Source organism: Flavobacterium rivuli WB 3.3-2 = DSM 21788 (assembly GCF_000378485.1).
In the GTDB taxonomy this organism is placed as follows: Bacteria; Bacteroidota; Bacteroidia; order Flavobacteriales; family Flavobacteriaceae; genus Flavobacterium; species Flavobacterium rivuli.
Genome location: NZ_KB899969.1, coordinates 171715 through 229385, shown reverse-complemented (window position 1 = coordinate 229385; position 57671 = coordinate 171715). Strand labels below are relative to the sequence as shown.

Below are 57671 nucleotides of genomic sequence, written 5' to 3'. Positions count from 1 at the left end.
TTTATATCAGGCATCATTGCCGGGATTTATACGGCAATAAAAGGCAATGACGAAGAGAAAGCGTTTTTAAGGCAATACCCTAAAGCAAAACAACCCCTCTGGAAAAAGATATTAGCTTTTGCAGCGGTGCTAATTTTGGGGCCGCTGTTCTTAGCATCAGGGCCGTATGCATTTGTAATTATTATTGCTTTTGCCATTATAATGGCAATGCTTCCCAGTTCTAAAAACCGTTTCAAAAAATACCAGGCTACACTGCCTACATCAAAAATAAGGTCTATGGCTATGGGGCTCGTAGAGGTACAGGGTACGCTTACAGCAAAAATCCAGATGACCGCCCCAATAGATAACATTCCCTGTATAGGCTATAAGTATGTGGTAGAACGAATATCTACCGATAAGGATGGGCGCGATAGTTATACCGAGATACTGTCTGAAACCCGCTGTAACGAATTTCTTATTCAGGACGACACAGGAAGCGTACCTGTTACTCCCGACAAATTAGAATTTATCTGGGTAGCGCAGGACGGCCGCTACACTAACAGCAGCAAGCGCTATACCCAATATTTAATAAGAGAAAATGATGAAGTACTGATAATTGGCAAGGCATCACTCCGTGAAAATAATGAAACCATCATAGAGCATGAAAGTGTAAAAGATGTATTTGCCATAGCGCCAAAAAGTGCTGTTACTATGTATAATCAAACGAGGCCTTTAATAAACTCGTTTATAGTGTTTTCTTGTGTACTTGCATTTTTCACTGCAGTTGTGCTTATATCTGCTGTTACTATAAAGGGCGACACAGTAGTGGTTACGCTAAATTCGGCTATGTTTAACTGGGATGATTTTTTCTCTAAATTCTAATAGTTTATGAATCCAATAATTGCTTTAGTTATAATTGTCCTGCTTGTTGTAGGATTAATAAGTGTAATCATATCTTCATACAACAAGCTGGTTATGCTGCGGTTTAATACCGATAAAGCTTTTGCCAATATAGATGTGCTTTTAAAGCAGCGTGCTGATGAAATACCTAACCTTATAAAAGTCGTTAAAGAATATCAGGGCTATGAAGCCACTACTCTTGAAAAACTAACCGAATTGCGTACCCGTTTTTTAAATGCAACAAATGCTAACGATAAGGTGGAGCTTTCTAACCAGATGGATAAGGCTATGAAATCTGTCTTTGCAGTATCTGAAAATTACCCGGTGCTACAGGCTGCCCAAAGCTTTACCGAATTACAAAACAGGGTGTCGGGACTGGAAAATGCCATTGCCGACAGGCGGGAATTTTTTAACGAGAGCATAAATATGTACAACATAGGCATAACCGAGTTTCCTCCCGTTATACTGGCTAAGCTATTAGGTTACAAAGAAAAAACACTTTTACAAATATCAGAACAGGAAAAAGAATATCATGGAGTTCAGTTTTAAACTATACGATTTTATTAAGGAGATAGAAGCTAACAGGCAGTATATTGTAATGTGGTCGGCCTTTGGTATGCCATTGCTTATCCTTGCCCTTACGTTGCCTTTGTATATCTTAAGGAAAATCGGGCTGTACCCCTACCTTAAACCTTTTTACTCCATACTGTACGGCTCACTGCTTATAACCTGGATAATAGGCTTTGTGGCAATGATGATACTCTTTTTTACCGAAGTATCGGGCATAAGGATGTTCATGATATACGCGCTCATTTTTATAACCTATATTTTCTTTACCATCTTTAATTATAAAAAATTAAATACGCTTATAGACGAAAAATCAAAGTCGATAAAAGACAAGGCTAAAGCTTAAGTTCTTCGGTATTGGTAATTACATTGCCGTTATATTTTAACTTCCAGCCCATCGTGTTGGTAAGTATCAATATTTTAGAAAGTTCACTTATCAGCCTGTTTTGCGCATTTGATTTTAAAGACGATTTCTCAATTTTCTTGGCAAGGCTTTCCTTTACAGTTTTGTTTATCTTGTTGTAATCATCGCCGGTAAACTCGTTAAGCTTGCTTTGCTGCACATCATAAAACTTAATGTCGGGGCTTATTTTTATCTCTTCTTTCGGGATATTTTTAATGGTAATGGTTTTGGTAACCTCATTAATATCATATTCTATTTTGCTCAGGTCGTAAGCTACAGTAACATCGGCATTTACTATCACAACCGCTTTCTTCTCGAAAGACATCATATCCAGAAAATACTTTTGCTGGTCCTTGTAGGTCATTACCTCGCTAAAATGCCCTTCGGTAACTACCAGTTTGCCCACATTTTTTATCTGTTCCTGTATAAGGGCAGTTTCCTCAATGGTAGTGCTATCGTCGTCCTTCTTAAATTCGCAGTAGCGAAAAGCAAGAAAAACCCCAACAACAATAACAACTACTATAAGTATCTTCTTAAGCATTTAGTTTTTATTTAAATGTACCAATAATTGCAGGAAACTATGTTATAGTAAGCTTAAAAAGCAATGTGCGGATACTGCTTTTGCAACAGCAAAATTTTATCGTTAAGCTTAGATAAAAATGCTGTATGCTGTGCCGAGTTGGGATTAAACGACCTGTGCTGCAATCCTTTCTGTATAGAGTCGACAGTCTTCATCACACCTTCAGAACCTTCCGAAACCCATGACTGCGTAAAGCGTTCCCAAATATAATCTATAGCCGTCTGGCTTGGGTGTATCATGTCTTCGGCGTAGTAGCGGTAATCGCGTAGCTCGTCCATCATGATCTCGTATGAAGGAAAATAGTCAAGCCCCCCAACCCCCGAAGGGGAAGTTAGTAAAACCTCATGCAAAGCTGAAATGAGGTTTGCCTTGCTCCATTGGTTTTGGGTAAAGCCGTCTTTTATATGCCGCACCGGCGATACCGTAAATATAATTTGCGCTGCCGGATTTACTCCTGCAACCATGGCAATAATATTCTGCAAACTTTCTTTTATGGCATTCGCCGAAAGCAGTTCTTTGGTAAATTCTTTTTGGGGTACTTTGTGGCAGTTGGCAACCAGTTCATTACTTTGAATATTTCTGTAAACCCAGGCAGTGCCCAGAGTTATAAGCATATGTGTAGCTGATTGTAAGTGCGCATGTGCTAAAGTGGTTGCCGCGTTAAGGTTAGTAAGCAAAACCTCTTTATCAGAATGGCTAAGGTCGGAATGTGCATCAAAACAATGCCAGCGTTCATTATGAAAAAAAATGTCGGCTTCGGTAAATTGTTTTTGGTGTACTGCAAAGCCTATAAACTTTTGCAACGCCTGCGGATGAAACAGTATACCAAACGGGTTTGTACTATTTCTGAATTTAAAATAGTCCAGTTTTTGACCTATGTTTACCGCAAAGCACGATCCTAAAGACACCACCCGTGAGGTATGGTCAATTTTAATATCGCCCTGCGGTATGGGTATTTGGGTTGAAAACTGCATATTGTAAGGTTTAGTTGCAAGTTCTAAAAAGAGACTGTCCCGAAAGCACTTAAACGTGCTTTTCGTCATCCTGACGAAGGAAATATCTCTTAATTATCAAATAATTGAGATTCTTCACTTCATTGCATTACGTTCAGAATGAAACCTTTGGAACAGCCGCGTTGGAACTTAATTAATTCGCAATATCTTTAGTAACAATCTGCATTGTTTCGCGGCTTAGTTGCCTTACTAATACTTCTTTATTTTTTGCAACTGCATCTCCCGATTTTTCATTAAAATGACGGATGGTATACAGCGATACATTATCGTTATACGTAACGTGGAATTTTTTAGACAGGATACTTTTAAGTTCCGGGAAGTTACCAAATTTATCATCTACACAGACAGAGAAGCTTATAGCCGTGTTTTGTATAAGGTGCACTTTTATTTTATATTTATGCAGCAACATAAATATCTCACTTATATTCTCCTCCATGATAAAAGAAAAATCAAGTGATGATAATGATATAAGCAGCTGGTTCTTTTTAACAATAAAGCATGGTGTTTGCGGCTCTAAGTCGGCACCCTTGCTCACACATGTACCCGGTAACAGTGGATTTATAAACGATTTTACATACAACGGAATTTCCTTTTTTTGCAGTGGCTGCAATGTTTTAGGGTGAATAACCGTAGCCCCGTAAAAGGCAAGTTCTATAGCCTCGCGGTACGATATCTGGTTAAGCAGTATGGCGTTTTCAAAATAACGCGGGTCGGCATTAAGTACACCGGGAACGTCTTTCCAAATGGTAACATTTTCGGCATTAAGGCAATATGCAAAAATAGCCGCCGTATAATCAGACCCTTCTCGGCCTAAGGTAGTCGTGAAATTATTATCATCACTGCCTAAAAATCCCTGAGTTATATTTAGATTCTTTTTCTTAACATTTTTAGAGATTGCTTTTTGGGTAGATTCCCAGTCAACAATGGCATCACGATAGGTATTATCGGTCTTGATAAATTCGCGCACATCCAGCCAGTAATTCTTTAAGCCTAAATAGTTAAAATAGTGGCTTACAATAGTGGTTGAAATTATCTCGCCAAGGCTTACCACCTGGTCATAAACAAAGTTATAGTTGGGCGATTTGTTGTTTTTAAAGAAGCTTTCCAGATCGGTAAAAATTTTGGTTACTGCCGTGAAAACCGGATTAGCCTCTTCGTCAAACAGTTCCATTAAAATCTGGTTATGGTACTTTCGTACTTCCTGTATAGATGCCTGCAACTCCGGCGACTTATCAAAGTAGTTCTTTATAACCACTTCAAACGCATTGGTAGTCTTGCCCATGGCACTTATCACTAACAGCACATCTTCATGGCCTACTTGCTGTAACAGGTTGTAAACGTTTTTTATACCCTCGGCATCTTTTACAGATGCACCTCCAAATTTAAATACTTTCATGAATAACCCTTTATTTCTATTTCTTTAATCAGTATACTTTTCTCTTTATAAATTAGCTGTAAACGTAGTAATTCCTTCCTCGTTCATTTGTGCCACACGCCAGTCGGTAAATACTGTAGCACCTGTTTTTTCGTAAAAATTAATAGCCGGGGTATTCCAGTCCAGCACTGCCCACTCTACCCTTCGCACCCCTTCGGTTTTCGCAAATTTAAAAACTTCTTTATACAGCAGGCTTCCGGCACCGGTACCGCGCATGCTCTCTGTAACTATAAGGTCTTCCAGATGGATGGTCCTGCCCTTCCAGGTAGAATACCTGTAATAAAACAGCGCCATACCTATTATTTTACCGTTAACCTGGGCAACAAATGTATTAAATAAGGGGTTGCTGCAAAAACCGTCACGTTCAAGGTCTGCTACCGTTAGTACAACAGCATCGGGCTCGTTCTCAAAAACGGCCAGTTCTTTTATCAGTTCCAGCACGGCAGGCATATCCTGTACTATTCCTTTACGAATGATCATAAACCAAATTTGCACAAAAATACGGTCAAAACCACTTCCAAATAATAATTTATTTTCATATCACAAAAATTTGGATATTTGTGCGTAACCATAACTATAACGAGATTAGCATGGAAGAAAGGAACAAAACCTTAGGAGAATTTATTATTGAGAAGCAGGAAGAATTTAAATATTCTTCGGGAGAGCTGTCAAGGCTTATCAACTCCATACGCTTGGCGGCAAAAGTAGTAAACTACAAAGTGAACAAAGCAGGCCTTGTAGACATTGTGGGCGCAGTGGGCGAACAGAACATTCAGGGCGAAGACCAGCAAAAACTCGACGTATTTGCTAACGAAACTTTCATTCAGACGCTCATAAACCGTGAGATTGTGTGCGGCATTGCAAGTGAGGAAAACGACGATTTTATTGTTATTAAAGGCAAAGATGAGTGCCACAATAACAAGTATGTGGTCTTGATGGATCCGCTGGACGGGTCGAGTAATATAGATGTAAATGTACCTGTGGGTACCATTTTTTCTGTTTACAGGCGAGTTACCCCAATAGGTTCTCCAGTTACTATTGACGATTTTTTACAGCCCGGCATTGCGCAGGTAGCCGCCGGATATGTTATTTATGGCACCAGTACCATGCTGGTGTACACTACCGGGCATGGCGTTAACGGTTTTACGCTTAACCCTGCCATAGGTACTTTTTACCTGAGCCACCCTAACATGCAGTTTCCTAAAGACGGAAACATTTACTCTATAAACGAGGGTAACTATGTGCATTTTCCGCAGGGCGTAAAAGATTATTTAAAGTACTGCCAGCGTGAGGAAGACAACAGGCCATATACATCGCGCTATATAGGCAGCCTCGTGGCAGATATCCACCGTAATATGATAAAAGGCGGCATTTACCTGTACCCTACAAGCTCTAAGGCACCTAAAGGTAAGCTAAGATTATTGTATGAATGCAACCCAATGGCTTTTATTGCAGAACAGGCAGGCGGCAGTGCCAGCGACGGTTTTGGCCGTATCATGGAAATTATCCCTACAGAACTGCACGAGCGTGTACCCTTCTTTTGCGGAAGTACTAACATGGTAACAAAAGCAGAAGAGTTTATGGCGAAGTACAGAAGGTAAGAAGCCTTGAAAGTATCAAATAAATTTATGGTAAGCCACAAACCTGCTTTCAGGTTTTGTGGCTTATTTACTTCCCGCCTTGCTTAAAATAATGTAATAATATAGTATCATTCCTGATTTCCATCAGACCGTGCAGGTATCTGTTTCTTGTAGCAAATTTAATTGTTTTGTTACGATATAAGTTGCGGTACTGGTTCGTGTATCTTTTTGTATATAAGTTACCAATATTTGCTACAGGAAGTAATTCTTTGCCTTGTGCCTTTGCAATGTATGTTTTAGAACTATCGCTTACAACAAAACAAATATCATTATTATGTATAAAAGATGGACCTATATAAAATGAATTTTCAATTTCATACGTGATTTTGCGCCTGAAAATATTATTTAAACCTTCGTTTTTATAGGAATGCTCACGGCTATAAAAAGCTCCTGCTTTCTTGTTACCAAAAAAACTTTTGTAAGCACCCTTGCCTGCTTTTTTTAATAATTTAGGATCACTTACACTATTAATTTCACTTGGACTTATCAAATAATATATACCTTTAAATTTTTTAATTTCGGGAGGCAGTATCCCTGCAATCTCATATTCAGTACCGGTCTTTTTATCCTTAAACCAGGTAGCACTACCCCATTCGCCAAAGTCAAGTGAAGTAACATAATAGTCAGCATCCTCAAAAATTACATCATCAGCTTTTATTGTTTCCCATTTCTTATTCTTTTCATCCAGATAGGAAGAGGAAACAGCATCGAAAGCAGATTTAACAACTATGCTGTCATGACGTACATGCATATCATTCGTACCAAAGTCTGTATAACCCGGCGTGCCCTCAACTTTTTTTACATTGTAGAGTTTATCTATTATATAAAAACTATTAAAACTGTAATCGTCCGAACTATCTTTGCTATATGACAAGCAGTAATAGTTATCGCCATACTTTAACTCTGGTACGATGTTTTCATTTTGGTTAATAGTTATAGTGTCGGTTATAATTGTAAAGCCGTTTATATTTATGGAAGATCCGGCAGTATATGTAGCCTTACCATCGTTATTGCGGCAGGAAATTACAAGTAATACAAGCAGTAAACAATAGTATTTCATATATGTAAATTACTATTACAAAGTACAGTTTTTTATGAACTTTTAATAATCTGCACTTAATAATTGTAAAACATTTGTACTATGAATTTCTTAATGCATCATCGCTTTTTCCCCGGCTGTTAGCGGTACAAAACCTTGCGCCGTTTTAATAAATACTACAGTTGCAAGTGCCCCGATAAGTGCCATACCTACACCCACAAGGTTAGGCGCGGCATAGCTATACCCATAAACAATGGGCAACCCGCCCAAAAATGCACCTAATGCATTACCTATATTAAAGCTTGCCTGTATGGCTGCCGAAGCGATCATCTCTGCACCTTTGGCTGTTTGTATCATCATCATTTGCACAGGTGCTATAAGCGCAAACGCCGTAAACCCTGTAAGGAATACTAATGTTAAAGACAAATACTGGTTAGCCGATAAAAAGTATACCCCCGTTAGTATTGCCCCCATACCTATAAGTACTGCAAACACGGTATGTGCCGGAGAAAATTTATCGGCAAGGCGGGCACCCACAAGGTTACCTGCTACCATGCCTACACCTGCAAGCATTAATATATAAGGTACATTCTCTGCATCAAAACCGGAGATATCTGTAAGTAACGGTGCAATGTAGCTTATCCAGCAAAAGAGGCCACCGCAGCCTATAGCCGTTATAAACATTACCAGCCATGCCTGCGGTTTACTAAAAAAGGTAAGCTGAGTTTTTATGTTTGTAGTTTTTCCTGTTTCTATTTTAGGCAGGTAGGCTATTAACGATATAAATGTTATGAGCCCGATAATGGCTATAATAACAAAAGTGTAGCGCCAGGTAAAATTATGGCCTATGTAAGTACCTAACGGAACTCCCACTACGTTTGCTACCGTTAGCCCGCTAAACATTACGGCCACACTTTGTGCTTCTTTACCCTTAACGGCAAGTCGGCTTGCTACCACAGCACCCACCCCAAAAAATGCCCCGTGCGGCAATCCCGACAAAAATCGGCTCACCAGCAACAGGTTGTATCCCGGTGCAATTATAGACAATGCATTAAAAACGGTTAGCATTGCGGCCATAGCCAGCAGCATTTTCTTTGGCGGATAGTTGCGCCCTGCAATAACCAGCAGCGGTGCACCTACCACTACCCCTATGGCGTATGCCGATATAAGGTGCCCGGCAGTAGGGATAGATATTTTAAGGTCCTGCGCAATATCGGGCAGGAGGCCCATCATCACAAATTCGGTTATACCAATGGTAAGGCCACCCAGTGCGAGCGGCAGTAAACTTAATTTCATAGTTGTAGTGTTCTAAAGGGGATTAGAACGTGCAAATTTACTATACAGGACCCTAAAAAACTTGTATATTTATGACACTTAATTGTAACTTTGCTTCATGAAGAAGCTCAACCAGTTTGACACCCTTGTAATAGATGAGTTTGAAGAGGAAAAATTTCACCTGCCCGTGCACAGCCATACCTATTATGAGCTCATTTACATTATAAAAGGAAGCGGCATCCATCACCTTAATAAGAACCTCATCCCCTATTGCGAGGGCGACCTGTTTGCCATTTCACCCGACGATGAGCATTACTTTGATATTCATGACAGTACCCGTTTTGTTTTTATTAAGTTTACCGACAGCTATTTCAGCCTGAATAAAAACCTGGCTACCGATGATATGCTGTACAACACACCGGAACAATTTATGCGTGAAAAATTGCTAAAGGAAACCGTCCTGAAACTCGACGAGCCCTGCCGCACTATTTTGCACAATACCGTACGCAACATTACGGCTTATAACAGCCGTAAAGATGTGTCGGTTTCACCCATAGTATTTTACCAGGTGCTATCTATTTTTGGGCTCATCCGTGAGGCCATGAAAACCATGGAGTTGCCTGCCAAGGGCTACGCCCCCGACAATAAACAGGTTATTGCTTACATTCACCAGCATATTTACTGCCCAAACAAGGTTCAGGTTAAAGCTATTGCCGCCCATTTTAATATTGCACAAAGCTATTTTAGCGCCTGGTTTAAGCGTAACTTCGAGATTACCTACCGCGACTACATAAATAACCTGCGTACCCAACTGATAGAAAAACGTATTGCCGGAAAGCGTATACCCATTAAGCAAATTGCTCACGAGTTTGGCTTTACCGATGAAAGCCACCTTTCTAACTATTTTAAAAAGAGAACGAATATGAAACCGAGTGCGTATGGGAAGTAGTTTGATTTCAGATTTCTGAAGGTGGATTTTAGATTCAACTACACTCCTGCCGGATTATTTTGATGCGTTATTCTCAATGTTTGCACATGTGAAGTTCAATCTGAATTCTGAAATCTTAAATTATCAGGTGACCAATCTTAAATCCCTCTACCCCAGCTTCACTTCACCGGCAGGGGTAAAAATCTTATCGGTGCCGGCAAGTCGTTTACGAATAACAATGCGGTCGCATAACCATTCGTTTTGGTATTCAAAGGGGGTAAAGTCTTCAATTTTTTCTAAGTCGGTAAACGGGATATTGCGCGCAATGGTAATATGCGGAACCATAGTTAATTTCTTAGGCTTATCTAAAGATGGTTTATCAATAATGCTGGTTTGGCGGTTAACAATTTTAGGAACGCGTTTCCTGTTGGGTCTTTTAATAGCCGATACAAGATCGTCTACCGGATGCGGGTTTTCTATTTTAAGGTAAAAAGTACGTTCCTGCCCATGTTCAAATTTATCATACCCGGCAACTTTAATGGTAAATTTTGTAAAACCGGAAACCGCTTTTTTAATCTGGTCTTTTACATCGGTAGATTCAAAGGCTTCCATTTTTAGCAGTGTAATGTGCGCTATAGATTTGCGGTCACGCTCGGCAATGCCTATAAGTTCGTGCAGCTGCTGCTTAATGTTGTCTACATCTTCCTTTATAGCATCGCTTGGCGAAAGCAGTATGTGGTATTCATACAGCGTTTCGGGAAATAAGCTAAACTGGTCCGGATTCTTTTTGGGCATTGAGTAATGTTGTTGCACAAAAATACAGTTTCTTTTGTAATTTAGTGCTTTCCCATAACCTGAAACATGAAAACTGAAACAAAAACCACCGACGTACCCGTTAAGGTCCTTGCCCGTAAAGACGAAATTGCGGCCAACTTTGTACACCTTGCAGAGCAGCACCTTACCGACCTGATGAACGGCACCGCTACAAAACGATTTCATGCCAGCGACTTTGCGTCAAAACTTTTTATACATCCGCGGCACCTTACCACCACGTTGCGGCTTGCTATTAATACATCGGTATGTGATTATATGGAGGAGCGCATTCTTGCTGAAGCCCAAAAGCTGCTTAAGGAAACGACGCTTTCTATTGCCGAGATCGGCCAGCGCTTTGCCTATGATGAGCCTACTAATTTTACTAAATTTTTTAAAAGCATGGCAGGCGTAACGCCTTTGCAATACAGGAAGAGTTCTTAGTTGGCAGTGATCAGTCTCAATTTGTAGTCAGGAAGATTTTACAACATAGATACATAGGCTTTAGTGTGCAACAAGGCACTATAGTTCCGCTTTGCGAAAACATAGGTTTGTTAACCAGCATTATCTATGTAAGCTATCCTAAGCATAGCTCTTAACTTTATAACATTCTGCGCCTATACCTTTATGTGGTAAAAAGATAAAACTAAATACTGAAGAGTACACCATTTTTAGCCCTTTACCCTGCCGTAACTTTGTAGTATAAAAATTTAATAACAACAATAATATATACAAAATGGCACAATCTAAAATTGCACTTGTAACCGGCGGCAGCCGCGGACTTGGGAAAAATATGGCTTTGGCAATTGCCAAAAAAGGGCTTGATGTTATAATTACTTACAACAGCCAAAAGGGAGAAGCCGATACTGTGGTTTCGGAAATTGAAGCGATGGGACAAAAGGCTGCCGCATTACAACTTAATGTAGGTGAAGCTGCCAGCTTTGACGCTTTTTATGCCGAAGTCAGCAAAACGCTTATCACTACTTTTGGTACAGATAAATTTGATTATCTGGTTAACAACGCAGGCATTGGTGTTCATGCATCGTTTGCCGAAACCAATGAGGCAGATTTTGATTCCCTTGTAAATATACAATTTAAAGGCCCGTTCTTTCTTACGCAAAAAGCATTGCCGGTTTTAAATGATGGCGGCGGTATTGTAAATATTTCTACAGGACTGGCGCGTTTTTCGTCACCCGGATATGCAGCTTATGCCTCTATGAAAGGCGGAATGGAAACCCTTACAAAATATCAGGCTAAAGAACTTGGTGCACGCGGCATTAATGTAAACATCGTGGCTCCCGGTGCCATAGAGACGGATTTTGGCGGCGGCATGGTACGCGACAATGCACAGGTAAACACTTTTCTTGCATCGCAAACTGCCCTGGGCCGCGTAGGCCTGCCGGATGATATAGGCGGCGTAGTTGCTTTTTTGTGTACCGATGATGCACGATGGATAACCGCACAGCGCATAGAAGTTTCGGGCGGTATGTTCTTATAAGATTATTAAAACGGGCTAAGGCCCGTTTTTTTTATGCATTACAATTTTAACCTCGTTTATAAGTAGTGGCAACAGGATGTTTTTTATATTTATGCCCTCATGAACGAGCCTTATAAATCATATACTGTAGAAGAAGCAAAACGCAAACTGGAACACTATTGTGTATACCAGGACCGCTGCCATGAAGAGGTACAGCAAAAACTAAAGAGCCTTAACATGATACCCCAGGCGGCAGATGCTATAATTGTACATCTTATAGAACACAATTTTTTAAACGAAGAACGTTTTGCCTGTAGTTTTGCCCGTGGTAAATTCAGGATTAAACATTACGGTAAAAGGCGTATTGTTAACGAACTTAAAATGCGTGGCATATCTAAATACAATATAGATAAAGCCTTAAAAGAAATAAGCGAGGATGAATATATTGATACCTTTAATGCCCTTGCCGAAAAGCAGTGGAACAGCATAACCGGCAGTAGCATTTTAAATAAAAAGAAAAAGGTTGTTGATTATTTATTACGGAAAGGCTTTGAAAGCAACATTATATACGACAAGATTAACTCCTTAGGGTAGTTTCTATATTAATTTTTTAGATATTTCATAATTCATAAAATTTTGTTAATTTGGCTTTTGGATATATTCAAATGTGAATATCGAAAAGACCGAATGCCAATGCACTACAAATTTTATCTTACCCTTTTATTACTTACCACGTTAGGCTTTGCACAAAAGCCGGATTATGATTTTGTAAAAGCCGAAAGAGACTGCCGTAAACTAATTTATTCTAACCCCGACAGTGCCGTTGTGGTCATTAAAAGAACGCTTGCACAGCGTGGCGACCTTCACGATACTATTTATGGTAATACGTATGCCTTATATGGCTTGTATTATAACATGAAGGGCAAGCCGGATTCTACCATTTATTTTTTAAGAAAATCGCTGACATATCTTGACAAATACCCCCGCAATAAAACAAGGAGCCTTGTTAATCTTTCTATGGGCTACAGGGCAAAAGCAGATTATAAGGCAGCCATAGCATGCCTTAACGAAAACATTGCCATAAACACTAAAGAAAAAAATGACATTGGGGTTGCCATAGCTTATGGCGAAATGGCAAGCAATTATAACCTCATGATGGATTACAATACATCTATAGATTATTTGCTTAAAGCACAGGCCATTTTAAAAAATGATAAAAGAGGCGCTAAGCAACTGCCTGCGGTTAAACAAAAACTGGCCAACACCTACCTGGCCATGAATAATTTTAGGTTTGCTATAGACCTGTATCGCGAAAGCCTCGTATCTTTTAAAGAAATTGGCCAGCTTAAAAATTACTACCTTACACAGGTTAACCTTGCTGAGGCGCTAATACATGTAAATGACTTTAATGGTGCAAAAAAAGCCCTAACTGAAGCTATTACAGGCCTGGAGAAATTTGGCGATAAAGAGATGCTCGGTATTTGTTATTCTAAAATAGGCAACCTTGAGTTTAACCAAAAAAACACCACCAAAGCCATTGCCGCTTATCAAACTGCCCTAAATAACCTTATACCCATACGCTCTAATCGCGCCATACGTATTGCGGGCGAATATATAGACCTGCTTAATAAAGAAGGCAACTATACAAAATCGTTACAGATAGTTAAAGCCGTAGATAAGATAAATGTATTTAACCTTGCTAACCGCGAAGACCAGTCTATATATAAAAATGCCGTGGCAGATGCTTATGATGGCACTCATAATGATAAGGAAGCCCTTGCAGCATACAAGAATACTATAGATATTATGGATTCGCTATCGGCAGATGACCGAAAGATCGCAATTAGGGATATACAGGCAAAATTTCAGACAGAGTTACAGCGCGAAAAAAACCTGGCACTGGAAGCCAACAACAAAGCACTTAAAAACAGCATAAAGGCCGATGAAGACCGCGAGTTTATGTACCGCATTGCACGATTTACTGTTTTATTAATTGTACTGCTCATAACGAGGGGCTTTTGGCTAAAAAACCGTTTACAAAAAGAATTGCTAAAAACGGTAGAGGCAGAGAAAACAATGCTGGAGCAACGCCACCTGCATGAGCAGGAGCTTAGCAATGCACAGCGCGAAACTATTAAAGAAAAACAACGGGAGCTTACATCTACGGCGCTGCGCATGGCGAGCTACCAGGATGCTGTAAATGAAATTATAGAAAAGTGCGACTCTAACGCACTATCTAAAATACCCGATGTAAAAAAAGAGCTGCTGCAACTGGTGCGCCAACAGGATTACTGGAAACAGTTTGAAACCCGTTTTAACAACCTTCACCCGGAGTTTGGCACATCGCTTACAACTAAATTTTCTAAGCTTACAAAGAATGATATAGAGTTTTGCTCCCTGTTAAAACTCAACCTTAGTAATAAAGAGATAGCCTCGCTCCTACAAATATCCCACGAGAGTGCCATTACTAAAAAGTACAGGATAAAGAAAAAAATGGAAATTAATGATGATGATGCTTTCGAGAAACTTTTAATGGAAATATAATTGCCTCAACAACATTACAACAGCCCCAACCCATAAAAATGAGTTGGGGTTTATTTATTAAAACATTTTTATTTCTATACATTTTATCAGTAAGAAGACGCTTATCACGATTCTGCAAATTTTATTAAACCCGACGAAATGCACACTGAACATTTGTTAACCTTATTTAACATTTAAGGTAGTATTTGATGCCGTAATAATCTAAAATCTGCATAACAAAATATAGACAAACATTCAAATAACTAACTGTCAAACAGTTAAATTTTAAAAATTATTAATTTGTCTATATTTTGTCTATTAAAAAAATGTTAAAAACCAGCATTTATGCCTTTACTTTGTACCGTTATCTAAAGCAGATGTTACGTTAAACGATTTTTATTAACCGTTCGTCGATAAAAGTCAACAGCCCGTCGTTAGTTAAACAACCCCTAACGAATAATTGTAAGTAAAGCTGTATGCACAACGTATCTTTGTATCAGAAAACGAATAAGTATTTAAATTATAGTTCTCGCACATTACTAAGCATCCATTACTAAAACACTAAAACACAAAGTTAAATTATGTACCTGATTAAGAAATCTCCGTAAAGCATAACAGCGCCCCTAAGCCTCTAATGCTGTTTTAATATAAAAACCGGGCCCCCAGTTTTTATATTTTTTTTGACCAAAAGTGAATTTCATCGATTAAATCGTGATTTTCAACGAATAAAATCAACTACAACGTAATAGTTAATAACTTTTTCAAAATAGTTGAAATTAATAAAATTTAACAAATATTTCTTAGAGGGAAAGCAGTACATTTGCCCCCGCAACCAAAAAAAGTTATGCCCCCCATAACTATCTAAAATTTAACTATTTACTAAAATGAAAAACGCAGTATTACTACTATTGCTATTGCCTTTCTTTGGCTTTTCTCAAACAACTATTGTTCGCTGGAGAGGTTTCCAGTCATCTGCAAATGCTACAATTTACAACACAGATGCAACAAGCGCAGCCTTTACTACAGCTGGCATAAACGTTAACAACGACGGATGGAACGGAATACAAACAAGTAACTGGTCTACAGGAGCTTCGTTAGATGAAAACAAATACATACAATTTACAGTAGCACCTGTAAGCGGTAAACAAATTACACTTGGCAGCCTTAACTTTCAATACCAGGCAGATGGTCAGGGAGCTCAAAAAATCACAATTAAATATTCTTTAAGTTCAGATTTTAGCAACCCTGTAACCATATTAAATAACGAAACACCAGTATTTAATAACTATACAGATAAGTCTGTTTCTTTTAGCAACGCTGTTGTACCTAATGGCAAAACAGTATATGTACGCCTTTATGGTTACCAGCATTCTAACGCCGGTTATATGAGTGCCCCTTACAGGTTTGCAAGTGTTAACGGCAATGGCGGTTATAACCAGGGTTATGGCGAGGGTATTGCCATTACAGGAACAATTGCAAATGCTGCCGCTGCAGTAATGACAGCTAATAATGACAGCTACACTGTTAACTTAAATACAGCTACACCTCTTACAGTATTATCTAACGATGATAGCATAGCCGATGTAACAAGCTTAACAACTACAAACCCTGCACACGGTACACTTATAGTAAACCCAAACAGGACAATAACTTATACACCTGCTGCAAATTATGCCGGTACAGATAGTTTTACTTATACCATTACAAACGGCACAAACCCTAACTCTACTGCCACAGTATCGTTAACAGTAAGGGCTGTTGCCCCTACAGGAATGCTAAATGGCACTTACCTTGTAGGTACTAATGGCCACTTTACAACTTTAACATCTGCGGTTACTTACTTAAACACTAACGGCATATCTGGCCCTGTAAATTTTTTACTTACAAATGCTTCTTACAGCACTAACGAAAGTTTTCCGCTTACCATTAACACAATAGCAAGCGCTTCGGCTACAAACACTGTAACATTTAAACCATATACAGGTGTTTCTCCGGTAATTACAGCAACAAACGTAAATAATTACACTGGTATACCTGCAATATTTTACATTAATGGTGCCGATTACGTTACTTTTGATGGCAGCAACACCGCTAACGGTGCAACTAAAAACCTAACTCTTGACAATCAGGATTATATAGATTATATACAAAGAAGTGTGTTTTGGGTAGCAAGCAACGGTACAAACGGAGCTACGCACATTACAGTAAAAAACTGTAACATTAAACAAAATGCCAAAAACCAAGGCGGTAAATTCTCTGTAGGTGTATATTCCGGCAACAATGGTACGGGCGAAAATAACACAATGGTTATAGCAGCTGCAACTGCAAACAACAGCGATCTTACAGTTACTAACAACGACTTTATGAAAGTTAAACAAGGTGTTTATGTAAACGGTGGCTCTGTGCTTACTACAGGTGTTACTGTAAATAAAAATGACCTTGGCTCTGATACAGTTACAGAAGCAGAAACAATTATAGCACCGGCAACATTTATTAACGTAAATGGTTTTGAATACAGCGACAACTTTGTAAATAACCTTTACAGAAACACTAACGACGGCGACCTTGTATCTGCAGGTATATATGTTACAGGAGCTTCAAAAAATGGAACTATTGTAAGGAACATTCTTAAAGACATTACCAAAACAACTACTAACAGCCAGATATTTGGTGGTATAGTACTTGCCTCTACAGATTTTAATGCTAACATACTTGTTGCAAACAACTTTATACTTAACGTATCGGCAGATGGTAACGGTGGCGGATACTTAAATGGTTACGGTATTGTTGTAGACAATGGTGGTAAATACAAAATATATAATAACACTGTATCTCTTAACACTAACCAGGCACATGGAGGTTTCTCTGCAGCATTTTATGTAAATACACCTGCACGCAACCTTGATGTAAGAAACAACATATTTGCTAACAACCAAACGAGTACAGCTACAAGAAGGTCTGCAATAGTGGTTAACAACACAGTAGGTAACATAAACGCAGTATTTACTAATCTTGATAATAACGATTACTACAGTAAAGACAGGCTTGGATACATAACAAATGTAAACAGTGCAGGCCAGATTGACTGGGCCGGTAACGGTGTACCGGGCGCTTATGAGGACAACGCAGATTACACTTATACATTACAACAATGGCAGGGTGTTACTCTAAGAGATGCACACTCTGTAAATGTTAACCCTGTGTTCGTATCTTCATCAGACCTTCATATTAACACAAACGCTGCTAACGCAGGTATTGCAGATGGTGGTGTAGCACTAACAGAAGTTACAAGAGATATAGACAACCAGTTAAGAAATGCAACTCCGGATATGGGTGCCGACGAATTTGGCCCATCTACAGCAATGCCTACAGCCGGCGATGCTACAGGTATATACTGCGACAGTGCTACAACATGGAACGGTACAGCATGGAGCAACGGTAACCCTGATGCTACTAAAGACGTAATATTTAATGCTGACTTTACACAAAACGGTGGTAACTTTTATGCTTGCTCTATATATGTACTTGCAGGTAAAAATGTAAACTTTACAAACAACTCTAACACTATAGTTACACACACTGTAAACGTTGCAACTACAGGATCGCTTACTTTTGAAAGCAGCTCTAACCTTTTACAACTTACAGATGATGCTAATACAGGTACAGTAACGGTAAAAAGAAACGGTTCTAACCTTAAAAAACTGGATTACACAATGTGGTCTGCACCGGTTCTTGATAAAAGGGCTACAGGTTACCAAACTTTACAGTCGTTCTCTCCGGAAACAGTTGCTACACGTTTTTATGAGTACAGCACTTCTACAAGCTACTACATGACGCTTCCTGCAGAAACTACTAAATTTACATTAGGAAAAGGTATCCTTATCCGTATGCCAAATACAGACCCTACACCGGGTTACAATGAAGGCACTGCACGCTTAACATTTAAAGGAGCATTTACAGGAACACCTAACAATGGTACTCTTAGTGTACCGGTTGATAATTCAGGAAGAGGATTTAACGCAGTAGGTAATCCTTACCCATCTCCTATAAGTGTAAAAGCTTTTATAAATGAAAATCTTAATGTTATAGATGGTACTATATGGATATGGAGAAAAACTAACGACCAGACGGTTTCTTCATACTCTACAGTAAACTTAACAGGATACTGTGCTAACGTAGCAAGGGGTGGAAATAGTACTGACGGTAACAACCTTATTGAAGACCCTTACGCAATAGACCCTAACGGCAGCCTTAATACAGCACAGGGATTCATTGTAAAAGCAAAAAGCAACGGTAGCATTACTTATAAAAACAGCATGCGTTTACAAACACATTCTAACGCATTCTTCAGGACAGCGGCTACGCAGGCAACTACAGATCGTTTATGGATAAATGTTTCTAACAATGCAGGAGAATTTTCTCAGTCGCTTATAGGTTACAACGAGGATACAACATTAGGTTATGATAATGGTTATGATGGTAAAGCTCTTATAAACGGCAACTTAAACCTTTATACAGTAGTAGAAACAGCTAACGATACATTAAACCTTACAATACAGGCCCGCGGCGCGTTTGCTAATACAGACAGAGTTAAATTAGGTTACACAGCAGAAGTTGCCGGATCTTTTACATTATCTTTAGATCACGCAGACGGAAGGTTCTCTGAAGGCCAGGAAATCTATATTATAGATAATGTTACGGGAATAACTCATAATATTACTGATGCAGCATTTACTTTTACATCAGAAATTGGTACCTTTAACGACCGCTTTACAGTAGCTTATGCACCGGATGGAGCACTTGGCACAGAAACACCGGTACTGCAAACTAAAGAAGTTATAGTTTACAAAAGCGGCAAACAGGTTAAAATAGAAGCTCCGGCAGATATTAATACTGTAACTGTTTATGACATGCTTGGAAAAACATTATTCCAAAAAAGCAATATAGATGGCATAAGCTTTGCTACTACCGATATTAATGCAACAGAACAGGTAGTAATAGTTCAAATAACTTTAGATAACCAACAGGTTATATCTAAAAAAATAATAATGAATTAATTACGTTAGTAATACAGTCTTATAAAGCCCCGTAAACAGTAACATCGGGGTTTTATAAAGACATAAAGCATAACAACCCAGCAACGGGTAACCGCAATTATAGCGCGTAGTAAACGTTATAATTTTTAGTAATTTTTTAGTTGGATGCACGGCCCCGGGTTGCTCCGGGGCTATTTTTAAAAAGCTCTCCAACGCCACAAACCGGTAACACTTTATATTATATATATTGTATTGAAGAGAATATAACGCGTAGTAAACGTTATATGTTTTAGTAATTTTTTAGTTGGATGCACGGCACCGGATGATTAGTAACATCCGGTGCTATTTTTTTAGGGCAGTAGCTAAATTATGATTATTGGGTTATTATAAACAGTCAGGCCCTTTGCAATTGCAAAGGGCCTGACTGTTTATAGTTTGGTTTACTGTACTATTTACTTATTAAAACACTTACCGCATTGCCGCCAAAGCCCACAGCGTTAACCAGTATTTTACGCAGTGGCCTGCCGGATGGTTGCGGTAAAAACGGTGATGGTATAAAATGATTGTGCTGCAACATAAGTATTGCTAACTCCAGGCTAAGAAGGCCGGATGCGCCAAAGGTATGCCCTATCTTCCATTTGTTTGTAGTAAGTAGTGGCACGTTGCTGCCAAATATTTTCTGGATGGCATTATATTCAGAAAGGTCGCCTTTAATGGTGCCGGGTGCATGCATTACAACTGCATCAACATCGGCTAAATTAGTATCCTGCAATGCCATGAGCATTGATTTTTGCATGCAATCAGCGTCGGCAGATATCGATACGCTGTGTTGTAATACCTCGGTAGCATATCCTATACCTTCTATATAAGCAAGGGCATTGGGCAAATGCCCAACCTGCAAACAAGCCATTGCAGCCCCTTCGCCCAGCACCATGCTGTTCATGGTTTTGGTAAGGTCTAAAGCACGGCAGGGATACTCATCATCAATAGATGAATATATTTTCATGGCCTGCATCTGCGCAATGGTAAAAGGCGTTAAAGGTGCCTCGCTGCCTCCCACCAAAAACTTATCTGACATTCCCGCCCGTAGCCATGCTACACCGTTTAGCAAAGCATGCAGCGCAGTAGAGCAGGTTATAGAGTGCGAAATATCGGGCCCTGAACTCTTAATGTCCTGCGCCACCCATGATGATATATTGCCCAGTGTAGTTGCCGGAGATGCCTGCACCGCAGTTTTACCCGTCTCAATAAACTCGGTAAAATGTTTTTCAAAAATATCTGTCGCACCACGCGACGAACCTATATTAACCCCAAAAATATCATCTTGCCCCCAGCCTGCTTTTTGTACTGCCTGCCTTGAGGCAAGTAATGCATAAAGTACAGAATTGTCGAGGTATTTATAATGAGCATTAGACGTCTTTAAATCTTCTGCCTGCAGCCTTAAATCATCTGAGAGCGAAGCCGTGGGAACAATTTTACCCCCTATAGTTGTAGAATGTATTAATGACCTATCGCTAAGATAATTCTCCCAAACGCTATCAGGGTTGTTACCCAAAGGCGAAAAAGATGCAAGAGATATGATGGAAACCGGTGTTGCCAAAGTAATGTAATTTTATGCAAAAATACGGCAAACATAAAAAAATCGGCTTAACAAGCAGCATTAATTATACATCTCTGTATTATAGTGGCTTTTTTATAATCTGCTTAAGAGAGTTTTATAATTTAAAGAGATAACTTTACTACAAATACCATCAAAATGAATAACTTACTTGTACAACTGCGCGTTAACAGCAAACTTGACAATACTAATGATAATGACAGCCGTGATTTAAAAATTGTTCGGTCCTTATTAGAAAAGATACACCTTAACGTGGTAGATCTTATTAAATATGAGTACGAAAGCAGCCATGACCTTAATGATGGCGAGCGTAACAACCGGCCTGCACTTTATAATGATGAAACCATAGTATATGTGCGCCTTGCTGTAGAGCCCGAAAACGAAACTTTCTTTCAGGATGATGGCCACAACCTGTTAAAGTATATTGGCGATGCGTTAGATTTCAGGCCATCGCGGGTATTAAATTATACCGAAAGGCTGGATAATGGCTTTACGGAAACTACAATACAAATTACCATAGGTGAGATTATAGACGGTATAGCCCACAATAAATAATTACAGGTTTAATAAAGTTTCCCTGAAAGTATCGGCATAATCAGCAATTACATTCTGGTCAAAATAGGGCTCGTTTTCAATCCTGCCTATCATTGCCAGACCGGTCTTTTTAAGGATTATACTTTCTGAAGCTCCATTTTCATCACCGTTAAAAATAATCCCGGCAATAGTAATCCCTCTGTGCTTTAAAGCTTCGACCGTTAACAGCGTATGGTTAATGCTGCCCAGGTAATGCCGCGATACTACAATTACCTTATAATCAAGCTTAATCAGGTCGGCAATGGTATCGTTATCATTAAGCGGAACATAAATTCCTCCTGCACCCTCTATAACAAGATGACGGTTATTTGTTCTGGGTTCAATTATTTGTTCAACATCAACTATTACATTATCCAACTCTGCTGCAAGGTGTGGGCTTGCAGGGGTCGTAAAAGCATAACTATTAGGATGAATTACCGTTATAGCATTAGACAAATATTTTTTAATCTTATGGCTGTCAGAATCTTCAAGGTCGCCGGCTTGTATGGGTTTCCAGTAATCAGCTTCAAGAGACTGGGTTACAATTGCAGCGGCAATAGTTTTGCCTACATCGGTACCTATGCCGGTAATAAATAATTTCATTGTGTTATAATATTGAATGCTTTAATTATAAATATGGCAGGCATTACAAAGTTAATAAGACTATATCACAAAGAGGCATAATAATTATATTTTTAGGAATTAACTATAAAAAAAGAAAGGCAGCCTGTTAAAGGCCACCTTTTGGTTTATAAGGCTTTAAATAATTATTGTTTAATTACAGTCAGGTTTTTAACTGTATTGCCGGTTCTAACTCTTGCAATGTAAGTTGCAGCCTGCAGATTGCTCATGTTAAGTTTACCGCTGGTTGTATTCCAATCAGCTTCATACACCAGTTTACCATAAAGGTTGTAAACTGCAATGTTAGAAATTATTTGGCCCGACTCGAAGTTAAGTTCGTCGGCAAATGGGTTAGGATAGAATTTTGACACGTTTTTAACTACATCCTCAACACCCAAAGCTACTGTTGTGGTAACCGCTAAAGCTGTTGAGCTTGTGCAGCCGTCTATAGTCTGGTTTGCGTAATAGGTAGTACCACTAATAAGTACAGTATCGGGAGATATCGCATTGCCGGCTGCTATTGCTTCTGCCTCAGCAGTATACCACTGAACGTTTGTACCCGTAACATCTATGCCTGATATTGTGGCATTGGCTGCACTTATTAGTTGTTCGGCCGCGCCCGTAGGCGCAGGAACAGAAATAACCGTGACACTCACCGCACTCCTTGGGCCTTCGCAACCATCTAAGGCTTGGCCGGCATAATAGGTGCCGTTTGTTAAAGCATCAGTTAAGGCAAGTACTGTACCGCCTGTCGGGGTATTGTACCACTGTATGGCTGTTCCGGTGGCTGTAAGGCTCGCCACAGTACTACCGTTGCAAAACGCCTGTTGTGCAGATGCGGTGGGCGCGGGGGTATTGCAGGGCTCATCTCCATATAAGCGGGCTACACTATTTACGTTAACACTGTTGTATGTTACAAAATAACCTCCTATTAAAACTTTATTATCCGGTTGCAGCACAATAGATAAAATAGTGGATGCTGCCCCTGTACCAATGTTAAAGGTGGTATCTAAACTTCCATCAGCATTCAGGCGGGCAATATTACTGCGCGCCACACCATCATAAGTAAGGAAATTGCCCCCTATAAATATTTTGCCATCGGACTGCGTGGCAATAAATTGAATGGCAACAAGCCCCGTGCCGGGAGTAAAGGTAGTATCCAAGCTACCATCAGCGTTTAGCCGGGCTAAACGTTGCCTTTCAGTACCATTGTATGCACTAAAACTACCCCCGATAAGCACTTTACTATCAGGTTGAACAGCAACAGTAAAAACAGGGCCGTCTGCTCCCGTTTCCGGTTCAAAAGTAGTATCAAGGCTACCATCGGCATTTAAACGAACAATACGGTTACGAGATATTCCATTATAGCTATCAAAAGCTCCTCCTATGAGCAGTTTATCATCGGGCTGTACGACAATAGAGAAAACATCTTGCTCTTGATGACTAAACAAACCAGTTCCCACGTCAAAAAAACCATCGAGGCTACCGTCGGCATATAAACGGGCAATACAGTTGCGCGACAATCCATCGTAAGTGTCAAAACTGCCTCCTACAATGACCTTGCCATCAGACTGGACACCAATAGAAGTGGTATTGTAATATCTGGAGTTTATCACACCCGGACCCGTACCAGGATCGAAGGTAGTATCAAGGCTTCCGTCGGTATTAAGGCGCGCAATCTGGCTGCGGCTTACCCCATTATAAGTTGAAAAATGGCCTCCTATGAGTATTTTGCCATCGGGCTGCAGCGTAAGAGCATAGATGTCGTCATTTGGTCCTGCGGCAGCATTAAAAGCAGTATCAAGACTGCCATCTGCATTAAGCCGTGCTAAGTTAGTGCGTGCTACACCATTATAGGAGGTAAAAACACCTGCTATAATTACTTTACCATCGGGCTGTAAGGCCATATTGTGTATAGTGCCATCTATTCCTGCACCAACATTAAAACTCGTATCCAGTTCGCCGGGTTGTTGTGCATTTACTATAACCCCAAGAAGCAGGCACAGCCAAATTGTTACTTGTTTTTGTGTAATTTTAACGTTCATACTTAAGTATTTATTAATAGGTTATTTAATGTCAGGATATTGTTGTAGTGTAATTTGTCCGGCAAGGTTTAATCAGCCTGGTTTTAAACCCAATTGATATGTAAGCAGGATACATAAGCCATAGTAGATATCGTAAGGATTATCCTGTAGCGTGAGGTTGGTTTTCAGGATGTAAAAATATCAACTTTATACGGAAAAGACCCATGATATTTTTTTAATTTTAATATAATATTACCACAATAGGCAATTGTAATTACTAATTTTGAGTAGAACCATCATAATTTAACATGTTTTTACTTATATGGAAACGCTAAAAGTACCCAACTACATAAAAACGGTTTTTATAGCCCTGCTCATTATTATCATTGTATTTTTTATGATAATAGCAAAAGCCATATTAGTACCCCTTCTTATATCTGGCTATATAGCCATGCTGCTAACATCGTCGTGCAACAGGCTGGAACGCCGAAAAATTCCCCGATCTATAAGCGCAGCCATTTGCCTTATCCTTTTTATTACAATTATTGGCGGGATATTTTTCCTTATATACCTTCAGCTCCGCGGCTTTATGCACGACCTGGGCGGCGACCTTACCACAAAGCTAAACTCGTTTGTAATACTTGCCAATAAATGGTGTATGGAAACCTTTGGGTTTGACCTGGGTATGCCAAATGGTTTCGAATTTAAAAAAGCGGTAGACATGGTAAAACCGGTAGACGGCACTGCAACCCAGTTGTTTGTTAACATGCTCAATACACTATCTAACGTTATTTTACTACCCGTATTTATTTTTTTCCTGCTTATATACCGCGACCACCTTGCCGTGTTTGTAACTAAAGTATTCAGCAAACAGGACAACAACTTCCTTTTAGACAAGCTAACGTCTATTCGCAAAATTGTACACTCTTATATATTTGGCGCCAGTAAAGTAATGGGCATACTGGCTGTAGTTAACACAGCAGTACTGTTTGCATTAGGCATAAAGCACGCTATATTTTTTGGCGTAGTGGCGGGCATGCTTAATATTGTGCCATATTTGGGGCCATCGTTAGGGGTTATTATGCCGTTCTTTTTTGCACTTATAACAAAAGACAGCCTTTTTTACCCCATAGCTGTTGCCGTTTCGTTTATATTTATACAGTTGCTGGAGGGTGCTTTTCTTACCCCAAAAATTACCGGCGGTAATGTAAACCTTAATGCACTTGTAACTTTTTTAGGATTGCTTGTAGGCGGGGCTATATGGGGAGTATTGGGTATGATACTTATTATACCCACGATTGCCATACTTAAAAAACTCTTTGAGCTGAGTCCTGACACACAACCTTATGCATACCTTTTTGGTGAAGAAGATGACAACTGGTTTAAAAAGCGCAACCGGAAAACCAAAAAAGCAAAGATTGAAAAGGAAAAAGATAAAGAGCACGATGCCAAAATAAAAGACATTATGGATAAAGGAGAGAATTAGCGAGCAACTCTACTACCTGTGTAACCTGTTCTTTTGTATTATAGGCATGCAGGCAAAACCTTAGCCGTTCGTGCCCCTGCGGTACCGTGGGCGATAATATAGCTTTAACGCTAAAACCATATTGCTGCAGGGTAGCTGCTATTTGTTTTACCTTTTCGTTACCGGGAATTACTGCGCATTGTATAGCCGAATTGCTTTCTATGAAACCAGCTAAGCCTAATCTTTCTATTTCGGCGTTGAAAAACAGGATGTTGATTTGCAGTGTTTCTTTCTCTAAAACCGATGTATCAAGATAGTTGTAAGCGGTAAGTATGGTTGCCAGTGAATGTGGTGGCAATGCGGTGGTATATATAAAGCTTCGGGCAAAGTTTATAAGATAACTTCTTAGCGCTGCCGAACCTAAAATTGCGGCACCGTGACAACCCAAGCCTTTACCAAAAGTCATTATTCGGGCAAAAATAACATCCTGCAAATTGAGTAATTGAATAAGGCCTTCGCCTCTATGCCCAAACACGCCAAGGGCATGCGCTTCGTCTACCACCAGCCTGCAATTATTGTCAGCACAAAAGGCAGCCATAGCATCAAGGTGCGGGCAATCGCCATCCATCGAGAAAACAGATTCGGTAACTACATACACCTCATTAGCCCTGTCCCTGTAGCGCTTTACAAGACCTGTAAGCACTTCAATATTATTATGCGCAAACTTATATGCCGTGGCATTACTAAGCCGTATACCGTCGCGTATTGATGCATGGATATATTCGTCATACAGCACTACATCTCCCTTTTGAGGCACACAGCTAAAAAACCCTACGTTAGCATCATATCCTGAATTGAATATAAGCGCGCTTTCGGCATCATGAAAGTCGGCAACTGTTTTCTCAGTAATTTCATAAAGGCTGTGGTTGCCGGATATGAGCCTTGACCCTGTAGAGCCATTTACAATTATATTATTTCGAATAAGATAATCATGTGCACCATCAAAAATGTCTTTAGATACCGATAATCCCAAATAATCGTTAGATGAAAAATCGATCAATGCATTATCTGTGCCGAGTTGTCTAAGGGCATTGGCATTGATACGTTCGGCCAGTTTATCTGATAATGATTTAGGAAGGCTTTTCATACTTCAAAAATAACAAACTAAATAACGAACAAAAAAATAATTAAATATTTTTTTACAACTATTAATTATCGTTTATCAATAATTTATATATTTGTTGAAATCTAAACTACCAAATATATGAAACGTCTTTTCCTATTACAGATTCTTATAAAGGTTCTCCTCATTGTTAACTTCATGTTCGTTATTTTATTTGCTCCCTTCATCATCGCATTAAAAATAATGGGTAAAATTCCGTTTAAAATAGACGACGAGCCTCTTGTAGAACTTAATGTATGGTTTATATTTATGATACTTTTATTTTACACTGGGTGCTGTTTTTTCACCTATGCCATTTACCTCTTTAGAAAAACACTTTTATTAATCTCGGAAAAAATTATATTTGACGACAGAGTTGTTAAAATATTAAACAATACCGGAAGATATTTGCTTGCAGCAGCCGCACTATGGATAATACCCAGCTTGGTAGCTGAGGCATACGCCGATGGTCCGAAAATAGGTTTAGCCTTTAATGGCTTTAATACCGGGATGCTGGTTGTAAGTATTAGCGTATTTTTCATGGTACTTAGCGAAATTATGCGGATTGCCATAACCATTAAAGCAGAAAACGACCTTACTTTATAAATCAAAATTATTTAAACATGAAACGCTTACCAATACTCCAGACATTTATAAACATCCTGTTTATCGCCTCAATAATAGTGGTCTTCCTTGGGCTCCCATTTATAATTACCGTAGCATTTATGCCCGGCAGGATACCTTTTAAAATAAACAATGAACCTGTTACTGATATTAATACAGAGGTTATAATCCTTATGCTGTTGTTTTATACAGGCCATTGCTTTTTTACCTATGCTATATACCTGTTTAAGAAGACATTATTCCTGTTCTCTAAAAAAGTAATATTTGATGACAGGGTTATAAAGTTTTTAGATCAAACAGGTAAGGCTTTCCTTGTAGCGGCAGTACTGTGGCTTCTTCCTCCATTTGTTTTTAAAACCATTTCGCAGGGCCACGTAAAAATAGGGTTAGGTGTAGACGGTTTTGGTTCAGGATTATTTACCATAAGCCTCGCACTGTTTTTTATGGTACTTAGCGAAGTATTTCTTATGGCGAAAACCATTAAAGAAGAGAATGATTTAACCGTATAATCATGCCTATAATAATAAACCTTGATGTTATGCTGGCCAAACGCAAAATGCGCAGTAACGAACTGGCCGACCGTATAGGCATGACCACGGCTAACCTCTCTATACTTAAAACAGGCAAAGCCAAGGCGATACGCTTTAGTACCCTTGAGGCTATTTGCGAGATTTTGAATTGCCAGCCCGGCGATATTATGGAGTTTGTAGAAGATAATAAGTTATAATTTATCGTGTAATGTAAGTTGCAATGGCCTTTTACACGTTGCTGCAGTCTTATCATAAAGTGATTATCAATGTAGCTTAAAATTGTGGTAAGATATTTGTAAGTCTTTTCGACATAATAATACCCTTATGAAAATAATACAACTGATATTACTTCTACTGTTCACGGCTCATGGAATTAAAGCACAGGTAAAATTGTCATTACAGAACAAAACAGGAGAAAATTTATATGATGTTAAACTCTGGAATAGGGAAATAGGGACGATTGAAAAAGATTCGATTAAAATTGTAACCCTTGAAAATATTACTACGCGTGACGGATCACCTAACCTTAATCTTTCTTTAGTTTATAAAAACTACCCCCTTAAAAACAATCAGCCCGGAGCGAGGTGTGGTAATTCTTTAGCAAAAACAGTATATAATGGAGATTATATTTTCGATATTAAAATACTTTCATATAAGCCTGGGCTTTATAAGCTTGAAACACCCCGTCATTGGAACATGTCTGTTAACAATATTCCAAAAAGGCACTAAACATCAGATAAAGAAATAATACTTACCGCAATCCTCTCTTATTTACCTTAGCAGCAGGCAAACCCCAGCTTTGGGTTTCTACAAATGGTGTAATCCATATTTTGTTTTGAGAATCGGTGGCGTCTAAGAGTTCTACCCTTGTGCGCGATGCAATGTACAAAGCCATATCATAAGCCGGCTTTAACTCCGGTTTGGTATAAATTGTAAAATGCTGGTTAATTCCATACCACACATTTACGTTAAATACGTGGCCATCATCTTCACCCGGTAATGTAACTGCCTGCTTAAAAACCGACACATAATCTATATCCGGCAATTGCTGCCACTTACCAAAACGAACAAAGCCCACTTTATATTCTTTTTTATAACGCCGCCCAGCCATATCAAAATATATACTGGTTATAACAGAGAACCGCAAGCCAAAAACCAGCATAAATACCGCGCAGTTAAAAGAGCTCACAAAAGCTCTGAATCCCTGCTTGCCGGGATAGGTATATAATCCAAATATCATCAGCCCTACAAACATAAACATCAGCGCATAGCACAATGCTGCCAATACACTTTGCCAGCGCGGGCGATTACGTTCACTAATTATAATGTCGTTAGTAGTGTTTATCATGATTTGTCATTATGGTTGCACATCATCATTTCTATATGATAACTCTATCCACTCTTTATTATTATGATCTGTAGCATTTAGCAAGTCGCATTTAAGATAACCAGCGAGCTTTGTTGCTACCTACATAGCTGACTCAGCATTATACTGACTACACAATTTTATATGTTTGTTTCCATACCATGCATTTACATCATATATATAAGAATAATCTATATTACCGGCATTGTCGCTATCGCTTTGCAATTGGCAAAATGCACAAACATAATCAATTTCAGGTAAGGTTTTTTTTGGCAAAGCAATGCTAAAAAACATAAAAATATACTCTGTATGCATTGTTATGCATTTTAAACCTTTAGTAATTACCAGCATTTTTTTAGGTAAAAAGGCAATCGCAAATACTAATCCGGGGCCAATGGCTTTAATCGCCATTACATAATCAGACGAGCCTATCCAATATACTTTATTGCAAAAAAGCACAATTATAATTATAGATATTAATGCTACAACGAGACCGGCAATGCCTAAAGTGTATTGGGCCTGAGATGGTTTATATTGCTGAAAGTACATTTTCATGCCATTAAAGATAAAAACTTTACCTATAAAAAAAGTCCCCATGCTAAGATAAGTATGGGGACTTTTAGTGTATAGATGAATTTCTAATCAACCAAAATAATAATTTTATTGTCGTTAAGCTCCAGTGTGCCGCTTGATATAGGCAAAAGGAACTTTTGGTCCTTGTCAGATTTTGTAAAACGCTCGCTAAAAGCTGCATTTGCCTTAAAATCAGGAACCGCTATCTTAATGCTTCCCTGCGCCAGTATTGCAACAATATTAGCGTGGTGGTTAAGCATCTGGAATTCGCCATCTACACCCGGCACCGTAACAGATGTTACATTGCCTTTAAACAAATGGCCTTCCGGCGATACTATTTCTAATGATAACATATCTTTTAGTTTTAAGCTAACAGTTAACGGTTAACGGTTTAGCAACTGTAAACTGTTAACCGTAAACTGTAAACTGTTTTTATACTTCAGCAAGCATTTTTTGTCCGGCCTCGATCACGTCTTCAATGGTACCTTTAAGGTTAAAGGCAGCTTCAGGAAGGTGGTCAAGTTCACCGTCTATAATCATGTTAAAGCCTTTTATAGTGTCTTTAATATCTACAAGAACGCCTGGTATACCTGTAAACTGCTCTGCCACGTGGAATGGCTGAGAAAGGAAACGCTGCACACGGCGTGCACGGCTTACCGATAGTTTATCGTCGTCACTTAGCTCTTCAAGACCTAAGATAGCAATGATATCCTGTAGTTGTTTGTATTTTTGCAGAATTTCTTTTACCCTTTGTGCACAGTTGTAGTGCTCATCGCCAAGAATTAGCGGGGTAAGTATCCTTGAGGTTGACTCTAACGGGTCTACCGCAGGGTAAATACCAAGCTCAGCAATTTTACGTGATAATGATGTTGTAGCATCAAGGTGGGCAAAAGTTGTAGCCGGAGCCGGGTCGGTTAAGTCATCCGCAGGTACGTAAACCGCCTGAACCGATGTAATGGATCCTCTTTTTGTAGAAGTAATACGCTCCTGCATAGCACCCATCTCTGTAGCAAGTGTAGGCTGGTAACCTACCGCTGCAGGCATACGGCCTAACAGACCAGATACCTCAGATCCTGCCTGTGTAAAACGGAAAATGTTATCTACAAAGAAAAGTACGTCTTTACCTTGTGCTTCACCTGCTCCGTCACGGAAATATTCGGCAATGGTAAGTCCCGAAAGTGCAACACGTGCACGTGCTCCTGGCGGCTCATTCATCTGTCCGAATACGAACGTAGCTTTAGATTGCCTCATACCGGCTTTGTCTACTTTCGCAAGGTCCCATCCGCCTTCTTCCATAGAGTGCATAAACTCGTCACCATATTTAATGATGCCTGATTCAAGCATTTCACGAAGAAGGTCATTTCCTTCACGTGTTCTTTCACCTACTCCTGCGAATACCGAAAGACCACCGTGACCTTTTGCTATATTGTTGATCAACTCCTGGATCAATACGGTTTTACCAACACCGGCACCACCAAATAATCCAATCTTACCACCTTTTGCATAAGGCTCAATAAGGTCGATTACTTTAATACCTGTGTATAAAACCTCTGACGAAGTTGAAAGGTCTTCAAATTTTGGAGCCGAACGGTGAATAGGTAAACCATCCACGCCTGCTTTAGGCAGGTTGCCAAGGCCATCAATAGCGTCGCCTATTACATTAAACAAACGGCCATAAATGTCGCTACCTATAGGCATCTGGATAGGAGCGCCTGTAGCGGCAACATCTGTACCCCTGCTCAAACCATCGGTAGAGTCCATTGCTATAGTACGAACGGTGTTCTCGCCTACGTGCGATTGTACCTCAAGTACCAGTATTGAACCATCTTTTTTAATGATCTCTAATGAATCGTAAATTTTTGGAAGCTCAGCATTTTGGGTGTCAAACACCACGTCTACCACTGGTCCGATAATCTGTGCAACTTTTCCTATTACTTTAGACATTGCTTATGTATTTATTAAACAGCTATTTATCGACTAAGAAAAAACCTCTTTTTTCCGAGTGCAAAGATAGTTTTTTAAATGTGAATTACGCAATACCCAAATTACGTTTTTTTCAATAAAAAGGAGGTTTCTCACAAAAACGGATAGGGAATGCTATTAAGTTAGGGTTTGTTTTGTTGATAGTGGGGATAGCTTAAATATTATAAGCTATTAATAAGGCTGGTTGTAAATTTTATTTTTGTATATGTATACAAACAAATATACACCAAAAAACATTTGAAATAGTAATATGCCGTTAATAGGTTCCCAAACTGAAAAGAACTCTCTTACCCTATTCGAAAACACTAACTGTAAAGAATACACAGCAACTAAAAAAATATTTGTAAACGCCGAAAAAACGTAGAGAAAATTACTTAAAGCACTCGCCTTAAATTTACTAAAACTTAAAAAAAGCGAAATTAAGGCAAGAAATAAAACAAATAGGGCACTAAATAAATAATCAATATACAGGGTTAAGCCAGCCATGAAAGAACGGTCTGAATAATAATCAAAAAATACGTATACACACCAAAGTGTAATTATAAAAAATGTTGTTGAAAGGTGTTTGTAAAATTTCATATTCTTCAAGAGCTTATATGCTACAAAAAAGTCAAGCCAATTCGTTTATTAAGATTAACTTCAAAAAATCCTGATTAATGTAGATAGCTGTATATTTCCTTTACCGTTCTCAATTTTTGAAATGTAACTTTTCTACGTTCCCGTTTTTTCGGCTAACTGCTCCTGTGTAAGGTTAACATCTTTACGAGCTTCTTTAAGCATCTCACTTATAATAAACATTTGCGAATGTTCCTCATATACATTTCCGCTTTCGGTGTCAATTTTTCCATGCTATAAATCAATAAGCTCGTCAAATGATTGTATGTTGTTGTAGTTTTTCATGATAGTATTATCTGGTTTTGTATCCCAGCTCTACTAATTTATTTTTAATTTCTTTATCGACTTTAGACTTAGTCGTATAGAATCCGACATAACTCAAACTTGTAGGTAAATTCTGGTTTATAAATGAATTAAAATTAACATCCGTCTTAGAAATAATAATTTGCTTCAATACCTTTAAATTATTAATACCATTTATGTAATTAAGTTTTTTACAATTTAATATTTTTAAGGACTCTAAAAAGGGAAATTCTATATCAAATTTAATGCTTTCTAATTGAATATTATCTTCAATAAGGAAGTTCTTTAAGTTTTTGAAATTTGAAATGCAACTTAGGTCGTTAAAACCTCTCACCCAAACAATTTCGAGATTTTCAATTTTATTTTCATCAATTTCATTAATATTATTTCTGCTCCCTAAAATTAATTTTAAAGTTTTGAGGTTAATTAGTTTATTGACAAATGATATTGAAACTCTCTTAACTGAATTCAATGAAAGAAACTCCAAACCTACAATTTCTCCAACCGCATCAATATTTTTAGTATGTCCACAAATTATCAAAAGCTTTAAATTTTTATAATCTCTTAAGTAATCAAGATTCAAAGCTTTAGTTTTAGTATCGGTCAATATCAACTCTTTAAGTTTTTTAAGATTACTTAGATTTAATATTTCAGTCTCTTTAAGTTCAAACACCCCCAACGAAAGTTTTTTTAAATATTGTAATTCTGAGATTACTAAGATATTATGTGCATTTATCATACAGTCCACGGATAGGTATTTTACATGAGGAATTTTTAATAATGTTTTGAAATCAAATGAACCTGAATAATTTCCATAAAATCTAACACCAAAATTACTGTCATACTTATCACATAATTTATCTAATTGGGAAAGTATGGCATCAGAAAATGTCAAGTCGGAAAATTGCACTATGACGTCCTTACCATCTCTCAATTCACTATCTATATATTCAAAATTTATCTCTTTAGGATTATTTATCCTATTTTGCCTATAATTAATCATCTAATAAGTCATTCAATTATTAATATTAAATAGTGCAAAAACTAAACATTGAACAATGTACTATCAAGTTTATTTTTAACCATTCCTAATAAAACTTACCCCTTCGGATAAAAACACATCTCTAACATCTTAAAAAGTTCAGGGTGTTTGCTTTCCAACAAATCGGGGCGTTCAAAAAAGTATTCCGATACTACCGCAAAAAACTCTGCCTGGTTGGTACCGCCATATTCCCTGATATCCGATTTATCATCATTTATCTCTTCCATGGTTTTGTGCATTAAATTTACCCACGGTATAACGTAGTTTTGCCCCAGCAGCCTTTCGGGGATACCATCGGTAACGCCGTCCATTTTATCAATCAAATGCACAAACTCATGTATACCGGTATTACTTTTATCGGTAGTATTGGTAAAACCATGATACAATGCCCTTTTGCTCAGTATCATTTGCTTTTCAAACCTGCCGGTACCCACCAGCCCGCCTATATTGCGCATTTTGTCGCTATCGGCAAATTGCAGGTCTTCGTCAAAATAATCCGGGTACAGCAACACACCGCTCAGGTTACTATAATGCCATTCTTTAAAGCCAAAAACCGGTATTACGGCACTGCTGGCAACAAGTAGCTTATCAAGATCGGTCAATTCCATTTGCACACCCTCTATATATACTTCGCTTAAAAACTGCATAATGCGCTGCCTGAATTCAGGCTGGCGCTCCGCAGGTAGCTCACGATAAAAATGCACATTCTCCTCCAGCAGGCTTTGCCACTGCGCCGGAAAACCCGTAACCGTCTTGCTCTTTGGCTTTTTATACAAAAAGAATCCGGCGGCAACAGCTACCACCAAAAAAATAACAAAAACCATAATTTTTTATTTGTTGTAAAGATAGATAAGAATAGATTAAGCAGAAATTACACATCCCTCAAAAAGTTATTATAATATACAATTTGGTGGCCTTAGCTATTCCTTGCTACGGTGTAACAATAAATCATTTTCAACCCAATGATATCTGAATCCAAAAGAATCCCATAAAGTTTTTACCGCTTTGTAATGATCAGGGTTATCACTTAAAAATATAAAATATTCAGAATAAGGTATATCCCGGCGCAGTTGTCTAATAGCATCTTCAATGCCGGGATATTGTTCATTAAGACTTTCAAGCATAAACTGGGCATCCAGTAAATTTACGTATCTGCGTCGTTGTATTCCTGCAATAATTTCAGGTATTAATGGTTTTACAAATATAGAATCAGGCTCATCACTATAGCCGTACGCTTCTTTCATTTCACCTTCAAATGTGTCTCTTAAAATATCGCCCGTACCCGAAAGCTTGTACTCTCCGGTATTCTTATAGAAAACTAATGGACCTACACTTACACGGACAGCACGGTCGTCATCTTCATCATATAATTTGTGTTTGTAACTTACAAAAAAGTAGCTTTTACTCTCTTTTTCTTCTGTTGCAATATATTCGCCTTTAAATATATCTTCTATAATCTTTTCTGCGTGTTCCCTATTATAATCATGCATTTAACAAAAGCTTTTCTCAAATATACAAAAAAGCCGCTAAGAAATTATTCTCAGCGGCTTGCATGCTCTATTATAAACAGGTTACTCTACCGTAACCGATTTTGCTAAATTTCTTGGCTGGTCTACGTTACAGTTACGCATTACCGCAATATGGTAGCTTAATAACTGAAGTGGTATGGTAGCCAGTAATGGTGATAAGGCATCACTCGTTTCCGGAATTTCTATAACGTGGTCGGCAAGGGCTTTTACCTGGGTATCGCCTTTTGTAACCACGGCAATTATCTTTCCGCTACGGGCTTTTATCTCCTGTATGTTACTTACAATTTTGTCGTAATGCTCCTGTTTAGGTGCAATAACTACAACCGGCATACGCTCATCTATAAGCGCTATAGGGCCGTGCTTCATTTCTGCAGCAGGGTAGCCTTCGGCATGTATGTACGATATTTCTTTTAGTTTAAGTGCGCCTTCCAGTGCCACAGGGTAATTATACCCACGGCCCAGGTAAATACAGTTAGGCGCATCTTTATAAATAGCGGCAATAGCCTGCACATTATCGTTAGATTTTAAAGCCTCTGCCACAAGATCCGGAACTAATTCCAGTTCCTGAAGGTAACGGTAATAATCTGCCCTTGCCATCGTGCCTTTAGCACGCGCTATGCGCAGTGCCATAAGGGTAAGCAGGGTAATTTGTGTAGTAAATGCTTTTGTAGATGCCACCCCAATTTCAGGGCCGGCATGGGTGTAAGCACCACTATGTGTTTCGCGGGATATTGATGACCCTACTACATTACACACACCAAATACAAATGCACCACTCTCTTTAGCCAGTTTAATGGCAGCAAGGGTATCGGCAGTTTCACCCGACTGAGATATGGCAATAACCACGTCGTTAGGGCGAATTACCGGATTACGGTACCTAAATTCTGATGCATATTCTACTTCTACAGGTATACGGGCAAACTCTTCAAAAATATATTCGGCCACAAGGCCGGCATGCCATGAAGTACCACAGGCAATGATAAGAATCCTGTCGGCATTCATAAATTTTTGCAGGTTATCTTCTACACCCGATATTTTTACAATACCCTCGGCAACGCGAAGCCTTCCTCTAAAAGTATCTTTAATAGCATTGGGCTGCTCATAGATCTCTTTAAGCATAAAGTGGTCAAAACCGCCTTTTTCTATCTGTTCAAGATTCATTTGCAGTTCCTGTACATATGGGTCTACTAACGAGTCGTCTTTTATTTTACGTATGGCAAGTGGCTTGTCCAGGCTTATAATAGCCATCTCCTCATCATCAAGATACACGGCATTAGCAGTATATTCTATAAACGGAGAAGCGTCTGACGAGATAAAGAATTCATCTTCGCCCACACCTATGGCAAGGGGGCTACCCAAACGGGCTGCCACAATTTCATCGGGGTTTTGTTTATCAAAAACCACAATGGCATAAGCACCCACCACCTGGTTAAGGGCAATTTGTACCGCTTTGCCCAGTTTTATATGCTCCTGTTTTTTTATTTCTTCAATAAGGTTAACAAGCACCTCTGTATCTGTATCGCTCTTAAAAGTATAGCCCCTTTTTATAAGCTCTTTTTTAAGCGGGTCGTAATTCTCTATTATACCGTTATGTACAATAACCAGGTTGCCCGAGTTACTGTAATGCGGGTGCGAGTTTACATCGTTAGGCACACCATGTGTAGCCCAGCGAGTGTGGCCAATACCTATAGTACCGGTAGTGTCAAGTTCCTTTTCGGCCTTAGCCTCAAGGTCGCTCACTTTACCTTTAGTCTTGCAAAGCTTAAGTTCTCCCTGGTCATACAGTACCACACCGGCACTGTCATAACCACGGTATTCCAGCCTTTTAAGTCCTTTTATAATCACGGGATAAGCCTCTCTGTGGCCTATATAACCTACAATTCCGCACATACTCTATATTTATTCAGGTTTCGTGTAAAAAATCTCAAGCTTTAAACGCTTGTCATAATCAGGGTCGCCTGCAGGTATGTTATTACCATACAGTACAGTTCCAAACTCATGCATTACAGATGCTGTAGGCAGTGTACTTACCCTTACAAAAGGCTGCACCGGAAGCACTGCGCCCATCCACGGCTCATTTTCAAAGGGGTTCTTTAAAGCCGCACTTGTAATAGTGTTTATATCTTCGGTAACCACTAAGCCCAGCTTAACGTTTGTAGAATCTTTATTAATAAGGTTGTTAATATGGTCTGTAATCCTTATTTTATATTGTGTACCCCTACCGCTGGAGCGTTCCAGCAATCCGCCGTGTACATATTTAGAGTATTTAGTGTTAGACGTTACCGTAGTACCATCTGTATAATAATCATACAGAGGCCTCTTATTATTTACATCATACAAAAATATACGTATAGGCTCTTCAACCCGGGCATTATTAGCCGCATAAATATCCTGGACGGGCTGCATTTTAACCTGGTCTACATAAAACACAAGGTTAGCCTCGTTAACAAGAACGCGCTCTCCTGTGGCGGCAATGTTCCTTAAAGAGTCTATCGTAGAATTTTTAATGTCTAACAAAGCCATAGATCCCTCGCCACCTTTTACATAAAGCCTGTTATCTCCCAGTACAGCATCGCTGGTTGCAATTGCCGATGTGAAATCACTTCTGTAGTCGTTAGTAAAAAAGTTTATTCTATTACCGGTGAGGTTTAATGTAAGCGTTTTTTTAACCTGAGTCCTGCTGGTAGTTGTAATAACACTATCCCTGTACTTCATGGTAATTACACCCTTTGTAAAATCAGGTGTTCCCATAACGCCTTCGCCATTTTGCTCTACATCAAAATAGATACCCCTAAAATAATTAGTAAATACAGAGTTGTTAAGCAGGTTACCGGTACCACCCGCAGCAAATATGAGCGTCTCAAAAGTCGATTTTTTAAGAGGAAAATACATCCCTGGGGCAAGAGTTTCTCTGCCGCCTATTTCAGTTGCACCCTCAGTTTCCGGTGTGTATCTAAATTCGCGTTTTACCACACCTGCACTGTACCTAAATTGCTGCACCTGGCCGCCTTCAAGTATACTTTCGCCTGGAGAGCCTACAATTGCATCCCTGTCATCAGAATAATATTTTTGCCCGGCTGTACCACCGGATGATGCATCGCTATCCCTTAAATAAAAATTATTTCTTTTAATATCAAGCTTAAAATAATTAAGGGTATCGCCATACACACCGCTAAGCGTATATTTTGCAGTTGAATTAGTTGTAGCAGATGCCGTTAAAGTACTCGTGTATGGAATGTATATATACACAGAGTCTAAAACCGGCGAAACAAACGTAGGGTTTAAGTTTGCCGAGGCAAGCTGTACCTGCGTTACATAACTTGCAGTAGTCTTACCAAACACAGGGTTATTATAAACACCAAGGGTATTTACAGTAAGGTTATTACTCTGCACAGCACCTGTTGCCTTATCATAAGCAACTATAGGAGCTTCTAATCGTATAAGGCTGTTATGTATATCGCCATCTACCACATTAGCGCCTATCTCTGTAAAATCGGTATCGCACGACACAAAAAAGACTATGGTTAAAGCAAGAAAAAATCTCTTAACGAGGTAAATAGTATTCATACAATTTTTTTGAAGGTTTTACTATAAAACCTGATTTCTATAGAAATTAGTATACACCGATGCAAAATTATCTTTAGATGTAAATGGCAGGAACGGTTTTCCCGATGCTTCGATAAAGCTTACAAGCTCATCTGATAAATTTTCTGATGCTATAATAACCGCGTCAGAGTGTGCTATGGTAGCCTTCATGATGTTTGTATAATCAGGTACGGCAAGCATGCTCACATCTGCTTCGGGCACATTATCAAACAATACTTTTTTAAGCATGTTCTCATCAAGCGTACCATCAAAAGACTGGTTGTATACAGATGTTACTATTTTAGTGTCGGCAAAAAGTGCTTCATCTTTATAGTAATGCTTCATATAAACAGGCAACATAGCGGCAAGCCAGCCATGTACGTGTATAATATCGGGCACCCAGTTAAGTTTTTTAACGGTCTCCACTACCCCTTTTGCAAAAAAGATAGCCCTCTCGTCGTTATCCGGGTACAGCACACCATCCTCATCGCTAAATGTGGCTTTCCTTTTAAAATATTCGTCGTTGTCTATAAAATATACCTGTATGCGCTCTTTTGGTATAGAGGCTACTTTAATAATAAGCGGCATATCCATATCATTTACCACAAGGTTCATACCTGAAAGCCTAATTACCTCATGCAGCTGGTGTCTTCTTTCGTTGATGTTGCCGTAACGCGGCATAAATATCCTGATCTGACCGCCCTGGTCGTTAATCATTTTTGGCACATCATACGACATTAAAGACACTTCATTCTCAGCCAAATAGGGCACAACTTCAGATGATACGTACAATATCCTCTTATCCTCCATCTTCAATACTTAGTTTTATTTGGTTCTAAAAACATGCAAAATTAAACATTTTTGGTCAGTTTATAACTATATATTAAATTTGCCCCTATATTAATACTGCGCAAATGCTCATTTTCAATAAAAAAGCCCTCCTTCAGGACCATCTTGCCACTGCAATTGCAGCCGGAACTTCTATAGGGTTTGTACCCACTATGGGTGCGCTGCACAGCGGCCATCTGTCTCTTATGCAGCAATCCGTAAACCAAAACAAAATAACTGTAGTAAGCATCTTTGTAAACCCCACACAGTTTAACAACCCGGACGACCTTAAAAAATATCCGCGCACGCTGGAGGCCGATGCTGCCAAAATAAAAACGCTAAGCGATGATATTATTGTGTTTGCACCAGAGGTTGATGAGATGTACGACGGTAACACCACCTCGCAACACTATAATTTTGACGGGCTGGAAAACCAGATGGAAGGCGCACACCGCCCCGGCCATTTTGATGGCGTGGGCACTATTGTAAAAAAACTGTTTGATATTGTTACCCCCACCAATGCTTACTTTGGCGAAAAAGACTTTCAGCAATTACAGATTGTGAAAAAACTGGTGGTAAAGAACAACATGCCCATTAATATTGTGGGCTGCGCCATAAGCCGTGAGCCTAACGGCCTTGCCATGAGTTCGCGCAACGAACGCCTTACCGCTGCCGAAAAAGAAGATGCCGCCTTTATATACCAAACGTTGCAGGAAGCTAAAAATAAGTTTGCAGAAAGCTCTATAACTACCGTTAAAGATTATGTGGCACACGCTTTTGCCGCACACCCCGAATACAAAACCGACTATTTTGAAATAGCGCCCGAAGATACTTTAGAACCCGCAACAGTAAAGGAAAACACAAAATACAGGGCTTTTATTGCAGTTTTTTTAGGCAATGTTAGGTTAATAGACAATATTTCATTAAATTGATTACCTTTGCGCCATGCAAATTCAAGTTGTAAAATCCAAGATTCACCGCGTTACGGTGACCGGAGCCGATTTAAACTATATAGGCAGCATCACGATAGATGAAGCACTGATGGAAGCTGCCAATATGATTGAGGGAGAAAAAGTATCTATCGTTAACATTAATAATGGCGAGCGTTTAGAAACTTATATTATAAAAGGAAACAGGAACAGCGGAGACATTACCCTTAATGGCCCTGCGGCACGCAAAGTACAGCGCGGCGATATTATTATAATTATATCTTACGGCATCCTTGATTTTGAGGAAGCTAAGACTTTTAAACCTGCTATTGTTTTTCCTAACGAAGCAGATAACTCGCTAACATAAGTTTTGAAAAAAAAAATAATCCGTATTTTAAGCATAGTACTCCCACTTATACTGGGAGTATTTTTAGTTATATATGCCTATAACCAGCTTAGCTCTAAAGAACTTGAAGAAATAAAGCGAAGCTTTAAAACTGCCGATTATCTTTATGTGGGCCTTGCTTTATTTGTAGGTGTAACGGGTTATATTGCACGCGCCTACCGCTGGAAGTATACACTGGCACACATGGGTTACACTGCCCCTTTCCCTTTAAAGTTCTCGGCAGTATGCATAACCTATCTAATGAATATTACCATACCACGCAGTGGCGAGGTAAGCCGTGCACTGGTTTTAAAACGCTACAGCGATGTACCTTTTGATAAGGCTTTTGGTACTATAATATCAGAAAGGGTTATAGACCTTTTCCTGCTAATTATTTGCCTTGGCGGCACTATAGCATTACAATACAGCGCACTAAAAGAATATGTAAGCACTAATGTGCCCTACGAAAAACTATTGTTTTATGCTATAATTGCTCTTATACTTTTTACAGCCTCTGTACTTTTTTACATGTATTCGCGCATGGCGTGGCTGCTAAAACTCAAAATAAAAATTGCCGGGCTTGTAGAGGGCGTTTTAAGCGTGTTTAAAATGCCTAATAAATGGCCGTTCCTTATTCTGTCGGTATACATCTGGTCTACTTATATACTAATGTTTTATATTACCATTTTTGCCCTGCCGGAGACTTCGCACCTTAGCTTTAATGTTGTTATGCTCGCTTTTGTAGTGGGCAGCCTTGCCATAACTTTTAGCAATGGAGGCTTTGGGCTATTTCCTATTGCTGTGGCAAAACTGTTAGAGGTATACGGCCTGCCCTATGCTGCAGGTACCGCTTTTGGCTGGATAATATGGGCTTCGCAAACCGGACTTGTAATTATTTTGGGCGGTTTCTCTTTTTTACTGCTCCCATTGCTTTACAGAAAGAAATAATTAGTATCTTGCCTGTTGATTTTATCCCCTTAAAATTGTAACGCCATGAGATACATTACTTTACTATTGCTGTTTATTACAGCAAGCCCTTTGCTTGCCCAGAAAAAGACTGAAGAGGTTTTCTCTGAAAAACTAAATGCGAAAAGATCTATTACCGTAACATTACCCCCTCTTTACGAACAAAATAAAGACAAAAAATACCCTCTTATACTGGTGCTTGACGGTGAGTATTTAACCGGCCCTTTTGAAGGTACCCTTGCTTACACAACTTACTGGGACGAACTGCCGGAAGCTATTATTGTGGGGGTTGCCCAAAATTATGGCAACCAGCGCGAAGACGACTCACGCGTTAGCGAGGAAACCGGATTGCCGGAAACTACCGGAGATAAGTTTTTCCAGTTTATAGGCGAAGAGCTTGTACCGCACCTTGAAAAAACCTACCGCATTTCGCCTTATAAAGTAATTGCCGGGCATGACGTTACTGCAACTATGGCAAGCTTTTTCCTTTACAGGGAAAAATCGCCTTTTACTGGTTTTATAGCATTTAGCCCCGTTATGGCTACCGATATGGAAACCCGCCTGCCCGAAATGCTGGCATCGAGCACTAAACCGGTATTCTTTTATTTATGTACTGCCGAGGGAGACTCGCCTAAACTGCGCAAAGCAATAAAATCTTTAGACGAAAAAATTAAAGCTGTAAGCAACCCAAATGTAAAATACCTGTTTGAAGATTTTATTACAGGCTCGCACTACTCTCTTGTACCTTATGGTGCACCGGGTGCATTGTATAATATTTTTGCATCGTACAGACCTATTTCGCCTATTGAATATAAAGATAAAATAGAAACCCTAAAATCGGGCTATGTAGATTATCTTAAAAACAAGTATGACATTATAGAAAAAGACCTTGGTGTAAAAATGGTAATTCGCCTTGCCGATTTTAAAGCTATAGAGGCTGCCATACGCAAAAATGGCATGTATGACGAGCTTAGGGACCTTGCTGCACTGGCTAAGAAAAATTACCCTAAAAAAACCATTGGCGAGTACTATGATGGTATGTATTATGAAATGACCGGCGACCTTAAAAGGGCTAAAAAATCGTATATGAACGGTTACGGGTTATCGCCCATAGGTGAGTACACTAAAGATTTTATGATACAAAAGGGCGAGAGCATTAACCAATAATTATTGACACTACCATAAAATATCCGGGGCATTACCTGCTAATATCTTTTTTGATATGCTGTTGTGCAGGTAATGCCCAAAAAGTGAACAGCCTTGAAACCCTCAAATATATTGATACGGCGTTCCTTAAAAGCGAGCAGGAATATCTTGCTAATGTAAAGGCGGTTACACTTGCAGACAGTATATTAAACTCAGACCTTAAAGATATATTAGATCTGGTTAAGCCTGAACTTGCGTTGGTATTCCATGACACCATTGGTTCTGATATTGGGCATCAAATAATTTACGACAGTAATTTTGGAGACTTAAACATACGCTACGATTCGGCTTTTAAAATTATAAAGCCTTTTGATTACGCTATAATTCCATGCTATGTTTATAAAGATGGCCGTAGCTGCACATTTATTAGTGAAAACGAAGCCATATTCATTGCTAAAAAAGCTTTTAAGCATAAAAAAGGTGTGGACTTAACAGCCTCTCTTATCTTTGACTATAAGCGCAAAAAGTATCAATATGATATTTTTAATAAACTTAACCCAAAAGAAAATAAAGCAGAAGTTGTCATTGTTGATTCTGAAACCGGCAAAATTATCTCGCAAAAGGTTCGTGAATACGAAACACATCAAAATGGCGTAGGTACCGAATTTGTTGATAAGATGGATTGAAATGTCAATTCCGGCTCACAAATTAACAGATCAACAAAACTCCCGGGTTACCAAATAACAACAAAAAAAGCTATCTTTGATTTTTACCTAAAAATAGTAAATGGCCAAAATTAAAACTGTTTTTTATTGCCAAAACTGTGGTGCCCAGTATGCCAAATGGCAGGGACAATGCAACTCCTGCAAGCAATGGAATACCATAGTGGAAGAACTTGTACAAAAAGAAGAGAAGCCGTCGTGGAAACCGGCATCATCTGAAAATAAAAAAATACCCAAACCCCTTCGCATTGCTGAGATCGATTCTACAAACGAAATTCGGCTCGACACCGGCGACGGAGAACTTAACCGCGTTCTGGGCGGAGGGCTTGTGCCGGGGTCGCTTACCCTTTTGGGCGGAGAACCCGGTATAGGCAAGAGTACGCTGCTGTTGCAAATATCGCTTAAGCTGCCCTACCGCACCCTTTATGTAAGCGGCGAGGAAAGCCAGAAGCAGATAAAAATGCGTGCCGAAAGGATTACGCCTTCGGCAGATAATTGTTATATCCTTACCGAGACTAAAACCCAAAATATATTCAGGCAAATAGAAGCTATAGACCCCGAAGTGGTTATTATAGACTCTATACAAACCCTGCATACCGATTATATTGAGAGTACCGCAGGAAGCATATCGCAAATACGCGAAACTACTGCAGAACTGATAAAGTTTGCTAAAGAAAGCAATGTGCCCGTTATACTTATAGGCCACATTACTAAGGATGGCAGCATTGCAGGACCCAAAATACTGGAGCACATGGTAGATACCGTACTGCAGTTTGAGGGCGACCGCAACCATGTGTACCGCATACTGCGCTCGCTTAAAAACCGTTTTGGCAGCACTGCCGAACTGGGAATTTATGAAATGCTGGGCACCGGGCTGCGCGAAGTGGCAAACCCCAGCGAAATACTAATATCGCATAAAGAAGAAGAGCTAAGCGGCACTGCCATAGCCACCACTATGGAGGGCATGCGCCCCATAATGATAGAGGTACAGGCACTTGTAAGCAGTGCAGTATACGGCACACCACAGCGCAGCACCACAGGCTATAATGCAAAGCGCCTTAACATGGTACTTGCCGTGTTAGAAAAAAGGGCGGGTTTTCGCCTGGGTGCAAAAGATGTTTTTCTTAACATTACCGGTGGCATAAATGTAGATGACCCTGCTATAGACCTTGCTGTTGTAGCCGCCATATTATCATCTAACGAAGACATCCCGGTTAATAAAGAGTATTGTTTTGCGGGCGAAATTGGGCTATCCGGAGAGATACGACCTATAAATCGTGTAGAACAACGCATACTGGAAGCCGAAAAGTTAGGATTTTCTGCTATTTTTGTATCTAAGTACAACAAGATTTCATTAAAGAACACGATGATAGATATTAAACTGGTGGCAAAAATTGAAGATGTTGCAGGCCACCTGTTTGGTTAAACTTATATATGCGTAAAAAAATAAATTTCAAAAAAATAGCCCTCTGGGTAATCTCGGTATTCGCTGTAGTTTTTATTATAGCGGGCATATCGTTCTTTGCCTTTAGGGATAAAGCCCTGCAAAAGGCCGTTGCAAAGGTTACCGATAAAATGAGCCGCGACTACAACTCATCGTTCAGTGTTAAGGAAGCTAAATTTAACGGGCTCTCCGGCATAGAGATGAAGGGCGTTACCATAATACCTAAAGATGCCGATACGCTATTACAGGTTAAAGAAATAAGCACCAGCGTAAACCTGTCGCGCCTGCTTATGGGCGATGTACAATTAGGAACCCTTAAAATGAGGGACGGTTTTGTACAACTGGTAAAAAATAACGAGGGGTGGAATTTTAAATCGTTTCTTCACAGCAAAAAAGACAAAGAAGATAACGACGACGATGCCCGCCGCAGCTATGCAGAACGTGCCTACCGCCTGCTCACTAAAGTGCTTAATCTTGTGCCTACAGATATGGCACTGGATAACCTTAACTTTCGCGTAGACGATATGGGTAGAAAACTAAGCATGAACCTTAGCAAAATGACCCTTGCAGATAACCAGCTTGAAAGTAACATTCATGTTGTTGAAGATACTATAATACAAAACTGGAAGGTAAAGGGTTTTGCCGACCCGCGTAACCGCAAAGCCGACCTTAAATTTTTTAATACCGATACATCACGCATTGCCGTACCTTACATTAGTGAGCGTTACGGACTTAAATCGGGGTTTGACTCGATACATGTAAACCTCGAAAAAATAGAAATGGAGAGCGGCGAACTGCATGTAGATGGATATGCATCTATACGCAACTTTATGGTTAACCACCCTAAAATTGCCCTTAAAGATGTAGTTATAGACAATGCCCGTTTTGATTACCGCGTGCTTTTTGGCGACAGATATATAGCGTTAGACAGTACCTCTACCGTACAGCTTAATAAATTAAAAGTAAAACCTTTTGCAAAATACAGCGTAGAGGCCGATACTACATACCAGATAAAGGCACACATACCTACAATGCCTGCGCAGGATTTTATAACCTCGCTGCCTAAAGGCCTATTTACCAATTTTGAAGGTATGGAAGCCGAAGGCAATTTTAGTTATAACCTGGATTTTTTAATGAACAAGAACAAGCCTAATGCTCTTGTGTTTGACAGCAGCCTTAAAAAAGATAATTTAAAGATTACAAAATATGGCGCCGCCGACCTTGCCAAGCTAAACGGCAGCTTTGTATACAGAGCTATAGATCATGGCCGAGCACAGCGCCCGGTACTTGTGGGCAGTGGTAATGCCAACTACACCCCAATAAGCCAGATATCACCTTACCTGCGCAAGGCTGTACTTACCAGCGAAGACCCGTCGTTCTTTTCGCACCGTGGCTTTATTACAGAGGCTTTTAGGCAGTCCTTAATAAAAAATATTAAGACTAAAAAATTCTCACGGGGCGGCAGTACTATAAGTATGCAGCTGGTTAAAAATGTATTTCTTACCCGCGAAAAAACCCTTTCGCGCAAGATGGAAGAGATACTGCTTGTATATATATTAGAGAACAATCACATAGCAGGCAAAGAGCGCATGCTGGAGGTTTATTTTAATGTAATAGAATGGGGACCGGATGTATATGGCATAGGCGAGGCTTCACGCTACTATTTTGATAAAAGTCCTGCCTCCCTAACCCTCGATGAATGTGTGTTCCTGGCAAGTATTATACCAAGCCCTAAAACATTTATGTACCGCTTTACCGGCGAGGGCGACCTGAAAAGCTATGCACTTAAGCACGACAATTATATTAAAAACATCATGCTTAGGCGTGGCTTAATTTCTGCCGAAGATACTATTGCCCAAAAAGGCCATGTTAATGTTATAGGCCGTGCCCGTGGCAGGCTTCGCCTTAATAAAGAAAACATTTTTGCTAACGACTCTTTAGATATTGATGAAATTTTCTTTAACCTCAGCAAACAGGCTTTTTAAAAGAAACTGATATAAACAAGAAATGGCTCCGCAATTACGGAGCCATTTCTTGTTTATAGTTGTGATAGCTTAATTGATTATAAGCTTTTGCTGCGTCTTATTACCCGATACATTTATTTCAAGAAGGTAAATACCTGCCTGTAAAGCCGATGTATCTATACTGTTTAAATTAGCAGTAAGCGTTTGCTGCGCAAGGCGTTTTCCACCAAGATCATATATTGTTGCCTGTGAAGTTGTAGCGGTATTCTTCATATCAACAAACACTTCATTATGTGCAGGGTTAGGATATACAGTTACACCGGATGCACTAACCTTAGCTATACCTGCGGTTGCATCGGTAATTTTGTAAATAGTCCCGTTACTGCCACCGCCTATGTAAAGTTCGCCGTTAACATCTTTCCCAATTGTGGTAAAATTACCTGCAAAACTTTCAGACCATGTTATAGTTCCGGGTGCCTCAGTATTTATCCAGCCAATTTTATTAGTGCAATAATCTGCAAAAAAGTATTTACCCTGCATGTTAGGGTATTCTGTGCCACTATAAACATATCCTCCTGTAATAGAACAACCCCCCGATTCAGCATGGGTATATTGAACAAAAGGAAAGGTAAGTGTATTATCATCCGGGCATCCGTCTGAACTATCATATGCAGAGTTACCCTCATAACAAGTCCAGCCGTAATTAATGCCTGCCTCTGTTGCACTTACTTTATCAATTTCTTCATTCTGGCCTTCCCCTACGTCGGCTATCCATAAATTATCTGAAGTATCAAATGAAAATTTCCAGGGATTACGTAGCCCATATGCCCAAATTTCATCTGCACCCTCTGTATTAGCAAATGGATTTGTAGCAGGAATGCTGTAAGGAGTACCATTATCAACATCTATGCGTAATATTTTACCAAGCGTAGTAGTAACGTTTTGTCCATTACCGCTCACACCACTATCGCCACTCGAAATGTATAAATAACCATCAGGCCCAAAACGTAGGCATCCGCCCTGGTGACGCCCATTTATCTGAGTTATACCCAATATTAACAACGCACTGTCAGGATCGGCAATATTTGGATTAGCTGCATCACGGGTATAACGGGCCACAACTGTATTACCCTCGTTATTAATATAATCTATATAAAAATATCCATTAGTAGCATAATCCGGATGAAAGGCAAGGCCAAGCAGGCCTTGTTCGCCCACAAACTGCATAAGTGAGGAGATATTAAGAAATGGCATTGCATTAGCAGATCCGTCGGCCTCCAGTAGTGTAATAACACCATTTTGTCCGGCAACATAAATCTGGTTGGTTCCGGCATTTACAATCTCGACAGGACTGCTAATATTTGTTGCAAAAGTTTCAAGTTCTATGGTTTGTGCAAAAGCGGCACACCCCAATAAAAGGATGGGTAACAGTAATCTTTTTTTCAAAGTAAAAGGTTTAATTAGTGGTTATTTAAAGTTTGCAAATATACTATTATAATCCTTGTCATATAGGAGATATAAGCAGCCCAAAATGTTAAAACCGTAAATTACCCATGTAAAAACAGCAAGCTCCTCATATAGTTGATTTATTAATATAAAAAATGGCGCCACAATTATATGGCGCCATTTTTATACTTTGCTATATTGTAATTAATTAATAATAAGTTTTTGTTGGATTTTATTACCCGATGCATTTATTTCAAGAAGATAAATACCTGCCTGGAAAACAGACGTATCTATACTATTTACATTTGGAGCAATTGTTTGTTGTATAAGGCGTTTACCCCCCAGGTCAAAAACAGTTAACTGTGCAGTTACAGCCTGATTTTTCAGGTCTATAAACACTTCGTTGTGGGCAGGATTTGGATATACTGAAATTCCTGATTTAGCAAACTGCTCCATACCAGCAGTACTATCGGTAATTTTATAAATAACACCATTGGTACCACCTGCAATGTAAAGTTCGCCATTTACATCTTCGGCAAATGTTGTAAAATTGCCTTCAAAATCTTCAGTCCAGGTAATATCGCCGGGAGTAGTACTATTAACCCAACCAATTTTATTACTGCAATAATCGGCAAAAAAGTATTTTCCCTGCAGGTTAGGGTATGCCGTACCTGTATATACATAGCCGCCTGTTATAGAGCAGCCACCTTCGGCATGGGTATATTCTGCCACCGGAAAAGTTAATGTGTTACTGTCTGCACATCCTGCATTGTTATAAACCTCATTACCCTCATAACACCTCCAACCAAAATTTAAACCGGCATTTGCAGGGTTTACTTTGTTTATTTCTTCTATAACACCCTGCCCCACATCTGCTATCCACATAGAGCCATCGCTCCTGCCAAAGGAAAATTTCCATGCATTACGCAATCCGTAAGCCCAAACCTCATCAGCACCATCTTCGCTTTGAAATGGGTTAGTACCCGGTATACCATATTCGACATCTACATCTACATCAATACGCAGCATCTTGCCTAAAAGCACATCAATATTTTGGGCATTACCATTAACATCGCCACTACCGCCACCATCTCCAGATGATATGTACAGGTAACCGTCAGGCCCAAACCTCATACAGCCTCCATTATGGTTTGTATTACCCGGATGCGGTATTGTAAGAATTGGTAATGCTGTAGTTGTATCTGCCGCGTCAGGATTTGCAGTGCTGCGGGTGTACCTTACCACCGTATTATCTCCCGTGCTATTTGTATAGTACACATAGAAATAACCGTTAGTTACATACTGCGGGTGAAAGGCCAGCCCAAGCAAACCTCTCTCGCCGTTGTAATTAACTACATCGGTAATATCTAAAAACGGAATTTCGCCAATTGCGCCATCTGCTTCAAGCATGCGCACTGTGCCTTCCTGCTGCACTACATAAAGGCGGCTGGTGCCGGCATGTACAATCTCTGTAATGCCGTTAAAGCCAGATGCAAATTGTACCGGTGCTATAGTTTGTGCAAAAGCCGCACAACCAAATAAAAGAAATGGTAATAGGAATTTTCGTTTCATAGCAAATTGGTTTATAAGTTGTTAGGTAAATTTATACAACAATTGTACTACTGTAAGAAATATTAGCATTTTATTAAGTTTTAATTAGACCCATACACAAAATAAGAGTGCTGCCTAAAAAGCGCTTAGAAGCATTTTGTCATCCTGACGAAGCAAGGATCTCTTAAGTTATGCGAGATTCTTCGACTCCGTTACACTTAGCTCATAATAATACTTTTTAGACAGCCATATTAACAACATACCCCCAACCCCTCTCAAGAGGGGAGCCAGCTGCATTACAAATATTAACCTCTACAAATTATCTATATTACGGTCTTTAGGGTATTTAACTTTATAACTTATGCGCACTTTCTTAGCCTCGCCGGGAGCCAGTTTAAGTTCCCACGTAAGCACTCCTGTTTCGGCATTAGCTTTAGCTTTATCACTTTGCAACAGTTCCACTTCAATTTCTTTATCTGTACTTACAGGGTACTGGTCCTTAAGAGTAAGCTGCACCGCCTCTTTTTTATTATTGCGAATGGTGGTTTCATAAGTAAACGTTTGTTCCTTATAAGACGACAGGAATTTTGTGCCCGATTTCTCTACCACTTTTTCCCTCTTGATGGATATCTTTTTGTCGCGACCCATACTAAGATTAAGCGTGTCCGACGTTTGGTTGGGGTCAATAAAGGTTTTGCCTATATACATGCCTTCAAAAATAATATTGGCTTCGCCTTTAAGCAGGTTGTATTTAGAATAGTCACTTATTTCAGCCAGAAGAAATGCTTCTTTGTCTGCTTTTGGTACAGCATAATGCCTGTAGGTGGCGGGAAGCTTAATATCTTTAAGGCTCACGCTGTGCTGTTTACCGTTAGATAAAACATCGTACGGAATATCAATATCAAACGAAACCGAAAGCTGGTTCTCGTTGATGGTGGTATAGTTGCTAACAGTAGACACTTCAGATTTAGCAACTGCATTACTGCTGTAGCCGGAACTGCTTAAGCCTCGTATGCGAATAGTATTTGCCGCACCGGGAGAATATGCTAAAGCCGGATTAATTCCAAACCTTAAGAACCACGCACTAAGTATTGGTGCCTGGTTGTTCTGGTTAGGGTTACCACTACTTAGGGTTAGTTTTACTTTTTTCCAGTCGATGCCGGTTTGCTGTACTACCTGTGCTTTGTAAAGCATGTTTATAGGGCCCGATGTATTCTCTGCCCTGAGGTCGTAAAATGGCGACCATGACGCGCTTGGCGACAAGTAGGTAATATCTAACGGAACACTTCCCGCCTGCTCGTTCATTACCTGGAGCACCAGTTTGCCACCCGATGTTTTCTCAGCCTGTTTGGTATTGGTTTCCAGTCGGCTGTTTAGGCGCGACATTATTTCATTAAGCTTTTGTTCCCTATCAATGAAAGCATTATAGGCGGTCATGGTTTCGGTATACTTTGCTTTAGAATAATCGGCAAGCTTGATAAGTTCCGCTACGCTAAGTCCCGTATTTTGCCCTGCAACTACAGTATTTTTATCTAATAGTTCAAGTGTTTTTAACTCCGAGTTTTTAAGCACCCCGGTTTTTTGAATTTCCTTTTGTAACAGTTTAATACTGTCCCTCACTTTTTTAATAAGTGGCGAAGTTTCATCGGGTTCAAATTCTGATATATAATCACGTGTAAATTGTACCGATAATACCGTAAGCGATGCCGGCGCACCTATTTGAACTGTATTCTCGTTAAGATAATCAGCAACGTTTTTTACCACAATTTCAGATGTGCCTGCAGGAAGCGTTACCGTGGCTGCCTGTGTAATTTCGGCAGCATTAAAATATACTGTGGCAGCTTTTACCTTAGCAGTGGTAAAGACCGGTTTTTGCGCGTTTACAATGCCGCTTAGCAGCAATAGCAACAGGAATGCTCTCTTCATATAAATCAGATTTTATCTTTTTATATAAAGAGCATATTATTACTGCAAAGGTTGGGATGGGAATTAAATTATTTTTTAAACTTAAACTTTGAACATTAAATGGCCTTCCCTAATTAAAGGAAGGCCATAAAAGTTTTATTATTTTCTTTTGTCTTGAAACAAAAGAAACAAAAATTCAAGGCTACATCTTTTTTAGCTACAAATTATTTCGCTTCGGCTAAAACATTTGAACTCGCTACGCTCAAACACCAAATGTTTTTAACGCCTTACCTTATAATTTGCTTAACGCAAAAAGATGAGGCCGCCTTAAGCTTCACTCAAATATGACATGTAAACTTGCAGACTCTTAAATTATTCCACCACTATTTTTTTAGAGCTTTTGTTAACGCCCTGTATAACATTTACAATATACACCCCGGACTGTGCACTTAGTTGTACCGGCTGCGACACTAACCCTGCCGATGGCGCATTGTCCTGATTATAGATCATCCTGCCGCGCATATCGTAAACGCTTATAGCTGTAGGGGCATTGCTAACAGCATTGTACTGTACATTAAAACTGCCGTTGTTTGGGTTAGGATAAATCATAAAGTTTATCGCTTTATTTTGGGCAACGCCTGCAATATAAGTTTCAAGGCCGCACAGGTTAAGGCTCCAGGCAGTAAGTTCGCCGCCATCGCCACCTTCTTCGTCATCTATCTGTAAAGTCCACGTGCCATTTACCTGCTCCTGCAATAACCGGCTTAAAGTTTCGGCAGGCGCAAGTAAACCCCTTACAGAGGCATCGCCACCCTGGCAGGTAAGCGGCGCACCATCATCGCTAAAAGTAACGGCTGCGTTATCGCCATCGCCACACTGCCTGCTAAAAAGGAGTGTACGCGTACCCGCAGGGCTAATAAGTGTTGCCACGATATCGCCTATCCAGCTATGTGTAATATTAAGGCTTACCTGTATGTCCTGTAAAGTAAAATTGCCATCTACTTCTATAGTTGTAGATGCAGTAGAAGGATCCCCCCATGATATGGGCAATGGAACATTGGCAGAAGTATAAGTATTGCAAAATGCCGTGCCTGTGGTAAAATCATGGCTGTTGCCAAAAGTACCCTCGCAACCCGCATTAGCCCCTACTACCCTCCAGTAATAATGAGTCGTTTCGGCAAGCGTGGCAGTGTAATTACTTACCGGTGTTACAACATCTATTACAATGGTATTAAAAGCAGCATCTGTAGCAACCTGTAAATGGTATGAAGATGCAATAACATCGTTAGACCAGTCAAAACTCACTTCGGCAGGAAGTGTGTTCGCGCCGTTTTCGGGGGTAAGCAATTGCAACTGGGCAAAATCGGTACTTAGCAGGTTAAGGTGTAGCGTAGCCCTTTTTACCTCTGTACCGGATGTCATTGTAACCGTCATAGCATACAACCCCGGAGGCGAAGTATTGGTAGTACTAATTGTTACCTCAACCTGCCCATCGGCATTTAGCGATGTTGGCGAAAATGTAACGGTTGCGTTTAAAGGGTAATCTGCCAGGGTAAATAATGTAGTGCCTGTAAAACCGTTTATAACCTCATAATCTAACATGTATGTTACAGTAGCACCTTTACAGGCCTCTATTGTTTGCGCACCATTTACAGTTGCAACAAATGTGCTGCCTGCAGGCGTAATGGTAAAATTTGTATTTGATATATCATAAAAGATATTGTTGTGCCCACGTACCATAATACGCCCCTGTCCCGGCAGGTTAGGGACTATGATACTCTCGCTCCCGTCGTTAGGCACTCCGGCAGCAACTACTACGGGATAGGTAAAGCCACCATCGGTAGAAAGAAGAATGTCTACATAAGGGGTGTTAACGCCATTCTCTGTAGTTCCGGCTACATTCCACGTTACATTGTGGTTAGTACCCGCCTGCCATGTAACAGCAGCATTGGGCGATGTTACCACAAAAGGGCCTGCCGCCTGAATAACATCTATATGCATATAATCGGTAGCCGATTCGCCACCATTGATGTTGTTATCGCGTACGGTAAAAGCAAAATCCAACGATCGGCCTACGGTAGGTATAACTTCCCAAGTGGGAAAAAGGTTGTTCTCTAATACATCCTCAATACGTGGCATAAAGCGGTTGGGAGAATCGCTTATGGGCAGCGAACGAAAGTTAGGCCCGCCTGTAGCAGTAGGCAAAGGTGGCTGCTCGCTTATCTCTTTGTTCATTTGTTCCCAGTCGTAGGTTAATGCATCATTGTTAGCATCGGTAGCTGTACCTTCCAGTATAAAAGCAGTGCCCATGGGTATTACATAATTTGCACCGGCATTTGCCACAGGCGGTATATTACCTGTAGGTACAAGTGGCACACAGTTACTCTCGTTATTTATACGGTAACGCATTTGCTCTATGCTAATGGCATGAAATTGGGCATCGCTAAAATATTGTATATTAGGATCGCACACACCTGCATAAGCCATAATGGTGGTGCCACTCCCTGGTTCGTAAGCAAGATCATCTGCACGGTTACCGCCGCACAAAATATTAAAGGTATGGCCTGCACCAAACTGGTGCCCCATTTCGTGAGCTACATAATTAATATCGAAACCATCGCCCACGGGAGAGCCCAGCCCCGTCATGGCACCCGCCTTAAAATCTGAACAGGGGGCCCCGGCAGCAAGCCCGCCGCCTGCAGTACCAAAACTGTGTCCCATATCAAAATTTTCTGCACCAATGGCGGCATATATAACTGCATTGCCTTCATTTAGTAAAGCACCGGCATCTTCGTTATTAAGTTCGTCTTCGTCTATAAAAACAACAAGGTCGTTATTAGGCACAAGCTGTAACGAAACCGAAAGATCGCGCTCGAACATACTGCTTACACGGGTTAGTGTAACGGTAATGGCCGCCAGTACAGCTTCCATTTTTTGTTCGTAGGTTCCGTTTTGCAAACCTGCCTGCTCTATCTGGAAAGCAGAATATTCTACTGTTGTGGCAATGGCAACACGGTACGTTCTATAATTACCATTATCCTGTGGCAATGCCTGCGGAATAATTGCGGGTGCTAACCTGCGTGCAGCGTTATCTTCATCATGCGTATGGCAGGCAAAGGTTTTACTGGTCTGCAAATCGGCAAGTTTGTATACTATATAATTTTGGGCATCTTTAGTGTATGGGTCTATATACCAGGTGCCGTGGCTTGTGGTTAATGCCATAGCATGCAGGCCAAAAAGCGTGGTGCTAAACCTGAGTATACTTGCTGGCTGCTCTATGCACTGCCCCACGTAAGATTCTATACCAGGGTATTTAACTGAAAGGCCTTTGTGCATTACCGGGGCTTTGTATACACGAAAATGCAGCACATTCCCTTCGGCATCGGGCATTGGTATTATTACAGCCGATGTTTGACCACTACCGCGCAAAGGCACACCTGCTAACTGGCTTTTTAATGCATCAAGGTTAAGGTGATACAGCAAAAAAGATGTAGGGTTGCTGTCTCGTAAATTTTTAGGCAAGGCGGCAACATCTGTTTTACTGATAGATTGCCAAAGCTGTTGCTGCGAATATGCAGTACAGCACAATAAGATTGCAATAAGAGAAAGTAAAGTTTTTTTCATGCAGGGTAGTTGTAGTTGTATTATATTTAGGACGGCACAATTACGCACATATTTTCAACACCCGCAATACTTTAACTATTGTTGAATGTTTTAAACGGAAATATAATTAAATTATTGAAAACCTGACAACTTAACTACTACAGGCAACAGTTTCAACAATTATTTGAGGCTAACCATTCATTACACTAACGTTAAATAAACAGCCTTTCCTGTCTTTTGGCACGTTATTTTCATATATCTAAATTAAATATTGCATACTTAACTGTTTTTATACTAATTCGTTTACTTTTGCGTTGATATTAATACTTCAGCATACAAAGGTTTCCATTACTTATAAGGCATTCGCCCAAATAAAAACCTTAGCCACCTAACCAACGTAAATAATAAGATTGGACAGTGAAAAAAAGTTGCAGCTATCCTCTTTTATTATGAAATGTAAATTTAACACTACCTCTAAGTGCCAGTTTTTGGCCACTACCCGCCTGCGCGTAGACCAGTATTTTAAAGAAAGTGGCCAGTCGCGCAATGCCAATGGCAGCATGTGGATTAAAACTGCTGTGTTCCTTACCGGATTTGCATTGCTTTACGGGCTTATAATAAGTAACTTTTTTAATGCCTGGGCAATGCTGGGCTTAGCCATGGGGCTTGGCGTTTTTAGTGCCTTTGTGGGCTTTAACGTGTGTCATGATGCTATACATGGCTCTTTCTCGGCCGATAAAAAAATTAATAAAGGTTTTGGGCTTATATTCAATTTACTGGGCGCAAGCCCTTATGTATGGAGTATTACCCACAATGTAGTACACCATACCTACACCAATATTCCCGGCCATGACGAAGATATAGACGTTGCACCCGGCCTTATTCGTATTAGCGGCGACGAACCCGTAAATAAGGCACAGCGCTACCAGCATCTTTACGCTTTTCCCCTGTACGGACTGGCATCATTATCATGGGCATTGCGTAAAGATTATAAGAAATTCTTTCAGGCAAAAGTGGGCCAACAGGTAAATAATCATCCAAAGGCCGAATATTTTAATCTGTTTTTTTACAAAGCTGTGTATTACTTTTTGTTTATAGCATTACCACTATTGGTATTAAATATTACATGGTGGCAGTTTATAATTGGTTTCCTTGCATTACAATTTGCTCAGGGTTTTACCATGGGATTAGTGTTCCAGTTAGCACACGTTGTAGAGGGCACTGATTTCCCTATGCCCAATGACGATGGCAATATAGAAGAGGCATGGGCCGAACACCAGATGCGCACTACTGCAAATTTTGCTACCCATAACCGTTTGGCCGCCTTCTTTTTAGGCGGGCTAAACCGCCAGATAGAACACCACCTGTTCCCTAAAATATGCCATATACATTACGGTGCCATTGGTAAGATCGTAAAGCAAACAGCTCTGGAATTCAACATACCCTACAATGAGAACCCTACATTTACATCGGCCTTAAGGTCGCATTACCGGATGCTGAAAAAATTTGGCAAGGATGCTTACCTTCCCGCTCCGGTAGTTGTTAAGGTGGCATCATAGCGCAA

General features: G+C 39.7%; 49 protein-coding genes and 1 pseudogene (1 of these 50 running past the window's edge). 24 read left to right on the top strand and 26 right to left on the bottom strand.

Features of this window, described 5'->3' with window-relative positions:
* The 3 genes in view from F565_RS0109900 to F565_RS0109890 are tightly spaced (at most 6 nt apart) and all read left to right on the top strand, a layout consistent with a single transcriptional unit that may run on beyond the window.
* A protein-coding gene (locus F565_RS0109900) for a hypothetical protein (protein ID WP_020213066.1) crosses the window boundary here: on the top strand, positions 1 to 861 show its 3' portion. 240 nt of this gene lie to the left of the window's left edge; the window shows 861 of its 1101 coding nt (coding positions 241-1101); its start codon lies off the left edge, out of view; it ends in the stop codon at positions 859 to 861.
* 6 nt (positions 862 to 867) lie between these two features.
* Positions 868 to 1428, top strand: a complete 561-nt coding sequence (locus F565_RS0109895) for a LemA family protein (protein WP_020213065.1) — start codon at positions 868 to 870, stop codon at positions 1426 to 1428.
* Positions 1412 to 1792 carry a hypothetical protein gene (locus tag F565_RS0109890; protein ID WP_020213064.1) on the top strand — a complete coding sequence of 127 codons (381 nt, stop codon included), beginning with the start codon at positions 1412 to 1414 and terminating at the stop codon, positions 1790 to 1792. Before F565_RS0109895 ends, F565_RS0109890 begins: the two co-directional genes overlap by 17 nt.
* Here F565_RS0109890 and F565_RS0109885 read toward each other — a convergent pair.
* The 4 genes from F565_RS0109885 to F565_RS0109870 form a co-directional block, all read right to left on the bottom strand.
* The gene (locus F565_RS0109885) at positions 1782 to 2390 is read right to left on the bottom strand and encodes a DUF4230 domain-containing protein (RefSeq protein ID WP_020213063.1); all 609 of its coding nucleotides are present in this window, start codon (positions 2388 to 2390) and stop codon (positions 1782 to 1784) included. The two genes, F565_RS0109890 and F565_RS0109885, sit on opposite strands and share 11 nt — an antisense overlap.
* A gap of 53 nt (positions 2391 to 2443) precedes the next feature.
* Positions 2444 to 3403, bottom strand: coding sequence for a GSCFA domain-containing protein (locus F565_RS0109880; protein ID WP_020213062.1), 960 nt, complete (start codon positions 3401 to 3403; stop codon positions 2444 to 2446).
* A 172-nt stretch (positions 3404 to 3575) separates the two neighbouring features.
* Entirely contained in the window at positions 3576 to 4838 is a 1263-nt protein-coding gene (locus tag F565_RS0109875; protein WP_020213061.1) for an aspartate kinase, read from the bottom strand.
* Positions 4839 to 4883: 45 nt separating this feature from the next.
* Entirely contained in the window at positions 4884 to 5357 is a 474-nt protein-coding gene (locus tag F565_RS0109870) for a GNAT family N-acetyltransferase (RefSeq protein WP_020213060.1), read from the bottom strand.
* 110 nt (positions 5358 to 5467) lie between these two features.
* Between F565_RS0109870 and fbp the strand changes: the two genes are divergently transcribed.
* Complete coding sequence (fbp, locus tag F565_RS0109865) at positions 5468 to 6478, top strand: class 1 fructose-bisphosphatase (protein WP_020213059.1); 1011 nt, start codon at positions 5468 to 5470, stop codon at positions 6476 to 6478.
* Between the two features lie 67 nt (positions 6479 to 6545).
* Here fbp and F565_RS0109860 read toward each other — a convergent pair whose 3' ends face one another.
* Positions 6546 to 7577 carry a hypothetical protein gene (locus F565_RS0109860; RefSeq protein WP_020213058.1) on the bottom strand — a complete coding sequence of 344 codons (1032 nt, stop codon included), beginning with the start codon at positions 7575 to 7577 and terminating at the stop codon, positions 6546 to 6548.
* 90 nt (positions 7578 to 7667) lie between these two features.
* Positions 7668 to 8852 (bottom strand): MFS transporter, encoded by a 1185-nt coding sequence (locus F565_RS0109855; RefSeq protein WP_020213057.1) that lies wholly within the window; start codon positions 8850 to 8852, stop codon positions 7668 to 7670.
* A gap of 97 nt (positions 8853 to 8949) precedes the next feature.
* Here F565_RS0109855 and F565_RS0109850 point away from each other — a divergent pair, with 97 nt between their 5' ends.
* The gene (locus F565_RS0109850) at positions 8950 to 9780 is read left to right on the top strand and encodes a helix-turn-helix domain-containing protein (RefSeq protein ID WP_020213056.1); all 831 of its coding nucleotides are present in this window, start codon (positions 8950 to 8952) and stop codon (positions 9778 to 9780) included.
* A 147-nt stretch (positions 9781 to 9927) separates the two neighbouring features.
* Here F565_RS0109850 and F565_RS0109845 read toward each other — a convergent pair whose 3' ends face one another.
* The gene (locus tag F565_RS0109845) at positions 9928 to 10554 is read right to left on the bottom strand and encodes a 2'-5' RNA ligase family protein (RefSeq protein ID WP_020213055.1); all 627 of its coding nucleotides are present in this window, start codon (positions 10552 to 10554) and stop codon (positions 9928 to 9930) included.
* A 66-nt stretch (positions 10555 to 10620) separates the two neighbouring features.
* Here F565_RS0109845 and F565_RS0109840 point away from each other — a divergent pair, with 66 nt between their 5' ends.
* From F565_RS0109840 to F565_RS0109820, 5 genes are all read left to right on the top strand, one after another.
* Positions 10621 to 11013 carry a helix-turn-helix domain-containing protein gene (locus F565_RS0109840; RefSeq protein ID WP_020213054.1) on the top strand — a complete coding sequence of 131 codons (393 nt, stop codon included), beginning with the start codon at positions 10621 to 10623 and terminating at the stop codon, positions 11011 to 11013.
* Between the two features lie 292 nt (positions 11014 to 11305).
* Entirely contained in the window at positions 11306 to 12067 is a 762-nt protein-coding gene (locus F565_RS0109835; protein ID WP_020213053.1) for an SDR family NAD(P)-dependent oxidoreductase, read from the top strand.
* A 99-nt stretch (positions 12068 to 12166) separates the two neighbouring features.
* Positions 12167 to 12640 (top strand): regulatory protein RecX, encoded by a 474-nt coding sequence (locus F565_RS0109830; protein WP_020213052.1) that lies wholly within the window; start codon positions 12167 to 12169, stop codon positions 12638 to 12640.
* A 99-nt stretch (positions 12641 to 12739) separates the two neighbouring features.
* Complete coding sequence (locus F565_RS0109825; RefSeq protein WP_154652583.1) at positions 12740 to 14590, top strand: tetratricopeptide repeat protein; 1851 nt, start codon at positions 12740 to 12742, stop codon at positions 14588 to 14590.
* 863 nt (positions 14591 to 15453) lie between these two features.
* Positions 15454 to 19626, top strand: coding sequence for an Ig-like domain-containing protein (locus tag F565_RS0109820; RefSeq protein ID WP_020213050.1), 4173 nt, complete (start codon positions 15454 to 15456; stop codon positions 19624 to 19626).
* Between the two features lie 427 nt (positions 19627 to 20053).
* On the opposite strand, the gene F565_RS0109815 is transcribed toward F565_RS0109820, so the two are convergent.
* Positions 20054 to 21205 carry a beta-ketoacyl synthase N-terminal-like domain-containing protein gene (locus F565_RS0109815; RefSeq protein WP_020213049.1) on the bottom strand — a complete coding sequence of 384 codons (1152 nt, stop codon included), beginning with the start codon at positions 21203 to 21205 and terminating at the stop codon, positions 20054 to 20056.
* 156 nt (positions 21206 to 21361) lie between these two features.
* On the opposite strand from F565_RS0109815, the gene F565_RS0109810 reads away from it, so the two are divergent.
* On the top strand, positions 21362 to 21778 hold the full coding sequence (locus F565_RS0109810; protein ID WP_020213048.1) for a hypothetical protein: 417 nt from the start codon (positions 21362 to 21364) through the stop codon (positions 21776 to 21778).
* On the opposite strand, the gene bioD is transcribed toward F565_RS0109810, so the two are convergent.
* Together bioD and F565_RS21445 are read right to left on the bottom strand one after the other, a co-directional pair.
* Entirely contained in the window at positions 21779 to 22399 is a 621-nt protein-coding gene (gene bioD / locus F565_RS0109805) for a dethiobiotin synthase (protein WP_020213047.1), read from the bottom strand.
* A 164-nt stretch (positions 22400 to 22563) separates the two neighbouring features.
* The gene (locus F565_RS21445) at positions 22564 to 24462 is read right to left on the bottom strand and encodes an Ig-like domain-containing protein (protein ID WP_020213046.1); all 1899 of its coding nucleotides are present in this window, start codon (positions 24460 to 24462) and stop codon (positions 22564 to 22566) included.
* Positions 24463 to 24763: 301 nt separating this feature from the next.
* Here F565_RS21445 and F565_RS0109795 point away from each other — a divergent pair, with 301 nt between their 5' ends.
* Positions 24764 to 25927: an AI-2E family transporter gene (locus F565_RS0109795; protein WP_020213045.1), complete on the top strand. Its 1164-nt coding sequence runs from the start codon at positions 24764 to 24766 to the stop codon at positions 25925 to 25927.
* Here the strand turns inward: F565_RS0109795 and F565_RS0109790 are convergent.
* Positions 25905 to 27053, bottom strand: coding sequence for an aminotransferase class I/II-fold pyridoxal phosphate-dependent enzyme (locus tag F565_RS0109790; protein WP_020213044.1), 1149 nt, complete (start codon positions 27051 to 27053; stop codon positions 25905 to 25907). The two genes, F565_RS0109795 and F565_RS0109790, sit on opposite strands and share 23 nt — an antisense overlap.
* A 174-nt stretch (positions 27054 to 27227) precedes the next feature.
* Between F565_RS0109790 and F565_RS0109785 the strand changes: the two genes are divergently transcribed.
* From F565_RS0109785 to F565_RS0109770, 4 genes are all read left to right on the top strand, one after another.
* Positions 27228 to 27674 (top strand): DUF2975 domain-containing protein, encoded by a 447-nt coding sequence (locus F565_RS0109785; protein ID WP_244874857.1) that lies wholly within the window; start codon positions 27228 to 27230, stop codon positions 27672 to 27674.
* 17 nt (positions 27675 to 27691) lie between these two features.
* Entirely contained in the window at positions 27692 to 28201 is a 510-nt protein-coding gene (locus F565_RS0109780) for a DUF2975 domain-containing protein (protein WP_020213042.1), read from the top strand.
* 2 nt (positions 28202 to 28203) lie between these two features.
* The gene (locus tag F565_RS0109775; RefSeq protein WP_020213041.1) at positions 28204 to 28419 is read left to right on the top strand and encodes a helix-turn-helix domain-containing protein; all 216 of its coding nucleotides are present in this window, start codon (positions 28204 to 28206) and stop codon (positions 28417 to 28419) included.
* 127 nt (positions 28420 to 28546) lie between these two features.
* Positions 28547 to 28951, top strand: a complete 405-nt coding sequence (locus tag F565_RS0109770; protein WP_020213040.1) for a hypothetical protein — start codon at positions 28547 to 28549, stop codon at positions 28949 to 28951.
* Positions 28952 to 28973: 22 nt separating this feature from the next.
* Here the strand turns inward: F565_RS0109770 and F565_RS0109765 are convergent, their stop codons facing one another.
* The 11 genes and pseudogenes from F565_RS0109765 to F565_RS0109710 form a co-directional block, all read right to left on the bottom strand.
* The gene (locus F565_RS0109765) at positions 28974 to 29570 is read right to left on the bottom strand and encodes a hypothetical protein (protein WP_020213039.1); all 597 of its coding nucleotides are present in this window, start codon (positions 29568 to 29570) and stop codon (positions 28974 to 28976) included.
* Positions 29571 to 29690: 120 nt separating this feature from the next.
* Complete coding sequence (locus tag F565_RS0109760) at positions 29691 to 30143, bottom strand: hypothetical protein (protein ID WP_154652582.1); 453 nt, start codon at positions 30141 to 30143, stop codon at positions 29691 to 29693.
* 83 nt (positions 30144 to 30226) lie between these two features.
* Positions 30227 to 30514 carry a F0F1 ATP synthase subunit delta/epsilon gene (locus tag F565_RS0109755; protein WP_020213037.1) on the bottom strand — a complete coding sequence of 96 codons (288 nt, stop codon included), beginning with the start codon at positions 30512 to 30514 and terminating at the stop codon, positions 30227 to 30229.
* Between the two features lie 79 nt (positions 30515 to 30593).
* A complete protein-coding gene (gene atpD / locus F565_RS0109750) occupies positions 30594 to 32105 on the bottom strand; it encodes a F0F1 ATP synthase subunit beta (RefSeq protein WP_020213036.1) in 1512 nt (503 codons plus the stop codon).
* A 678-nt stretch (positions 32106 to 32783) separates the two neighbouring features.
* Positions 32784 to 32849: pseudogene (locus F565_RS23395) on the bottom strand (hypothetical protein); the annotation flags it as partial.
* 202 nt (positions 32850 to 33051) lie between these two features.
* On the bottom strand, positions 33052 to 34065 hold the full coding sequence (locus tag F565_RS0109735) for a hypothetical protein (protein WP_020213034.1): 1014 nt from the start codon (positions 34063 to 34065) through the stop codon (positions 33052 to 33054).
* A gap of 95 nt (positions 34066 to 34160) precedes the next feature.
* A complete protein-coding gene (locus tag F565_RS0109730) occupies positions 34161 to 34928 on the bottom strand; it encodes a M90 family metallopeptidase (RefSeq protein WP_020213033.1) in 768 nt (255 codons plus the stop codon).
* A 96-nt stretch (positions 34929 to 35024) separates the two neighbouring features.
* Entirely contained in the window at positions 35025 to 35594 is a 570-nt protein-coding gene (locus F565_RS0109725; RefSeq protein ID WP_020213032.1) for a hypothetical protein, read from the bottom strand.
* An 81-nt stretch (positions 35595 to 35675) separates the two neighbouring features.
* A complete protein-coding gene (gene glmS, locus F565_RS0109720; RefSeq protein ID WP_020213031.1) occupies positions 35676 to 37523 on the bottom strand; it encodes a glutamine--fructose-6-phosphate transaminase (isomerizing) in 1848 nt (615 codons plus the stop codon).
* A gap of 9 nt (positions 37524 to 37532) precedes the next feature.
* A complete protein-coding gene (gene bamH / locus F565_RS21435; RefSeq protein ID WP_020213030.1) occupies positions 37533 to 39200 on the bottom strand; it encodes a BamH family beta-barrel-assembly machinery protein in 1668 nt (555 codons plus the stop codon).
* Between the two features lie 21 nt (positions 39201 to 39221).
* Positions 39222 to 40028 carry a glycogen/starch synthase gene (locus F565_RS0109710; protein WP_020213029.1) on the bottom strand — a complete coding sequence of 269 codons (807 nt, stop codon included), beginning with the start codon at positions 40026 to 40028 and terminating at the stop codon, positions 39222 to 39224.
* Between the two features lie 104 nt (positions 40029 to 40132).
* Between F565_RS0109710 and panC the strand changes: the two genes are divergently transcribed.
* From panC to F565_RS0109675, 7 genes are all read left to right on the top strand, one after another.
* Positions 40133 to 40978, top strand: coding sequence for a pantoate--beta-alanine ligase (gene panC / locus F565_RS0109705; RefSeq protein ID WP_020213028.1), 846 nt, complete (start codon positions 40133 to 40135; stop codon positions 40976 to 40978).
* A gap of 13 nt (positions 40979 to 40991) precedes the next feature.
* Positions 40992 to 41342 carry an aspartate 1-decarboxylase gene (panD, locus tag F565_RS0109700; protein ID WP_020213027.1) on the top strand — a complete coding sequence of 117 codons (351 nt, stop codon included), beginning with the start codon at positions 40992 to 40994 and terminating at the stop codon, positions 41340 to 41342.
* A gap of 3 nt (positions 41343 to 41345) precedes the next feature.
* Positions 41346 to 42308, top strand: coding sequence for a lysylphosphatidylglycerol synthase transmembrane domain-containing protein (locus F565_RS0109695; RefSeq protein ID WP_020213026.1), 963 nt, complete (start codon positions 41346 to 41348; stop codon positions 42306 to 42308).
* A gap of 45 nt (positions 42309 to 42353) precedes the next feature.
* Positions 42354 to 43493: an alpha/beta hydrolase gene (locus tag F565_RS0109690; protein WP_020213025.1), complete on the top strand. Its 1140-nt coding sequence runs from the start codon at positions 42354 to 42356 to the stop codon at positions 43491 to 43493.
* Positions 43494 to 43576: 83 nt separating this feature from the next.
* Positions 43577 to 44158 carry a hypothetical protein gene (locus F565_RS0109685; RefSeq protein WP_020213024.1) on the top strand — a complete coding sequence of 194 codons (582 nt, stop codon included), beginning with the start codon at positions 43577 to 43579 and terminating at the stop codon, positions 44156 to 44158.
* Between the two features lie 100 nt (positions 44159 to 44258).
* Positions 44259 to 45620, top strand: a complete 1362-nt coding sequence (gene radA / locus F565_RS0109680; protein ID WP_020213023.1) for a DNA repair protein RadA — start codon at positions 44259 to 44261, stop codon at positions 45618 to 45620.
* An 8-nt stretch (positions 45621 to 45628) separates the two neighbouring features.
* Entirely contained in the window at positions 45629 to 47623 is a 1995-nt protein-coding gene (locus F565_RS0109675; RefSeq protein ID WP_020213022.1) for a biosynthetic peptidoglycan transglycosylase, read from the top strand.
* Between the two features lie 69 nt (positions 47624 to 47692).
* Here F565_RS0109675 and F565_RS0109670 read toward each other — a convergent pair whose 3' ends face one another.
* From F565_RS0109670 to F565_RS0109645, 4 genes are all read right to left on the bottom strand, one after another.
* A complete protein-coding gene (locus F565_RS0109670) occupies positions 47693 to 49048 on the bottom strand; it encodes a PQQ-dependent sugar dehydrogenase (RefSeq protein ID WP_020213021.1) in 1356 nt (451 codons plus the stop codon).
* A gap of 204 nt (positions 49049 to 49252) precedes the next feature.
* Positions 49253 to 50620: a PQQ-dependent sugar dehydrogenase gene (locus tag F565_RS0109665; protein WP_020213020.1), complete on the bottom strand. Its 1368-nt coding sequence runs from the start codon at positions 50618 to 50620 to the stop codon at positions 49253 to 49255.
* 291 nt (positions 50621 to 50911) lie between these two features.
* Positions 50912 to 52525, bottom strand: a complete 1614-nt coding sequence (locus F565_RS0109660) for a DUF4139 domain-containing protein (protein WP_020213019.1) — start codon at positions 52523 to 52525, stop codon at positions 50912 to 50914.
* Positions 52526 to 52876: 351 nt separating this feature from the next.
* Complete coding sequence (locus tag F565_RS0109645; RefSeq protein ID WP_020213016.1) at positions 52877 to 56128, bottom strand: zinc-dependent metalloprotease; 3252 nt, start codon at positions 56126 to 56128, stop codon at positions 52877 to 52879.
* Positions 56129 to 56556: 428 nt separating this feature from the next.
* Between F565_RS0109645 and F565_RS0109640 the strand changes: the two genes are divergently transcribed.
* Positions 56557 to 57666, top strand: a complete 1110-nt coding sequence (locus F565_RS0109640) for a fatty acid desaturase family protein (protein ID WP_020213015.1) — start codon at positions 56557 to 56559, stop codon at positions 57664 to 57666.
* Positions 57667 to 57671: the final 5 nt, after the last annotated feature.

What these genes read in the sequence shown, in the direction of transcription:
- F565_RS0109895 (WP_020213065.1), top strand. Translation starts at nt 868, where the DNA reads ATGAATCCAATAATTGCTTTAGTTATAATTGTCCTGCTTGTTGTAGGA.
- F565_RS0109890 (WP_020213064.1), top strand. Translation starts at nt 1,412, where the DNA reads ATGGAGTTCAGTTTTAAACTATACGATTTTATTAAGGAGATAGAAGCT.
- F565_RS0109885 (WP_020213063.1), bottom strand. Translation starts at nt 2,390, where the DNA reads ATGCTTAAGAAGATACTTATAGTAGTTGTTATTGTTGTTGGGGTTTTT.
- F565_RS0109880 (WP_020213062.1), bottom strand. Translation starts at nt 3,403, where the DNA reads ATGCAGTTTTCAACCCAAATACCCATACCGCAGGGCGATATTAAAATT.
- F565_RS0109875 (WP_020213061.1), bottom strand. Translation starts at nt 4,838, where the DNA reads ATGAAAGTATTTAAATTTGGAGGTGCATCTGTAAAAGATGCCGAGGGT.
- F565_RS0109870 (WP_020213060.1), bottom strand. Translation starts at nt 5,357, where the DNA reads ATGATCATTCGTAAAGGAATAGTACAGGATATGCCTGCCGTGCTGGAA.
- fbp (WP_020213059.1), top strand. Translation starts at nt 5,468, where the DNA reads ATGGAAGAAAGGAACAAAACCTTAGGAGAATTTATTATTGAGAAGCAG.
- F565_RS0109860 (WP_020213058.1), bottom strand. Translation starts at nt 7,577, where the DNA reads ATGAAATACTATTGTTTACTGCTTGTATTACTTGTAATTTCCTGCCGC.
- F565_RS0109855 (WP_020213057.1), bottom strand. Translation starts at nt 8,852, where the DNA reads ATGAAATTAAGTTTACTGCCGCTCGCACTGGGTGGCCTTACCATTGGT.
- F565_RS0109850 (WP_020213056.1), top strand. Translation starts at nt 8,950, where the DNA reads ATGAAGAAGCTCAACCAGTTTGACACCCTTGTAATAGATGAGTTTGAA.
- F565_RS0109845 (WP_020213055.1), bottom strand. Translation starts at nt 10,554, where the DNA reads ATGCCCAAAAAGAATCCGGACCAGTTTAGCTTATTTCCCGAAACGCTG.
- F565_RS0109840 (WP_020213054.1), top strand. Translation starts at nt 10,621, where the DNA reads ATGAAAACTGAAACAAAAACCACCGACGTACCCGTTAAGGTCCTTGCC.
- F565_RS0109835 (WP_020213053.1), top strand. Translation starts at nt 11,306, where the DNA reads ATGGCACAATCTAAAATTGCACTTGTAACCGGCGGCAGCCGCGGACTT.
- F565_RS0109830 (WP_020213052.1), top strand. Translation starts at nt 12,167, where the DNA reads ATGAACGAGCCTTATAAATCATATACTGTAGAAGAAGCAAAACGCAAA.
- F565_RS0109825 (WP_154652583.1), top strand. Translation starts at nt 12,740, where the DNA reads ATGCACTACAAATTTTATCTTACCCTTTTATTACTTACCACGTTAGGC.
- F565_RS0109820 (WP_020213050.1), top strand. Translation starts at nt 15,454, where the DNA reads ATGAAAAACGCAGTATTACTACTATTGCTATTGCCTTTCTTTGGCTTT.
- F565_RS0109810 (WP_020213048.1), top strand. Translation starts at nt 21,362, where the DNA reads ATGAATAACTTACTTGTACAACTGCGCGTTAACAGCAAACTTGACAAT.
- bioD (WP_020213047.1), bottom strand. Translation starts at nt 22,399, where the DNA reads ATGAAATTATTTATTACCGGCATAGGTACCGATGTAGGCAAAACTATT.
- F565_RS21445 (WP_020213046.1), bottom strand. Translation starts at nt 24,462, where the DNA reads ATGAACGTTAAAATTACACAAAAACAAGTAACAATTTGGCTGTGCCTG.
- F565_RS0109795 (WP_020213045.1), top strand. Translation starts at nt 24,764, where the DNA reads ATGGAAACGCTAAAAGTACCCAACTACATAAAAACGGTTTTTATAGCC.
- F565_RS0109790 (WP_020213044.1), bottom strand. Translation starts at nt 27,053, where the DNA reads ATGAAAAGCCTTCCTAAATCATTATCAGATAAACTGGCCGAACGTATC.
- F565_RS0109785 (WP_244874857.1), top strand. Translation starts at nt 27,228, where the DNA reads ATGTTCGTTATTTTATTTGCTCCCTTCATCATCGCATTAAAAATAATG.
- F565_RS0109780 (WP_020213042.1), top strand. Translation starts at nt 27,692, where the DNA reads ATGAAACGCTTACCAATACTCCAGACATTTATAAACATCCTGTTTATC.
- F565_RS0109775 (WP_020213041.1), top strand. Translation starts at nt 28,204, where the DNA reads ATGCCTATAATAATAAACCTTGATGTTATGCTGGCCAAACGCAAAATG.
- F565_RS0109770 (WP_020213040.1), top strand. Translation starts at nt 28,547, where the DNA reads ATGAAAATAATACAACTGATATTACTTCTACTGTTCACGGCTCATGGA.
- F565_RS0109765 (WP_020213039.1), bottom strand. Translation starts at nt 29,570, where the DNA reads ATGATAAACACTACTAACGACATTATAATTAGTGAACGTAATCGCCCG.
- F565_RS0109760 (WP_154652582.1), bottom strand. Translation starts at nt 30,143, where the DNA reads ATGAAAATGTACTTTCAGCAATATAAACCATCTCAGGCCCAATACACT.
- F565_RS0109755 (WP_020213037.1), bottom strand. Translation starts at nt 30,514, where the DNA reads ATGTTATCATTAGAAATAGTATCGCCGGAAGGCCATTTGTTTAAAGGC.
- atpD (WP_020213036.1), bottom strand. Translation starts at nt 32,105, where the DNA reads ATGTCTAAAGTAATAGGAAAAGTTGCACAGATTATCGGACCAGTGGTA.
- F565_RS0109735 (WP_020213034.1), bottom strand. Translation starts at nt 34,065, where the DNA reads ATGATTAATTATAGGCAAAATAGGATAAATAATCCTAAAGAGATAAAT.
- F565_RS0109730 (WP_020213033.1), bottom strand. Translation starts at nt 34,928, where the DNA reads ATGGTTTTTGTTATTTTTTTGGTGGTAGCTGTTGCCGCCGGATTCTTT.
- F565_RS0109725 (WP_020213032.1), bottom strand. Translation starts at nt 35,594, where the DNA reads ATGCATGATTATAATAGGGAACACGCAGAAAAGATTATAGAAGATATA.
- glmS (WP_020213031.1), bottom strand. Translation starts at nt 37,523, where the DNA reads ATGTGCGGAATTGTAGGTTATATAGGCCACAGAGAGGCTTATCCCGTG.
- bamH (WP_020213030.1), bottom strand. Translation starts at nt 39,200, where the DNA reads ATGAATACTATTTACCTCGTTAAGAGATTTTTTCTTGCTTTAACCATA.
- F565_RS0109710 (WP_020213029.1), bottom strand. Translation starts at nt 40,028, where the DNA reads ATGGAGGATAAGAGGATATTGTACGTATCATCTGAAGTTGTGCCCTAT.
- panC (WP_020213028.1), top strand. Translation starts at nt 40,133, where the DNA reads ATGCTCATTTTCAATAAAAAAGCCCTCCTTCAGGACCATCTTGCCACT.
- panD (WP_020213027.1), top strand. Translation starts at nt 40,992, where the DNA reads ATGCAAATTCAAGTTGTAAAATCCAAGATTCACCGCGTTACGGTGACC.
- F565_RS0109690 (WP_020213025.1), top strand. Translation starts at nt 42,354, where the DNA reads ATGAGATACATTACTTTACTATTGCTGTTTATTACAGCAAGCCCTTTG.
- radA (WP_020213023.1), top strand. Translation starts at nt 44,259, where the DNA reads ATGGCCAAAATTAAAACTGTTTTTTATTGCCAAAACTGTGGTGCCCAG.
- F565_RS0109675 (WP_020213022.1), top strand. Translation starts at nt 45,629, where the DNA reads ATGCGTAAAAAAATAAATTTCAAAAAAATAGCCCTCTGGGTAATCTCG.
- F565_RS0109665 (WP_020213020.1), bottom strand. Translation starts at nt 50,620, where the DNA reads ATGAAACGAAAATTCCTATTACCATTTCTTTTATTTGGTTGTGCGGCT.
- F565_RS0109660 (WP_020213019.1), bottom strand. Translation starts at nt 52,525, where the DNA reads ATGAAGAGAGCATTCCTGTTGCTATTGCTGCTAAGCGGCATTGTAAAC.
- F565_RS0109645 (WP_020213016.1), bottom strand. Translation starts at nt 56,128, where the DNA reads ATGAAAAAAACTTTACTTTCTCTTATTGCAATCTTATTGTGCTGTACT.
- F565_RS0109640 (WP_020213015.1), top strand. Translation starts at nt 56,557, where the DNA reads ATGAAATGTAAATTTAACACTACCTCTAAGTGCCAGTTTTTGGCCACT.